This window comes from Pusillimonas sp. (assembly GCF_029263785.1).
Lineage (GTDB): Bacteria > Pseudomonadota > Gammaproteobacteria > Burkholderiales > Burkholderiaceae_B > Pusillimonas.
In genome coordinates, this window is record NZ_JAJUFE010000009.1 from 1 (window position 1) to 55,498 (window position 55,498).

Below are 55,498 nucleotides of genomic sequence, written 5' to 3' on the forward strand. Positions count from 1 at the left end.
GCCGTGTATGACATAACCAATGGCCGGCAATAGGGCCGATGCCAGCAAACACAACAGGGTTGCAAACGCCAAGGTGGGGATAAGCGCTGTGTTTTTCCCGTAGCGTCCATGAGCGAGCGCAGCTGCACTGGTCAGCACAAACGCCAGCGGCTCGAGCACAATCGTCAGCCAGAACGCGGCCAGTGCATTTCCAAAAATGATGAACCGGATGCAGAAGCCCACGAGCGCCAGTAACAGCCACACCACAACCTGGGCACGCCAAAATACACCAGATGTCTCGGACGAGTTATTTTCGAGAGTGATCGGACGTATGTTCATGTCAGTAGTAAAATCGGCCCGGAGACGCTCATCCGCCACAACCACAACACAAACGAAAACCATGCTGCGTGCGGTAATTGTTGACGACGAGGCCCCGGCACGGCGCTATTTGCGTCGATTGCTCGACGCCACTGCCAGTGTCCGGATCGAAGGTGAAGCGGCCACGCTCGAACAGGCTCGACGGTTGATCCGCGACCACCAGCCCGACGTCCTCTTCCTGGACGTAATGCTTGCGCACGAGACCGGGTTCGATCTTCTGCAACAAATTGATCACACTCCCAGCGTTGTGTTTGTCACCGCGCACAGCGACTATGCAACCCAGGCCTTTGATATCGAAGCCGTCGATTACCTTCTGAAGCCGGTCAATCCCGAACGGCTGGCACAAACCCTGGCCAGGCTCAAACCTCAGAACGGCGGCTATCTTTCGACACGCAGCAAATCGGGAACGCGGGTAATCAGGGTAAGCGATCTGACTGTTGCACTGGCCCAAGGAGACTACGTCCTGCTTTGTAGCGCAGAAAACCCGGGCGAGCTCATGCATACGACGCTCAAGAGGCTGGCCGAGCAACTTTCCTCGCCTCCATTTCATTCTGTTTCCCGGTCGATGATCATCAACTTGGAGCATATTTCGCATCTGGTTCACCGTCCTGGATCTCAGGTAGAGGTGTTTTTCACCAATGGAGTTCAGCCGATACTTCTGGGACGCACGGCGTCGATCCGATTGCGGCGCGCCTTAAGCTGAAACACCCGGTTGCACTCTTGCACCGCAGTGTGCCGAGAAGAGCAGTGCAGTCCAAGATGTTTTCGACGAAACGCGATTTCGGATCGACGAAATGGCTGGGGTGTAGCAAAAATATGCTATTGCGGAATCATTCTGGTAGCGCCGGTTTGTTCTACTTGCTCGCAGCGTCCAGACGCGCAAGCGCCTGCTCGGGCAGAGACAGTTGCGCTGATCCCATGATTTCATCCAGTTGCGCCACGCTGGTGGCACTTGCGATGGGCGCGGTCAGCCCCGGGCGCGACTGCAACCAGGCCAGGGCCACCTGAGAGGGCTTGGCTGCCAGTTCTTCAGAAACCTCCAGCAAGACCTGCAAAATTCCTTGCCCTCGATCATCAAAGTATTTGGTCAGCATGCCGGCCCTGGCCGTGCCTTCAAGGTCTTCCAGGCTCTTATACTTTCCGGTAAGAAAGCCGCTGGCCAGGGAGAAATAACCGACGGCTCCGAGTTGCTGTTGTATCGCCAGGTCTGCCAGCTCGTCTTCGAAAGCGGCCCGGTCGTACAAGCTGTACAAGGGCTGCATTACCTCGTAGCGTGGAAGGCCATTGTCTTTTGAGACGGCCAACGCTTCGCGAAGCCGAGCTGCCGAGTAGTTGGATGCGCCGATGGTGCGTACTTTGCCTGCCTGTATCAACTTCGAGAAAGCATCCAGGGTTTCAGCCAGAGGCACGTCTTCGTCGTCGATGTGGGCAAAGTAGACATCGAGGTAGTCGGTACGCAAGCGCTTCAGCGAATCTTCGACCGCTGTCTGTATGTTTTTGGCTGACAGACCCTTGCGGGCTTCCCACATCCCTACCTTGGTCATAAGAACGATATCGTCCCGGCGGCCACGACGGGCCAGCCAGTTGCCGATTACCGTTTCAGATTCACCACCACTTAGCCCCGGCCCCCACGCAGAATATATATCGGCGGTATCAATGGCGTTGAAACCCGCATCGACAAAGCGATCGAGCAGAGTGAAGGAGGTTTCTTCGTCGGCGGTCCAGCCGAATACGTTCCCGCCAAAAACGAGCGGTGCAATGGAAATGCCGGAACGGCCCAGTTCACGTTTTTGCATGGTAATTCCTATAGTCAACAGTCCCGCACAAGCCAGCTCATGGCCGCCGGATACATACAAACTACCATAGAAGCGTCCGACCGTTCCGACTGCTGCTTGAAGGCTAGAATGTGTACAAGTGGCTTACCGATACAGCCGTCGTGCAACTCATTACCCCTTACCCCATGAAGAAACTCGGATTCCTTTCCTTTGGCCATTGGACGCCTTCGCCACATTCTCAGGCACGCACAGCAGCCGATTCCCTCTTGCAATCGATTGACATCGCCGTTGCTGCAGAAGAGCTCGGGATGGACGGTGCGTATTTTCGGGTGCACCACTTCGCACGACAGCTTGCTTCTCCGTTCCCGCTGCTGGCCGCGATTGGGGCGCGCACAAAACGTATCGAGATCGGCACCGGTGTCATTGACATGCGTTACGAGAACCCTCTGTACATGGTCGAGAATGCCAGTGCAGCAGACTATATCGCAGGGCAGCGACTGCAGTTGGGTATCAGCCGGGGCTCTCCCGAACAGGTCATCGACGGATGGCGGTACTTTGGTTTCCAACCGGCGCAGGGCCAGACTGATGCCGATATGGGCCGGATGCACGCAGAGATATTCCTTGATTTGCTCAAGGGCGAAGGATTCGCCGAACCGAACCCCAATCCGATGTTTCCCAATCCTCCAGGCTTATTGCGGCTTGAGCCCCTATCGGAAGGTTTGCGCGACCGGATCTGGTGGGGCGCAGGCTCCAACGCGACCGCCGTCTGGGCGGCCAAGCTGGGCATGAACCTGCAAAGCTCAACCCTCAAGAACGATGAAACCGGGGAACCCTTCCACATTCAACAGGCCGCACAAATTCGCGCCTACAAACAGGCTTGGAAAGAAGCAGGCCACGCGCGCGAACCACGGGTGTCCGTCAGCCGCAGCATCTTCGCACTGGTTAACGAGCAAGACCGGGCTTACTTTGGACGCTCGGGCCAAAGCGAAGACCAGGTGGGCTATATCGATGCAAATACACGCGCGGTCTTTGGACGCAGTTATGCCGCTGAACCCGATGTACTGGTTGAACAGCTTAAACAGGATGAGGCTATTGCCGAAGCTGACACGCTGCTGCTTACCATACCCAGCCAGCTTGGCCCCGACTACAACGCTCACATTATGGAAGCCATTCTTACTCACGTCGCACCGGCACTTGGCTGGCGCTAAGAATGGCTACAATTCAAACTATGAATTCGACACCACCACACACCGAGAATCAGCCTGGCGCGCAGTCGCAAAGTGAGACCCCGCAAGCGCACCCTGAATTCGGTCATATCCGCAGCTTCGTCCACCGTCGCAGTCATATCACCGCACGTCAACAAGACGCGCTCGACCGGCTGCTGCCACAGTGGTCTGTCCCATTTCGCGCGTCGCCCATCGATTTCGAGCAAGTGTTCGGTCGCGATGCACCGACGGTGCTGGAAATTGGCTTCGGGATGGGCGAGACAACCGAGAAGATTGCCTTGGCGCGACCCGAGGATAACTTCCTGGGTGTCGAGGTTTTCAACGCGGGGGTGGGAGCGATGCTTCAGCGCATCGAAGACTCACAGCTGCAAAATCTGCGCATCATTCAGCATGACGCCGTCGAGGTCGTGCGTGACATGATCGCCCCCGACTCACTGGCCGGGGTGCACATTTACTTTCCCGACCCATGGCCCAAAAAGCGCCATCACAAAAGGCGGCTGATACAACCGCCCTTTGTGCAGTTGCTGGCCAGCCGTCTTAAACCTGGCGGCTACATCCACTGCGCCACAGACTGGGAACACTATGCCCACCAGATGCTCGAAGTGCTAAGCGCCGAGCCACTATTGGCCAACACCTGCGAGGGCTTCGCGCCACGGCCGGCTTTTCGCCCCCTTACCAAGTTCGAAAACCGCGGCTTGCGCCTGGGGCACGGCGTGTGGGACTTGATCTTTACGCGAAAGCCCTGATATGAATTCTGTTAAGCCGCAAGGCCGTTGATTTCCGGAGAGCTTCATGAACATAACTCTGAACGGCAAGCCACATGCGCTGGGCCACGACCGCAGTGTGGCCGACTTGATACGTAGTCTGGGTTTTGAAGGCAAACGCATTGCGGTAGAACGCAATGGCGATATCGTCCCAAAGAGCCAGCACGCTGACACGCTGCTGAACAGCAACGACGTGGTAGAGATCGTTGTCGCCGTGGGCGGCGGTTAAGCCCCGCCCCAGCTGGGGCGAGGCACCCGGTTTTACTTGCGAAAACCGCCAAAGCCGCCGAAGCCGCCGCCTCCGAGTCCTTTCAGGCCACCCATGGCGCGCATCATCTTGGCCATACCGCCCTTCTTCATTTGCTTCATCATCCCCTGCATTTGCTCGAACTGCGACAGCAGACGGTTCACTTCCTGAACCGGCACACCGGCGCCCGCCGCAATGCGGCGCTTGCGTGAAGCCTTGAGGATTTCCGGTTTGGCGCGTTCTGCAGGCGTCATTGAGTTAAGAATGCCCTCGGTGCGCCGCAACTGCTTTTCTGCCTGACCACCCTGAATCTGTGAAGCTGCCTGGGCGAACTGGGCCGGCAATTTTTCGAGCATGGAGCTCATGTCGCCCATTTTCTTGACTTGCTGCAGTTGATCACGGAAGTCGTTCAGATCGAAGCGGTTGCCGGATTTGATCTTGGTGGCCAGTTTCTGGGCTTCGGCAATATCGATATTCTTTTGAGCCTGCTCGACCAACGAAACAATGTCGCCCATGCCCAGCACGCGCTGGGCCATCCGCTCTGGGTGGAAGGGCTCGAGGCCGTCAAGCTTTTCGGACACACCCACGAACTTCAGGGGTTTGCCTGTGACATGCCGTACCGATAGCGCCGCCCCCCCACGTGCGTCGCCGTCAAGCTTGGTAAGCACAACGCCGGTAAGTGGTAGCGCTTCACCGAACGCCTTGGCTGTGTTGACGGCATCCTGACCCTGCATGGCGTCGACTACGAAAAGCGTTTCGATCGGACGCAGCAGATCGTGCAGCGCGCGAATCTCGCGCATCATTTCTTCGTCAACACCCAGGCGGCCGGCCGTATCCACGATCAGCACGTCGTAATGGTGACGCTTGGCATGATCCAGCGCATTGACAGCGATGGCTTCGGGCTTCTGCGAGGGGTCGGTGGGAAGAAAATCGACCTTAGCCTGCGCCGCTACGGTTTTCAATTGTTCGATAGCCGCCGGACGATATACGTCGGCACTGACCACCAGCACTTTCTTTTTGCCGGACTTGCGCCCATTTTGCACATGGCCACCCTCGGCGAGCCATTTGGCCAGCTTACCCGTCGTGGTGGTTTTACCCGCCCCCTGCAAGCCGGCCATCAGGATCACGGCAGGCGGCTGAACCGCCAGCGAGAGTTCACCGGCATCAGCGCCCAGATCGCCGCCCATAAGGGCGGTCAGTTCTTTGTGAACCACGCCCACCAGGGCCTGGCCGGGGTTTAGACTGCCGGCGACGTCTTGTCCAAGTGCCTTTTCCTTTACCCGTGCGATGAAATCGCGCACCACCGGAAGGGCCACGTCGGCTTCAAGCAGGGCCATCCGGACTTCGCGCAGCATTTCCTGCGTGTTGGCTTCGGTAAGGCGAGCTTCTCCGCGTATCGTTTTAACGACCCGGGACAAACGCTGTGTCAGGTTTTCTAGCATGGCACTCTATCGCTTAAACTAGCTGGTCGGATAGCTGAATACAAGACAGCTACCGCCAAACATTAAAATACAGGGGCTATCAGGCATTATGCCTCAACACCCTCGTGGGAACTGACCCGATCTATGTCTGCAGGCATTGTATTTCACTCACTCGCAGCGTTGGCCTATGGCCTTTTGGCGATTTCATTGTGGCAGCCTCTTAAAAGCGGAAACCCGCAAACGAGCGCGGGCGCGGTGCGTCGCGCCTGCCTGCTGGGAGCTATCGCACTACACGGCGTGGGGCTGTATATGGCCATTCTGCATAGCGCCAGCCATCTGTATTTGGGTTGGGCGCTGGCCCTGTCGGCCGCAATGTGGCTGGGCATGATCGTTTTCTGGCTCGAAAGTCTGGTAACCCGCATCGACGGCCTGCTGCTAATTTTACTCCCTGCTGCCGCAATTATCTCGGCCGGGGCCGCTGTATTCCATCAGGGGCATGTCGTCAGTAACGCTGCTAACGAATGGCTGCGTATCCACTTGCTGATCGCACTTACAGCATACGGACTGACCACCGTCGCAGCGTTGCAGGCGATGCTGATGGCTGCGCTTGACCGTTACCTGCACCGCCCCGTTGAACAAGCCGGTCAACGCAACCTGCTTGCCCGGGCGCTCGACGCCATGCCTCCTCTTCTTGTACAAGAGCACTTGCTGTTCCATCTGATCTGGATCAGCTTTTCTGTATTGACCCTTACTGTCATCACCGGCGCCATTGTCTCGCTACAACTGGCGGGCACCCTGTTTCCGCTTGATCACAAGACCATATTCACTTTACTTTCGTGGGCGACCTTTGCCGTATTGCTGACTGGCCGCCATTTGAGCGGCTGGCGTGGACGCAAGGCCTTGCGATGGACGCTGGTCGGCTTTGCTTTCATGCTGCTTTCATACAGCGGAAGCAGGTTCGTTATCGATGTCATTTTGAACCGAGGATAAAGTGGGAAAACTGCTTCTGTGGGCCATCGTCATCGTGGGTGCCTTGCTGGTGGCTCGTCTCCTGGCGCGAAGCGCTCGTGTCAACAATGAAACGCCCCGCGCCGGTTCCTTACCCCGTAAAGCACCACCGCCGCCGGTCGATGAACCCGAAGCAATGGTACGTTGTGCCCACTGCGGCATACACATGCCGCGCTCGGAAGCCTTGTTGATCAACGGCGAGACCTGGTGCAGCAGCGAGCACGCCAAATTGGGGCAGCGTCAGTGAATAGCCCGTTGGTCCTTGATCGACATGGCTGGCTCAAGATCAGGCCCGGTGTAAGGCTCGAGCCGTCGCCCCATTGCGATGAGCGCCCCACTGACACCCAACCCTATCTGCTGGTCATCCACAATATCAGCCTGCCGCCTGGAATCTTTGGCGGGCCGGAAATTATCGACCTGTTCCTGGACAGGCTGGATTACACCTCACACCCTTGGCTGGAACAGTTGCGTGGGCTGCACGTGTCGGCTCACTTTCTGATCCGCCGCGATGGCGGCCTCGTGCAGTTTGTATCCACTGACCACCGCGCCTGGCATGCTGGCGTATCGCAGTTTGAAGGTCGGCCGCGCTGCAACGATTTTTCCATTGGGATTGAGCTGGAAGGCACCGACACACAGCCGTATACCGACGAACAGTACGCCACGCTGAAAAGGCTGACCCTGGCACTGAAAAGTCAATACCCCTTGCGAGCGGTACGGGGCCACGAGCATATCGCTCCCGGGCGCAAGACTGACCCCGGACGGTCCTTCGACTGGAATCGCTACGGAAGGGAAAGCGGCTGGCTCAGGCGGCAGATGCCGCCTTCAGCCTGACACCATCAGCTTAGCAACAGCTTGTTCAGGCGTTTGACGAATCCGGCCGCGTCTTCCAGCTGGGCACCTTCAGCAAGCAGAGCCTGATCCAGCAGCAACTGCGCCCACTCGTCGAAGGCCTCATCCTTGGCTTCATTGATCCGGGCCACCAAGGCGTGCTCAGGGTTGATCTCGAGAATGGGCTTGCTCTCGGGGGTTTGTTGTCCGGCCGCCTTCAACATACGGCGCAAATAGGGGCTGAGCTCGTGGGCATCAACCACAACGCAGGCAGGTGAATCCACCAGGCGAGCCGTAACCCGCACTTCCTTCACTTTTTCACCAAGAGACTTCTGCAGGCGCTCGACCAAAGGCTTCATCGATTCGGCCAGTTCGGACTGCTGCTTTTTCTCTTCTTCGTCAGCCAGCTTATCAAGATCGAGGCCGCCCTTGGCAACAGAAACCAGCTTCTTGCCGTCGTACTCATCAAGGAAGGAAAGCATCCACTCGTCGACGCGATCGGACATCAACAATACTTCGAGTCCCTTCTTGCGGAAGATCTCCAGCTGAGGGCTGTTGGCTGCAGCAGCGTACGATTCGGCAGTGATGTAGTAGATGGCGTCCTGCCCTTCTTTCATCCGGCTGACATAATCAGACAGCGAGACTGACTGGACCGAGCTGTCGTTATGCGTCGAGGCAAAGCGCAGCAACTTGGCGATTCGTTCGCGGTTGGCAGGGTCTTCGCCGGTACCTTCTTTCAGCACCTGACCAAACTGTTCCCAGAACTGGGCGAACTCTTCGGGCTTATTTTCGGCCAGGTCTTCGATAAGCGAGAGAACCCGTTTTGCCGAACCTTCGCGAATAGCTTTTACATCGCGGCTTTCCTGAAGGATTTCGCGCGACACGTTAAGCGGCAAATCCGCAGAATCGATGACTCCCCGAACGAAGCGCAAATAGTTGGGCAACAGTTGCTCGGCGTCGTCCATGATGAAGACACGCTTGACGTACAGCTTGACGCCGCGGCGGCCTTCGCGGTCCCACAGGTCGAACGGGGCACGCTTGGGAAGATAAAGCAACTGCGTGTATTCGCTGCGCCCCTCGACCCGGTTATGCGTCCAGGCCAGAGGGTCGTCGAAATCGTGGGCAATATGCTTGTAGAACTCCTTGTACTGCTCATCCGTAATATCGGACTTAGAGCGCGTCCATAATGCGCTGGCCTGGTTGACCGTTTCCCACTCGTCCTTCTTGACTTGCTCGGATTTCTCGCTGTCCCATTCTTCCTTGCGCATCTGCACTGGCAGCGAGATGTGGTCGGAGTATCGGCGCAGCACTTCGCGAAGTTTCCAGCCGCTTAAGAAATCGTCTTCACCCTCGCGCAGATGCAGGGTAATGGAGGTTCCACGACCAGGCTTATTGATTTGCGCAACGGTGAATTCACCCTGACCGTCGGATTCCCACTGCACACCCTGATCAGCATCCAGGCCGGCACGACGGCTGCGTACCGTAACCTTGTCTGCCACAATAAACGAAGAATAAAAGCCGACGCCGAACTGGCCAATAAGGTGGGCATCCTTTTGCTTGTCGCCCGTCAGCTGTGAGAAAAACTCTTTGGTTCCAGACCGCGCGATAGTGCCCAGGTTGGCAACCGCCTCATCGCGTGACAAGCCGATTCCATTATCCGAAATCGTAATAGTGCGTGCGTCGGAGTCGTACTCCACCTGCACGCGCAAATCGGCATCACCCTGCAACAGTTCCGGCTTGTCAATGGCTTCGAAGCGCAGCTTGTCGCAAGCGTCGGACGCGTTGGACACCAGCTCTCGCAAGAATATCTCTTTGTTGCTGTACAGCGAGTGAATCATCAAGTGCAGAAGCTGCTTGACTTCGGCTTGGAAACCCAGGGTTTCGGAAGAGGTAGTGGAGGTTTCTGCTTGACTCATGGTTTACTCGACAAAAAAATTCAAGAATTCAGCCCGCCGGGCCGGTGCGATCGCTTCCTGGCAACCGCGCCGCAAAAAGCGGACGCGAAAAAATGGCTGGACAACAGATAGGGGCGGACAGGCGAATTTCAAGAGCTGTTCGACATGCGAACAACCCTGCTTCCGGCCGCTTTCACAGCGTAGGTGATATTCTTCAATTCGACTCCAGTTCTGCCTGCAGGCAACACCCCGTTCGTACCGTTACGACGGGCTTGCGAGCGCGAAGCGCCTAAGCATCGAGTCAAGAATTTGCTGTCGCCGTGTCATTTGCTTTCTCTTGCAGCATGTCGTCGTGCTCCGCCATCTTCCAGGGCAGCACACCTGGAGAGATCTGCAAGAAATTCAGATACCTTTCAAAATGGTCGAGAATGTCGGCGATCAGTTCTTGTTGTGTGTAGCCGTACACATCCTGGTCGACCCCACCACGTTGCAAGAATACTTCGGCTCGATAGTAGTGCGAAGCCGTTTCTTCGGAACTGGCGGCGGAACCGCTGGTTCGCTCAGCAGCCTCGGGCGCGTCCGAACTCGGGGATGCAAATACGGGCATTTCGTAGGCGCGCAGTCGCACCTCGTATAAGAAATCGAGTTGATCGGTCTTGTGTACTTCGACTTCCAGGTACGCGCGACACGGATCGCTCTCAACCGTAACTTTCGCCGGCCATCCCTGCTCGTCGAGGCCCTGGGCCAATCGCTTCATGGCTGACAATACGTCTTCAGTAATATACGACTGCACCTGGTTCTGATCCGGGTAATCCACAATGCCCGCCAGACGCTTCTTCCAGGCGGTGGACGAGCTGGCAGCGGGCCGTTGCTGTCTCTGCTGCTCAAGACTCTTATCGCGGTGAGTTTCGATAGCCAGGGCCCGCCACATCCCAACAGCCGCCACCAGCAAGATAACGGAGAATGGCAAGGCGCTGACTATTGTCATGCTCTGAAGCGCGTGAAGGCCTCCGGCAAGCAGCAGCACCGCCGCAACCACGCCTTCGGCGGTTGCCCAGAAGGCACGCTGAATGGCCGGTGTATTGGCAATGCCCCCCGCCGCCAGGGAGTCGATAACAAGCGACGCTGAGTCGGACGACGTCACAAAAAATGTGACGATCAAAATTACCGTGACAAACGAGACAATGGCCGTCAATGGCAGACGTTCGAGCAATTTGAACAGCGCTATTGCATTGTTATCCTGCACGTCAGCGATAAGTGAGACATAACCTTCGTTCATGATGGCAAACAGCGCCGTCTCACCGAATACGGAAAACCAAAAAAAGGTAAACGTAGTTGGCACCAGCATTACACCAAACACGAACTGCCGAATCGTGCGGCCACGGCTGATTTTCGCGATAAACAACCCGACAAAGGGGGACCAGGCAATCGTCCACCCAAAGATGAACAGGGTCCAGTTCCCTATCCAGTCGCTGCGCGAATACGCCTGCAGATTGAATGTACGTTCGATAATGTTGTTCAGATAAGCGCCCGTGTTCTCCAGGAAAGTTTCCAGGATGAAAAGCGTGGGGCCCAATACAAAAACAAACATCATCAGCGCTGTTGCCAGGACCATATTCAAAAGAGAAAGGTTCTTGACTCCTTTATCCAGCCCCGCCACTACCGAGAAAAGCGCGATTCCTGTGATGGCGGCGATCGCTATAACCTGAACGGTATTGTTAATGGGAATAGACGGCCAGAGGTAATTCAACCCCGTATTGATTTGCATGACCGACAGACCCAGCGACGTGGCGACACCGAACATGGTTCCCAGGATAGCCACCACGTCGACCGTATGCCCGACAGGTCCGTGGATGCGTTTTCCTATTAACGGAAAAAGTGCAGACCGCATTGACAGCGGTAAGCCATGGCGAAAGGCAAAATAGGCCAGCACCAGCCCCACCAGCCCGTATATCGCCCAAATGTGGAACCCCCAATGAAAGAAGGTTATCTGCATGGCCTGCTTCGCTGCGTCGATCGTTTCGGCCGCGCCTTGGGGTGGCATGGCGTAATGCAATACCGGCTCCGCCACACCGAAAAACAGCAGCGCAATCCCGTAGCCAGCAGAGAACAGCATGGCAAACCAGGACAGAAAGCTATATTGAGGCTCGGCGTGATCGGGCCCCAGCTTGATATTGCCCCACTTACTGGTCGCCACCAACACGATAAAGACCAGAAATATCGCAACGGACAGCATGTAGAACCATCCAAAATTGCGCGTGACATACGCGAGCGAACTTGAAAATATCTCTCCTGCCTGATCCGGGTTTGCGACTGTCAGGGCTACTAGTATTAATATGAGTGCGACAGCAGGCATAAATACGGGCATCAACAGCGTTGATTTCCAGTTCGCTTTCTTTTGTTCTGAAGCCATGTGTCTCCTCTCTGACTAAGATTGGTCAACGCAGTGTTTGAAAGTATAAGGGGTGGCGGCAATACTGCTGATTTTTTGCAATATCAATAATCCGAGGTGAGTCGTGAAAGTCCATGAAGCCATTGCCCGAGGTTTGTCCGATCTGGGCTGTACCGAGATGTTCGGAGTGCTGGGAGACGGATGTGTTTATGTCATTGACAGCTTCCGCCGTGACTGCAAAGGAAGATACATCGCGGCAGTTCATGAAAACAGCGCAGTCTTGATGGCTCAGGGTTGGGCACGCGTTACAGGCAAGATTGGTGTGGCTGCCGTCACCCATGGACCAGGGCTTGCGAACGTCGTCACCGCCCTCATAGAAGGCACCAAGGCCGGTACACCCATGGTACTGCTGGCTGGTGATACTCCTGTGGCCGATCGCGAACACGCCCAGAACATTAACCAGGCTCAGCTGGTTGCAGCGACCGGCGCGGGCTTCGAGCCGCTGCGCAGTCCAAACACCATAGCCGAAGACTTGTCCCGCGCGTTCTATCGCGCACATACAGAACGTCGCCCCATCGTATTCAACATGCCGGTTGAATTTCAGTGGCTCGAAGTCGAATACGAGAAGCCTTATTTGCGCCTGCCTGAAACCCGCAGCGCCATTCCAAGCAGTACCGACATGGACGACGCAATCGGTATCATCGCCTCGTCACGCCTGCCGGTCGTTCTTGCCGGCCGCGGAGTCTGTGATGCGGATGCCGAGGAAGCGGTCTTGCGCTTCGCCCGCCGAATCGAGGCACCAGTCGCCACCTCGGCGCGCGGCAAAGGCTTGTTCAACGAAGACCCCTTCCACCTGGGCATTTCGGGCACTATCGCCAACGAAGTGGCACTTGATGTCATTGGTCGCAGCGATTGCCTGATCGTATTTGGCGCCAGCCTCAACAAGTACACATCCGGTGAGCGTGGCCTGACTCGTGGCAAGCGCATCATTCAGATCAATCCGCTGCCCAGCGAACTCGGACGCTGCACACCCGTGACGGTAGGCATGGTGGGGGATCCCGGCCTGACGGCCGATGCCATGGTCAAGTGGCTTGACGAAGCCGAAATTCCTGGTTCGGGCGCGCGCAACGACGACCTGCAACAAGAACTGGAGAACTATCGCGAGAAAGCGAAACAGAAGCTCGTGCATTCGACTCCCCCTGGCACTGTCGACCTTTATGAGCTCGCCTTCGCGGTGGACGAGGCCCTGCCAAAGGACCGCGTCTATGTTTCCGATTCCGGTCGATTCATGTTCGCCTTCTGGGATGTACTTTCGGTGCCGAATCCTCGGTCATATGTAGATTGCAATGGCTTCTCGTCCATTGGGCTAGGTGCGGCAACAGCCATGGGCGCCGCGGTCGCTGCCGCCGGCCGTCCTACAGTGTTCGTTACCGGCGACGGCGGTTTCATGCTTGGCGGATTAAGCGAGCTGGCTACCGCCGTGGCCGAACAATTGGACCTGGTAATCGTAGTGGCGAATGACAGCAGCTACGGCGCCGAGCATATTGCCCTGACCATGCACAATATGGATCCGGACATCTCCTTGCTCCCTTCCAGAGACTTTGCGCGCATTGCCGAGGCATTTGGCTGCCAGGGCACGACGGTAACGAGCAAAGAGGAACTACAGAAAGCCATGGCTGCCGTGAACGACCGGGATCGCAAGCGACCCTTGGTGATAGACGTCAAGATTGACCCGGCGTCGGTCTACGGCGGTACAGCTGTTGCCCGGCCATAATTACCGCAGCTGGCCAACAACGTCTTAACTCACTTCTGCGGGTGCATCCACCGGATGCATTCTGCGGAAGCCCACGCACAGGCGATTCCACACATTGATTGCCCCGATCACCACGGTGATCTTGGTCATTTCGGCATCATCAAAAAATTCACGCAGCCGCTCGTAATCCGCATCGGGCGCTCGGGTCTGCGCGACGTTGGTCAGCGCTTCTGTCCATCCCAGTACCGCGCGCTCGCGGTCGTCGTAGATAGGCGATTCCTGCCAAACGCTCATCATGTTGATCCACTGCTCGCTAAGCCCGTCACGACGTGACTCTTTGACGTGCATGTCAACGCAGTACGCGCAGCCATTGATCTGCGACGCGCGTAGCCGGATCAAATGAAGAAGGCGGGGATCCAGGCCGGACTCTTCGCGTATATACCGCTCGAGTTCGTAGACCGCCTTGTAGGCATCCGGCGCTGCTTTCGCGAAATCCAGTCGTTCTTGCATGGTGTTGCTCCTTGCTTGGTAATGAAAACTGCAGGCTTCATCGGCCCGGTTTGCGTTCGTGAAGCTCGAGAAACGCACAACTTCTTCTTTCGATTGATCCGTCGTCCATGGCGCTGACGTCAGACAGAATGTCGGCAATGCTTACTCGCTTGAGCTCGTCGCGATACGCCTGTTCAGCGCGCAACATGGCAGCGTTGATGGAGCATGGTCTCGAAAACATCCGAGACGGCAAAGGGTCGGGACCACGACGGCGCAGTTCATTGCAGCGAAATGCCGGGGCTGGTCCTTCGACCGCAAGCACGATATCGAGCAAGGATATTTCTGACGGCGGACGCGCCAGGCGATAGCCACCCTTCGGGCCTGGAACGGTCGCGACAATCCCCGCGCCAGACAAGGCTTGCAGATGCTTGAGCAAATAACTGGGCGACACCCCGTGAAACTCTGCCAGCGCCGCGGCGGAGAGCACACCCCCATCGGACAGCCCCGCCATCATGGTGACGCTATGAATCGCCTGTTCTACTCCGTCACCAAGTTTCACCTTTTCTCCTATCGTGGATAAATTTTATCCGTGAATTTTAAGGATGCGTTGAGTGGCACGTCAAGAGTTTTTTAGTGCACGCCGGTACGACTTCCGCCAAGACACGTAACGGATCAGAGAGTCGGCATCCATGTGCAGCCGGCGCAGAAAAATATTGACAGCCCAAAAAACCCTCCATTAAGATGCATGTACATGCAAATAAATGGCGGGAAAGATTCCGTCGCAAGCGTGCCGTCATTCACAGCAAATCCGCTCCACCGGCCAGGGGTCGTTTTCAGACGACGCCAGACCTCCCGGGCACTTTTCAAAGGACTTCATCATGCATTGGCTTTATCTGGGTATGGCCGTGATCTTCGAAATTCTGGTGGCGATCTCTGCCGGCAAAGCGGCTGGATTCACCCGAATTGGCTGGACCACCAGCACCCTTATTGCCGGCGCCATCGCCACTTACTTTCTCAGTCTCGCGATGCTTACCTTCGATGTCGGCGTGGGGTACGCCATATGGACCTCTGTGGCAGGTGTAGGAATTGTCATTCTGGGCGCCCTGTTTTTTGGCCAGCGGCTGAACTGGGGAAAGTTCTTCGGGATCGCCCTGGTCATTGGCGGTGTCGTGGGCCTGCGGCTTAGCGGGGCCGCGTAAACCCCGCATAGCTTTCAAACACTCCCTCCCAATCAAGGAGCTACTTATGTCGGCAATTCATACAACCACCCTCTCGCGCCGTGGCCAAAACGGGCGAAGCTGGACCATGCTTCTTCTGGCCGGTGCCTTCGAAATCGGCTATGCCCTGAGCGTTGGCGGCAGTCAGGCCTTTACAGTGCCCGGTTGGTCTATATCGGCAGCCATCTTTTTCCTGCTTACCCTATTTGCCCTGAGCGTCGCCCTCAAAACCATCGATGTGGGCATCGGGTACGCCGTATGGGCGGGTATCGGCGCGGTTGGCGCGGCGACTCTGGGCAGCGTCCTTCTGAATCAGCCCCTCACCCTCGCCCAGGCATTCTGGCTGGCAGTGATAATTGTCGGAGTCGTATGGCTCAAGTTGGCCGACAGCGCCAAGCTACAGACTTGAATTCACTTGTATGGGCATACATATGCGAGAATCACTTCTTCAATGTCTGATAGAGGTGTTTGCGGGCTATGTCCAAAAGAAGCGACGCATGGCTGAAGTTGATCCAAACCGTATCCAACGTCGAAGCCGCCCTGGGCAAGGTGCTGCAAGCACATCAAGGGCTGGGACTATCAGAATACCGCGCCCTTGAGATTCTTTCGCGATCTCCCGATTCCGAACTGCGCATGCAAGACCTGGCAGCTCATCTGCGTCTGAATCAAAGCTCAGTGTCGCGCATGGTCGAACGCCTGGAACGCGGCGGCCTGACTGTGCGTGACGTCTGCCCGGACGACAAACGCGGTGTGTATACGGTGCTTACCGACGCGGGACGCGCTCGCTTGGAAAGCGCGAGGCCGAACTACGAGAAAGCCTTGGAAGCCGCATTGAAGGAGCATGGCGCAGAGAAATTCCTGACTGCGAAGTAAACCGCCCTAACTTCAACTTAACGGAACTTGCTCATGACCACCGACTGGAAATCTCTAAGCGTTGCCGAACTCGAACTCCGATACGACCAGGGCGTCTACGCGGCCAATGCCAAGGAGATTACTGCCTGGTATTCGGCACAAAGCCAATTGGTTGAGCCGCGCCTCGAAGGGCAGAAGTTTCAATATGGCTTGAACGATTCGGAACACGGTTACTGGTTCAGGCCCGGCACACCCGGAGCAGATATCGTCGTCTTCATCCACGGAGGCGCATGGCGCTTAGGCAGCGCACGCGATTACCTCTTTCCCGCTTCGTGGCTGGTTGAACACGGACTGAATTATGTTTGCCTGAACTTCGACAATGTGGGCGTTCATGGCGGACGACTGTTCCCAATGCTTAACCAGCTGGTTTCGGCAATTACATGGATCAGCCAAAACCACCATCAGTACGACGCCAACCCCCGCATTCATATTGCAAGCCACTCGTCTGGATCGCATCTGGCCGCCTGTCTGGCAGCGCTCGATTGGGACACCCTGTTGCCGGAAACGCCACGACTGATTCAAACTGTGCTGCTGTGCAGCGGCATTTACGATCTGGAACCCGTCGTGCATTCCAAGCGGCGCCACTATCTGGAACTTAGCCCACTTGAAATACATGCGCTAAGCCCAATTCGCCACAGCGTAAACCGCAGGCCAAGGTACCTGGTCGCGCGTGGAGAACTCGAATCGCCTGAATTCATTCGACAGCATGATCAGTATGTAGCAAAGCTGAGAAAAGGCGGCATGGAGCCAGCCGAACTGGTTGGCCCAGGGCTGAATCATTTCGAAATCCTGACCACGTTTGCCGACCGCGAAGGCCTGCTGGCGCAAGGTTTTCTACAGCTGATCGAGTAGTACGCCCCCTTATGAAGCGGCGGCCTATATATCGCTGTTGCCGTCCCAGCCGGATTTCGAAATATCAAACACCACACCCTGTGGATCTTTGTACTTGAGTTCGGCATTGCTGCGGCCGGGTTCACCAAGGCCAAACAGGAATTCTCCGCCCGCCTTCTTGATACGCTCGCCCATTGCTTCGGTGTCGTCCACAATAAAACCAAAGTGATGAGTACCGACAAAATCAGTACCCTTCAGTTTCAAGAGCGCCAGATTTACCACACCATCGGTCAGATACACTCCCGTGCCTGCATCCAACGTCTCTTCGCCCACTTTCTCGAGCCCGAAAACCTCTTGGTAGAACTTGGTAGCGGCTTCAAGGTCTGGGACGCTAAGCGCAATGTGACGGAGTTTTGCCATGATGAGGGCTCCTTGTTTGGTGTGTAGTTCGCAATTATTTCCGCTTGTACCCTGTTCTGTCGAGTAGCCGGTTTTACGTGGCCCTGTCCACACATCAAGACCCCGATGGCACGGGATGGCGGCCCAATAGCGCGGGCTTCAAAGGTTTGGGATTTGGGAATGGCTTTTGCTGTACAGAGCAACAGTGGGAAATTGTCTGTCTGCCACGCTTAAAGGAGAGCACCATGCCAAAACCTCAAGAGCCCCAGAATATGCTTGAGGACTATTCCGATGCACCTCAAGACACTGGCTACCAGTTCAGCGGTGGGGGGCCTGGTCAAAAATCGGTGCGCAGCCTGACGCGTGACACCGATGACGCCCTGGAGCGTATGAGCGGCCCATACACACGCGCAGGTCAACCCTCCACCCCGTCTCGAGAAGTCGAAGATTCCGCGCAACTCGCCGAAAACGAGGGTACCACGGCAGTATCAAAGGTCGCCGATGCCGCCAAGGAATTTGATGAAAAGCGCCCCAATTTTCCAGGCGAACACCTCATTGTGTTCGCAGCCGGAATATTGCTGCTATGGGGTGCGGGAAAGCGCCGTTCTGCGCTCACTCGAATGGTGATGACCGCCGCCGGAGGTGCACTGGTTGGTCGGGCGGCATCCGGCACCGGTGGTGTGGCGAAGGTAGCCGGCTTCCTGTCCAGAAAATAGCACTTAAGCATCGTCAACCGGGAGCCTCTCGCGATTCAGAGACGCTCCCGGTAACAGGGTGGCCGTCTTGCTTTACTTGCACAGTGACGCACACGACCGTTCCATCCGGCCCGGACTCGACATCCAGACTACCGCCCAAGCGTTCGGCGCGTGCCGCCATACTACGCATGCCCACACCCTGTCCGGCGTCGCGCACAGCCTGAACATCGAATCCCACCCCATCGTCCTCGACAACAATACGCAGGATGTCGGCCTTTGGCTGCGCGCAGACCACGCGAACATGGCGAGCCCGACCATGTTTGATGACATTGGATAATGCTTCTTCGACCAGCCGTGCCAATCCCAGGCAATGCAATGCGCTGGGCCTGGTGCGCCACTTTTCTGCCACGTCCCAAGTGATCGCGACTTCGAGCTCATCAAACAAGCGCGTGAACCGGTGGCGCAATGGTGCCAGCCACTGAACGGGCGTTTCGGGCACCACTGTCGTTGCGCTGGAGTCGTAATCGATCACCTGACGCAGATCGTCGCGGAGCACTTTCAGCAAGGAAAGCATGCGTTCATTGGACAGGGGCTGCTTGGCCTGCTCTACCCAGGCCATGCTGCGCACCAGGCTTCCGCCCAAGCCATCATGCAGATCGTGGACGATGGCCATCCGCTCTCGTAGCCGCGCATGGGAAAGCTCCTGGTCATGCTCTCGCGCCAGAACCTCGGCCAGTTCCGCACGCACCTGCGCAGCGTGTACCTGCAATTCCTGGTTGAAGTGCTCGATGCGATGCATGCTCGCAGCCAGTCTCCCGCCCAGCAGCAAGGCCATGAACAACACGGTAATGGGGCCTGTGACTGCCCCCCACATTTCGTGCGACCCCCAACCATTGAGCAACACGACAATATCGTGGACCCCCACCACCAGAAAAACCAACCAGCAAAGAGCCAAAAGCAAGTGCTGAGGCTCGCGCGTACGCCACGCGTGCCACTGAAACTGAAGACAGTTGGACAGGAAAATGAGCACGAAGCCAGCCCAGACCAACTCCATGGCCGGGCGCGATGCCACTACAGACACCAATACTCCAGCCGCGGTCACCAACCAAAGCGCTTTCTGTACCCGCGGCAGGTGCTGCTCACCAAAACGCCAGGTAAACAGGCAAAAGGCCGCCACGTACAGGATGAATGCAATGTTGTTGAGTCGCGAATGTGTTTCGATGCTGCTGAATGGCCAGGCATCCGTCGCAAGAATTGTGGCCATGTACAGCACCCAGCACAGCGACATCAGGGCATACCAGCCAAACGCGAGCTCGGAACGCCGCAAACACCAGACCACAAGGTAGATACAACCCATGGCACCCGACAGACCTAAAGCGATGAGATGAACATTTCGCTGGCGCCACAGGTTCTTGGCGTGCACGGCCTCAGCCTGCTCCGCAGGGCCCAAAAAATAGCTTCCCAGGCCGGGGGTGTACGCAGCCATCCCCACCACGCGTATCCATATCGTATTGACCCCATCCCGCAATGCCGATTCGGGCAGTAGCCAGCGCCGCGGCATATTCCACGACTGAGACAAGGGTTCGCCCAGAGAAACATCCCGCCACAGCAGGTCGTCGTTAAGATACACCTCGCCAGCCATGCTGATGCCCGCCAAGCTGAGTGCCAGAGGCCGGCTGGATGCCGGAACAGCATCGGGCGTGCAAGCCCTCTCCCAGTCGATGCGATACCAAGCCGTCCCCTCGTAACCCGGCCACCGCTTCACCCAAATGTCGGGCAACTGCACCGGTTCCCAACCTCCGACCGGCCGCGACGTCTCGGGCGTACCGGCACGCGCCGCCGAAATGGACAACACTTGTGGGGAACAATCCTGCGGCACCGCTGCCCAGGCAGGCACAGTCGCCAGACCCAGACCCAAGTACAGCGCACAGAAAGCCAGCCACCCGGCCAGCACACGCGTCACTCGACCACTCCACGTGCGCGGCCCGCGCGCACAGCCATCGTACGAGAGGACACGGCCAACTTGCGATAGATGCGTTTGATGTGGCTTTCAACCGTATAACGCGACAGGAACAAACGCTCGGCAATCTCGCGATTTGTCAGCCCATCGGCTACAAGACGCAGAATCTGCCCTTCGCGATCGCTAAGAGTTTCTCCCTGGGCTGTGGTGAGCGTCATGGCTGGAGTCGCCGGTGCCACCTCTGCAGCAGTGACCGGAGCACGTGCGGCAGTCACGTCGCCCAAGGGTAGAAGCTGCAGGATGCGACGCGCAATGAAGGGGTCGATTGGCGCGCCGCCGCGCAGCACGCTACGAATACTCATGGAGACTTCGATATCGTCCCGCTCTTTCAGCACATATCCCGTCGCTCCCGCACGTAAGGCGCTAAGAATTGCCTCTTCAGAGCTCCACGCGGACACCACCAGAATACCCATGTCGGGTGACTCGGCCCGCATCTGTGCAATAAGGTCCAAGCCGCTGCCATCGGGCAGCATCAGGTCTACCAGCGCCAGGGACACGGGCTGGCTGGCCAGGCACGCACGTGCGTCGCCCAGGCTGGCGGCGTGAAGCAAGGCATCAGACGCATAACCAAGCTGCCGCAATATGCCGTGCAGACGCTGTTGCAAAAGAGGCTCGTCTTCTACTACCAGCACAGGGGAAGGCAGGATAGCCTGAAATTCGGGAAGGGAATTACGCATACGACATTCGGTCTGGTTCCGCCACACGCCAAAGTTTCGACATCGTATGCGGCTCCCCTGTGCCTGTCATCCCCAAAAACAGGGATTTTGGCGGCGAAATCGAAAATTACCCAATTTCAGGGATGTTGCAAAGCATTTCTGAATCGTACAGTACGTCGCGGCACCAATACCAATTTCCCACCCTTTTATAAGGTAAATCATGTTCAAGCGTTTTTTCCTGCTGTCTGCTATTACCCTCACCGCCCTGGCCGGCGCCAATACCGCCGCGGCGGCCGATCGCCATGTCAAGGTCATCAACAAAACCAAGACCGCCATTCTCAGCTTTTACGCATCGCGCACCTCTTCCAACGATTGGGAAGAAGACATTCTGGGCGAGGACGTGATCATGCCGGGCAAGTCGATGGTGATCAACATCGACGACGGCAGCGGCGCCTGCAAATACGACTTTAAGGGCGAGTTCGAGGACGGCGAAGAAGTTGTCAAGGCGAACGTCGACGTCTGCAAGATCGGCGAGTTCGCGTTCACCGAATAAGAAAAGCGCATTCATGCCCGTTAAGGCAACTGTGCCGGGGCCTTGGCACCCGGCATACTCCAGAGGCACTGATGGCCCCTGTCCAGATAAAAGGCCAAATGATGCCTGACTCGAAGCTGCGATGGATCGTGTTTCCGGGAGTGTTCGCGGGCTTGGCGCTTCATGCCTACATCTGCTTTATCGTTGCAGACAGTGCGCCGAATTCATTCACGGTCGGTCTGTTTGCGCTGTCGATTCTTCCTTACTTGGCCTGCCTTGCTGCCGGCATGAATGGTTCTTGCGGGCAACTGATGGCGGTTTGCGCGATATTGCCGCTGCTGTGGGTAGACCTAGAAGCCTTGCACGAGGCGACCATCGCTCCCACAACCTCGACGTCACCCCTGGTGCTCATAATCGTTCCGGTCATCAATTTCGTTGTTTTGGCATTGGGGTTTCTCTTGGGCTGGATCGTGTTTGTTTTGGCCCGTCGGTTCGCTGCAGAAAAGACCCTGTGACCCGGTGCAAACTGTACATTTCCGCACAAATAAACAAGCCCGCCTCATGGAAATTCTATTACCAGCTGTCGCCGTTATTATTCTGACTCTTCTTTACCTTATCCATCTGTACAACGGCTTGGTGCGTTCCAGGCAGTTGGCTGAAGAAGGATGGTCCGGAATAGACATACAGCTCAAGCGACGCGCCGATCTGATTCCCAACCTTGTTCACACGTTACGCAGTTATGCTACCCATGAAAGGCAAACCCTCGACGCCGTTATTGCTGCCCGAAACCAGGCGCTTGGCGTATCTGCCGGCGATGTTTCCGGGCGTGCCGCAGCCGAAGATGCGCTAGGCCAAGCACTGGCCAGACTGTTTGCCCTTGCCGAGGCATACCCTGATCTGAAGGCAAGCGAAAATTTTCTTGGACTGCAAACATCGCTGGAAACTCTGGAGCGTGAAATCCAGATGGCGCGCCGCTACTACAACGGCGCCGCGCGCGACCTGAATGTGCGTATAGAAAGCGTTCCCTCCAACCTGGTGGCCGGCCATTTTGGTTTCACCAAGAAAGCCTACTTCGAGATCACCGAAGCCATTGATCGCGCGCTTCCTCAAGTTTCGATCTGACTATGGCAACGATTGGAAGGATGTTGGCCGGCCTGGCTTGTGCCGGCGTTCTGCTCACATCACCGCTTTCGCTGCGGGCAGAGGAAAGAATCCACGTCTATGAAGTCGACATTGCAGTTGCCGAAGACGGCAATCTGGAAATTGCCGAGCACATTCATATAACCGCAGAAGGCGAACAGATCGTACATGGGATCGACCGGGAGATCCCCTTGGCATTTATCACCGCCGACGGCCATCGCGCCCGGTCGCACTTGACGGTACTGGATATCCAGCGAGACGGCGAACCAGAACATTACGAAGTCTTCGAGAACAATCGTGGTGCGGTGATACGCATCGGTACGAGCGGTGTCAAACTGACTCCGGACGATTACCTGTACAGCATCCAGTATCAAGTCAACCGTATCATTAACCATTCAGCAGAGCACGACAGGCTCATCTGGAACGTCAACGGCAACGAAGGGCGTTTTCCGATCGACTCACTTTCGGCGCGAGTCACGTTGCCAGAGGGGGCAGCACCCCTTGGTGTATACGTACACACAGGCGCGTTAACAGAGCATGGCAAGGACGCCGTCATTAGTACATTCGGCAATGTGATCACCTTTGAGACTACCCGAACCTTCTTGCCTGGCCAAAACATGACCTTCGAGATACTGCTTCCCAAGGGGGTAATCCAGCCCCCGGATGAGGCAACCCTGGCCGATTGGAAGGCCGGCGACTATGCATCGACCAGCTCCGCTGCGATGACCGCCGGCTGGAGCGCATTGCTGGCGCTCTTTCTGTGGTTCGTGCTTGGGCGTGACCCCCGTCCGGGCGTGATTGTGCCGCGATGGGATCCGCCGAATGGAATGTCGCCGGGCCGCGTCCACTACAGCATTTCCCGAAACTTTGCGACGGGCTTCTGGACGGCCTTTTCTGCCTCAATTATTGACCTGGCCATAAAGGGAAAGGTCGTGCTGGAGGACCTTGCGGATGGCATTTCTGTAAGGAGGATATTCGACGCGGACGATTCAGCTTTGCCCAACGAACAGGCCGCCATCTTGCGGATGCTTCCGCCAAGCGGTGACAGCTTCCGCTTCAATGGTGACCATGCCGCGCGCACACTAAGATTGGCAGACGAATTCTGCGACGCAGTAGCAACCGACATTGGCCACACCTTCTATAAACCAAAACGATGGGTCTGGATAAGCTTCGGCCTGCTCATGTTTTTCGCACTGCTTGGGCACGAGATGAGCTTTTCCATCGGCGTTGAATATCTGGACGGCTGGCTGCCGGATCATTGCCTCGCAGCACTGGTTGCATGGGTCTTCGCCGCGTACGCCGTGGGCAAGTGGAGGAAGCTGCTGTTTTCGTCGCAGCGTGCCAGTACAAAGGATCTGATTGTCGTTCTGCTGAGCCTTTTTGTTGCGGCGGCCATATTGCTGTTGTTCACCCTGCTTGTCTACGCCGACGCACCTGTGTCACGCGATGGCTTATGGCTGACCTTTTCATTGGCAATGCTCACGACCCTGCTCTGGGCCTTCATCGGACGCCTTAGCCGCAAGGGGCGTGAAGTAATGGATGGAATTGATGGTCTACGGCTGTATCTTGAGCTGGCCGAAAAGGACAGGATGGCACTGGCCGGCGCGCCGGCCATCTCGCCCGCGCACTACGAGACCTTGTTGCCTTATGCCATTGCGCTGGGCGTGGAGAAGGCCTGGAGCAACCATTTTGAGGCTGTACTGGCCGAAGCCCGGTCGACCGACGCTTCGGGCACCTACCATCCCCTATGGTATTCAGAGCCTGGCACTGGGGCACTTGCCCGGGCTGCCGAACTTGGCGAGTTCTCTTCTCGCATGGCTGCAAGCATCGAGAGAAGTCTTCCGAGAGAGAGCGAATCAGATGGAACCGACTCGGTGGGTAGCAGTGGCAGTGGTCGGGGTGGAGGTGGGATTGGGGGGTGGTAGACGGCTCCGGCCACGTGCCTGACATGCGTCTGCCACGATTCTGTCAATCCGCAACAGACGCAAGGTTCTGCACCGTTCAAGCCACTATGGTCTCGTTCAAAAACGGATAGTCAATATACCCTTCCGGGCCCGCCGTATAAAAGGTGTTTTTGTCGGGCGTGTTTAGCGCAGCGCCCAATCGAAGGCGTTCCGGCAGATCGGGGTTCGCCAGAAAAGCCCCGCCAAATACCGCTGCATCGGCACGCCCTTCAGCCAGAAGGGATTCAGCACGAAGCTTGTCTAAACCGCCCCCGGCCAAGTATGGACCCTTAAAGCGTTTACGCAGAAGGCCATGATAGTCAACACCAGGCTTGAACAGCGCAACATGCAGATAGGCCAGGTCCAGATCACGCAATTGCTCAACCAGCGACGAGTAGGTTTGCACCGGAGTGTCGTCGCTGATGTCATTGAAGTTCATCTCGGGCGCAATCTTGATTCCAACGCGTCCCGCACCCACTTCGTCCACCATCGCATCCAGCACTTCCAGGATGAACCGCGAGCGGTTCTGCACCGATCCACCGTACAGATCCTGGCGCTGGTTGCTATTGGACGACAGAAACTGCTCCGGCAGGTAACCCGAGGCCGCATGAAGTTCGACACCATCAAACCCGGCGTCGATGGCACGACGAGCGGCCAGCGCATAGCTGCGTATGACTTCAGCGATCTCTACTAGACTCAGCGCGCGGGGCGTCTCATAATCGACTTGACCAATCGGGGTCCAGGCTTGCCCGGCGGGTTTGATCGCAGAGGGAGCCACTGGGGTCGCCCCGTTGAGTAGAGAAGGATGCGAGATTCGCCCGCAATGCATCAGTTGCATAAAAATACGGCCGCCCTTCGCGTGTACCGCCTCGGCTACTTTTTGCCATGCCGCAATTTGTGCGGTGGTTTCAATACCCGGCGTACGCACATACCCCTTCCCCAATGCTGTCGGAAAGACCCCTTCCGTAATAGTCAGCCCGGCGCTGGCGCGTTGGGCATAGTAAAGCGCAACCAGATCGCTTGGCACACCTTCATCGTCTGAACGCGAGCGCGTCATGGGTGCCATAACGACACGATTTCGGACGGTAGTACGACCGATCTGAAGCGAAGTAAATAGCTGACTCATGGTGATGTCCTGAAAAATAACTCGACACACCAATCATCCGCCTGCACTGGCGAGCAATAAAGTAGCGAAATCCGAAATGACTGATCCATTTTACGGAGCAATAAATGGAATTGCTGAACGACATGGCCCTGTTTGTCGAGGTCGTCCAAGCCGGCGGGTTCCGGCGCGCATCCGAAACAGTTGGGCTGACAATTTCCACCGTTTCGCGTCGAATCACCCGCTTGGAAAAAACCATAGGTTTGCGGCTGCTGCACCGAACCACCCGCAAGATCGAGCTTACCGAAGCAGGCCGCATCTATTTCGAGCGGTGCAAGCATCTTGTTGATGAGGCCAGGCTTGCTCATGAACAACTTGGCCAGCTACAGGTTCAGCCCACTGGCACATTGAAGGCCTCGCTGCCGGTAGAGTTTGCGACCATCTACCTCGCACCACTCATCGTTGAATTCTCCAGGCTGTACCCCGACATCGATTTCGTTTTCGACATGACTCCCCGCCTTGTCGACCTGGTTGCGGAACCCATCGATGTCGCGATTCGAATGGGCGAACAGCCGAGCTCGCAGCTGATTGCGCGCCACTTGGTGGATCTACCGCGACATCTGTACGCTTCCCCCAACTACATCGCCGAATTCGGACTGCCCCGCGAACCCAAGGAGTTGACGCATCATCAATGCCTAGTCTTCCAGGGAGCCAAAACCTGGACGCTACACCGGGCCGAAGAAGAGATAGAGGTTGAGGTAACCGGACGATTTCAACTGAATAGTGCCGGACTGATTCACCGGCTATGCAAAGCAGACCAGGGAATTGGCGTGCTGCCTCCCGAGGTGGTGGAAGAAGACATCGCGCAAGGGCGGCTATGCCGGGTTGTGCCAGGGTGGTCAGCAACGCCGGTGCCCATCTACGCGGTGACCGAGACCCGGCTAGTGCCCGCGAAGACGCGTAGGTTTGTTGAGTTTTTGCGGGAGGGGTTGCAGAGGTATGGGGGTGGGGATTGAAACCGCCCTTTTTTATTGTATTTATTGGATTTTCTAGACTGGTGCCCGGGGCCGGAATCGAACCGGCACGCCTTGCGGCGGGGGATTTTGAGTCCCCTGCGTCTACCAATTTCACCACCCGGGCATCGAATAGTCGCCCGGCAGAGCACCGGGCGTGGCAGGAAGAGCGTAATTATACACGCTTTAATTTCATACCCTGGGCCCGTTACTTGCTACCCAGAAACCAGGCGGTTCCGGGCGGGCCTCATTCGAGTCTTCGCCGGAGTACGCCTCGAAAATTTGAGTCATTCCAGGAGAATCACATGAAAACACGAATCTGGTTGCCTATTCTTTTAGCTGTTGCGGCGTTAGCGGGTGGATGCAAGAACACGCTACATGGCGCCGGCGAAGACATTGAAAGGGGTGGGGAAAAAATACAGGAAAGCACTCGATAAGTATTTCAACCCAGTAGCAAGTCGCTTCATTTGAGTTTAAGCCGTCGGGTAGGGCATCCGGCGGCTTCTTTTTGCCCAGCTTGACACACTTCTCTTTCCCATTGCATCCAATGGGCAAATGGTGGCGACACCCGCCGCCTGTTCTGGAGCAATGAGATGACTCGTACCCTTCTTGCCGCCGCAGCGGCTGTTGCTGTCTGCTTTGCCGTTCCTGTCGCTATGGCCGGCGAACCTGCCGTGCTCAAGGCACCTCCGGGGAACTCTTACAAGGCCGTGAGCTCATTGGTAAAGCTGCCGGATTTCATTCCGGGCATGGGTCAACTTTTTGTGGATCCCAATACCCTGCCGGCAGGCCCCTTCCTGGGCTACGACCGGGAGGGCAAACTGGTCAACACCACCTACATGATCCCCGTTTCGCTGATGAAGGCGGATATGAATCTGAAGGATCTCAAAGCGCCTGCCGGCACTGTCGACCACGTAGATATTGTCTACAACGCGGGGCACCCAGGGGTTGAAGAACCTCATATTCACATCGTGCTCTGGAATGTGCCTGCCGACCAGGAAGCGCGGGTCGCAAAATGACATCGCTTGTTGAGCAGCCCCTGCGTCGCCAGTTGGTGATGGCAGGCGCCGGACTGGTATTGACCTCGATCGCCGTCAGGCGAGTGCTTGCAGCGAACGAAATGCAAATCAGTATGGCGGGCACCGCAAGCGGATCCCACGTATGGTTTCGCCCGCGCGGGCTTTGGGTAAGCGTGGGGCAAGCGATTCGGTGGGTGAATGACGATGCAGGAAACGTACATACGGTCACCGCCTACCATCCCGCAAACAGAAAGCCGCTACGAATTCCTGAATCTGCCAAGGGGTGGGATTCGGGCTACTTGATGCCGGGTGAATCATTTGTCTGGGTGTTTGCCACGCCGGGCGTGTACGACTACTTTTGCCTTCCTCACGAACACGCGGGCATGGTCGGGCGCATTGTGGTGGGTGACAAGCCTGCAGCCGACCCGCCCTACCGGGCAACGGATAGCAAGCTGCCCGAGGTGGCTCTATCCAGCTTTCCCACCGTGGAAGACATCTTGAAAAACATCATCGTGGAGTAGGCATGCCTTTCTCGCGTCAGATGCTCAAGGCGCTGGTGATCGACATTGAAAAAGATCACAATACCCGTACGACGGAGCGGCATAGAGCTCACTCCTGCATGAGCTGACGTGGCACGCAGAGCGATGAAGCCCTGATGACGAAAGCGGTAACGCGGGGCACACTGTTGCACGATGCGAACCTGCGCCGTGAATTCCGGACTTGTCTGCAATACAGGCAACGAGAATAGCCATGAAAAATGCACATCGCGAAATCAATGCTGTCTTGACCGCCCGCACACACGAAAGCGAACTGATCGAGCACGCGGCACACGGTAACGCTGACGCGTTCGCGCTCATCATGCGGCAGCACAACCAGCGCCTGTTTCGAACGGCGCGCAGCATTTTGCGAAACGATGCCGATGCTGAGGATGCACTCCAAGAGGCCTATTTACGTGCCTGGCAGGCACTGAGCACGTTTCGTGCCGATGCCAGGCTATCCACCTGGCTGGTGCGCATCGTGGTTAACGAGTCTCTGGGGCGCTTGCGGCGCCGTGGCGCCCAACTGATCCCACTGGACACGATCATGACCCTGCCCGACCCGAAAGCCCAGGGCGCTCTGACGGCCAGGTTCGAACAGCAACCCGAGCCCATGGCAATGCGATCCGAACTGCGCCACGTATTGGAGGTTCATATCGATCAGTTGCCCGACCTCTATCGAACTGTATTTGTGATGTGTGCGGTCGAAGAAATGACAACGCACGAAGTGGCTTTGGCAATGGAAATACCCGAAGCGACAGTGCGTACCCGCCTGTCACGGGCACGGAAATTACTTCGTGCCGGCCTGGTCAGCGATATGGACGTCACACTGGAAGATGCATTTTCGTTTGACGGCGAACGCTGCGACCGCATCGTGCGCGCCGTACTTGAAAAAGGCAAGGGCTTGCGGTTTCCTTGAACCCCAAGCCCTGCCCTACCCTGCGCTACGCAGCCACAGCGCCTTCCAGGGATTTAAGCGGCACCGCCGCGTCAACGGCCTGCACCCGATCTACCGGTTTACCCGCCGTAATCAGCTTTCGGGCTGCCATGTGATCGGCCGGCATGTTGATCGATTCCACCACCTTGATTACATCGCCTTCAAAACCTATTACCGAAAACTTTCCAGTAGTCGGCTCCCCCCGTACTTCATAGTTGTACGTGGGTTGGCCAAGCCCGGCAATCTGAAGGCGGACTTCGCCCTGGTCGGACCAGAACCATGGCAAGGCGGCATATTGCTGCTCCTGCCCCAGAAGGTTGGCGGCCACGCAACGCGCCTGATCATTGGCATTTTGCACTGATTCCAGACGAATCGGGCAACCCAGGCTATGCGACGGAAAGCGCACGCAATCGCCTATCGCCCAAATGGCAGGGTCGGACGTTCGCAGTTGTGCGTCAACAATCACACCATCGTCGCACGGCAAGCCGGCCTGTTGAGCCAGGTCGTCGTTTGGAACCGCTCCAATGCCCACCAAAACCAGGTCGACCGCTAGCGTCTGGTCGCCGATCTGCACCGAGACGACGCGATCATCTTCGTATTCAACCTGGCTGATGCGGCTGTTGAGCTGGATCTGGACGCCGCGAAGACTGTGGTGGGCGTACAGGAACTGCGCAATGGGTTCCGATACCGACCGGCCCAGCAGTCGGCCGCCCGCTTCGAGAACCGTCACGCTCTTGCCAGACTGCGCGGCGGTGGCGGCAATCTCAAGGCCAATGAAACCACCGCCCACCACCAATACTCGTTGGGCCGGCTCAAACTGAGCCCGCAGGCGGTCCGCGTCGGTAAGGGTACGCAAGGTGTGCACGTTGGAGAATTTTGCGGCGTCCAGCTCGGGCAGCTGGCGGGCGCGTGTACCGGTTGCCAGCACCAGCTGATCGTACGGCAGGCGTGAACCATCGCTTAAAGCCAGTTCCCTGGCCCGCCGGTCGATGGCGGTTACCGTGGTGCTGAGCTTTACCGTGACGCCATGGGTGTCGTAATAGCTTTGGGCACGCAGCCAGGCAGGCGCCGATTCTGCGTCTTTAAGATAGCTCTTGGACAAGGGGGGGCGTTGGTACGGCACATGCGGCTCGGCAGTGACCATCACCACGCGGTTGCCGGCTCCTGCCTCGGCCAGGCTGGCACATAACTGGGCGGCGGCGTGGCCACCACCAACAACTACGATTCGACTCACGAATTCTCCTTCTTTCTCTTGCGGGCCGGTTTTGATGCAGGCGCGCACTGCGACTTGAGAAACGCCTGCGTCGCTTTCTCGACCTCGGGCAAATTAGCGTGCAGGCGCCACAACATTTCCAATAAAACCGGCACTTCTTCAGGCTCGAGACAGGACAGGAACGCGCGTTCGCGTGTCATGGCTACCGCCTTGATTTCGTCATGCTTGCGCCGACCGGCCTCGGTCAGGGTGGCATATCGCACGCGGCCGTCCTTGGGATCATGCGAGAACTTGATCAGCCCCATCTCGTACATGCTTTTGAAGGCACGACTGACAGATCCCTTGTCCATGCCGATCAGGCGACAGACCATGTTGACCGAGACTTTTTCGTCCAGCGCCAGCATGACCAGTACGCGCCAGACTTCTATTCCGACGCCAAAATGTTTGCGATAGACCGATGCCGCGCCCCCCGCCAGCTTCGTGGTAATGAAAGTGAAGTAAGCGGGTGCGTAATGCTCCAGGTCAATCGCGCTGGATAGCCAAGGCTTGGCATCGGGCTGTTCGATTTCGGGCTTTTTGGTGGTTGCTGCGATGCGCTTGCGTGAGGCCGGCCGCGTTAAAGAGGGTTTTCTCATCGTATCTAACGCGACGCTGTGGCCGCGCTACTGCTGTGTTTCAGGAAGATAAACCGTCAACTCCATCCCCTCTGCCACGACCAACTGGCACCCCAGACGGCTGGTTGGTTTAAGTGGACTTGTCGTGCACTCGAGCATTTCCTGCTCGGGAGCCGAAATGGGCGGGAACTTGTCCATGTCTTCTTCGTTGAGATACACGTGGCAAGTCGCACACATGGCAGAGCCACCACATTCTCCCACAATTCCGGCAAGCCCATTGTTGACCGCCGCCTGCATTACGGAGGTTCCAGGCTTTACCTCAAGCTCGGTTTCCTGACCCAGATGATCAACATATCGAATTTTTGCCACAACTACCTTCCTACAGTGTTCTATGTGTATTTCATCGGCCGGCTCACACGAGCCGGCCGGCCTTTTACAGTTAGTGCGGAATCAGGCGCACAGGAAGCGAACCCAGGGATCGCAAGGTGTTGTTCAGACGCCGTTGCGGTTCGCCGGTGATTTCAATGCGCTTGACGCGCTTGGCCAGGGCCGACAGAACGAGCTCGCCTTCCATCCGTGCAATGGCCTGGCCAACACAACCGTGGATTCCGGTACCGAACGCCATATGGCCGGTCGCCTTGCGATCGATGTCGAAGACCTCCGGGTTTTCCCAGTGTCGGGGATCGCGGTTTGCCGAGGCAAGAAAGGTCAGGACCTTCTGGTTCTCGCGCATCTGCACGCCGGCGAACTCCAGATCGGTGTTGACGGTACGGAAGAAGGTCTGCACCGCGCCGTCGTAACGCAGGCTCTCTTCAAACGCCGCACGTGCCCTGGAAGGATCCGCTGCCAGCTTGTCATATTCGCCCGGGTACTCGGCCAGCGCATGGATGGCGTTACCGATACCGTTGACCGTGGTGTCGACCCCTGCCGACAGGAAGGAACGCACCAGCATGGGCGCCTCTTCCATAGTGATCTCTCCGCCCTCGGCTGCCTGATAAATCTGGTCGCCAAACCCATTGGGACGGAGATTCTCACGCTGGCACTGCGTCATGATCCAATCGCGGACGGGCTCATAGCGCTCAACTGCGTCCTGGAAGATCTTGTTGCGCGGTCCGAAGGCGTTGAACACCATATTGCCGTACAGCAGCAGGTTCTCGCGCCCTTCTTCGGTCAGGCCCAGCGCATCCGGGAACACCTTGAGGGGGTAGACCTCGGCCAGATCCTTGATGATGTCAACTTCGCCCTGCTCGACCAGCTTGTCCATCAGGGTTTCAGCTTCTTTCTGGAAATCGGCCTTGATCTGCATGACCACCTTGGGTGACAGGATGCGCGACAAGATGGCTCGCGACCGCGTGTGCTGCGGCGGATCGGCCTCAAGAATCAGGCTGGGCGGACGAAACGGCTTTTCGGTGCGGAAGTTGGCCAGCCCCACACCCGCCGACGAAATAAAATTTTGCCAATCGGTCATGACGGCATGCACCTGCTCGTGGCGTGCAACGGCCCAAATACCATATTTTTCGAGCCATACAACCGGTCCGGCGTCCCGAAGCTCTACGTGATAAGGATAAGGATCCGTCAGGAACTCTTCGCTGAACGGATCGATGTCCAGGCGCGGAATTGCGTTTTCCTGAGTATTGTCTTGAGCGAACTGCATAGTGTTCTCCTGTCTCAGCCGGCTTGCGCTACCGGCACTTCGGCGACCGAAACGTAGCGGTCGAGCAGTTGTGAATCTTCCAGCAAAGCTTGCGCTTGGCCGACATGTACGATCGTGCCGTGATCCATGATCAGCGCACGATTCGAGAATGCGAGCGCCTCTTGCACCTTCTGCTCGACGAGCAGAATGGCAACGCCTTCCTCGCGACTGAGCGTTTCAAACGCTTCCATAAGTTCTTGACAGATGATGGGTGCCAGGCCTTCAAGGGGCTCGTCCAGGAGCAAAAGCTTGGGGTCGCCCAGCAAGGTCCTGGCTACGGAAACCATCTGTTGCTCCCCTCCGGACAGCTCGGCACCGCCATGATGGCGTCGCTCGTGCAGGCGTGGGAAGAGCTTGTACGCGCGCTCGATGCCCAACTTCGGTTTGCGTTGCAGGCCGGCAATCAGGTTCTCTTCAACCGTCAGCGAGGGGAACACGTCTCGTGTCTGAGGTACGTAACCGATTCCCATACGGGCGCGCGCCACGGTGTTGAGGCGGGTAACGTCAGAGCCATTCCAAATGACCTTGCCGCTACGCCAGACTGTCAAACCCATAATGGTTTTGAGGGTTGTCGATTTGCCGACGCCATTGCGACCCAGCAGGCACACCCTTTCGCCGGGTGCAATATGGAACGACACGCCGTTAAGCACGGTAAGCGGGCCGTAGCCGGCCACTGCGGATTCAAATTCAAATAAATGCGTCATGCCAGCTCTGCCTTGCCAAGGTATACCGCACGAACGACCTCATTCTTGCGGATTTCGTCTGGAGTGCCTTCTGCCAGGACTGCCCCGTTGGCCAGGACCACAATGCGGTCGGCAAACCGGAACACCAGATCCATATCGTGTTCAATAATGATCACGGCCAGGTCCTTTGGCAGCAAGGTCAATGCGTTCAGGATCAGTTGCGCCTCACCTTGTGGCACCCCTGCCATGGGCTCGTCCAGCAACAGCACTTTCGGACGCAGCGCCAGGGCCAGCGCAATCTCCAGTTGCCGCTGGTCGCCATACGCCATTGACTCGGGCGTAGCCATAGCCAGATGAGTGAGGCGCAGCTCTTCCAGCAGGCTCATGGCTTCGTCCACCACGGGTTTGTAGTTCCAGCGGTTGCGCCACATGTTCTTCAAGCTGCCTTCACGCTGGTGAATGGCCATGGCCACCTGTTCAACCGCCGGCAGCCCAGGAGCAAGCTTGGAAATCTGAAACGTGCGAACCAATCCGTTCTGCACGCGCCGATGCGCCGGCCAACGGGTGATGTCCTGTCCATTCAGGGAAATGGTGCCTTGATCTGAGTGCAGGAATCCGGCCACCTGATTAACCAGGGTTGTCTTGCCGGCGCCGTTGGGGCCAATCAGGGCCAGGCGTTCGCCAACGGACAGACTGAGGCTGACGTCGTTGGTGACTTTGAGCCCACCAAAAGCCTTATTGAGGTTTTCGACTTGCAAGATACTCATGCGCGCCTCCTGAACATCGTCACGAATGGCGCGAACGCTCGCTGCAAGACCCGTACGACAAAGCCCCTGGGCAGAAACACAACCACCATGAGCAAAACGCCAATCACAAACAACCAGTGGAAGGGATTGGCCGACGAGGCAAAGTGGTGAATGCCCATGAACAAGGCCGTACCGATGATTGCACCCCACAGGTTGCCCAGACCGCCCAGCACAAGCATGACCAGGGCTTCTGCAGAAAGGTTGAATCCGAGACTGTCCAGACCAACCACCTGAGTGATCTGCGCCGACAATCCGCCTGCCAACCCTGCAATCAGACCCGACAAGACATAAAGCTTGAGCAGATAGGGATAGATCTGCGTACCGTTGGCCTGCATGCGATCACGATTCTCGCGAATGCCCTGGCAGGCCAGACCGAATGGAGATCGCATGACGCGACGCAGGAACACATAGCACAGCAGCAAGACGATGGCGCTATACCAATAGCCGGTCACGCCGAACATGTCGAATTCGAAATAACCAAATATGGGGCCGACCATGAAGCCTGACAGCCCGTCGTCACCCCCGGTGACCGACTGCATCTTGCTGGCAAGATTCTGCAGGATCTGGGCGACGGCAATCGTTAGCATCAGGAATGTCAGGCCTTGATAGCGAACCAGAAAAGCCCCTGACACCAGCGCCACCAGCCCTCCCACCAGGGCCGCCAACAGCAGGCCGACCAGAGGATCAGCGGTAAAGTGCATCGCGCAAAGGCCGGCAGCATAGGCGCCCACACCATATAGGGCGGCGTGGCCCAAGGTGGGCAGGCCCGCGTAGCCGGTGACCAGGTCGAGCGACATCACGAAAATGGCCAGGATCGCAACGCGAGTCAGAATCAAGGTTTGACCCGGCATGGCCCAATACAGCACGGCCATCAGGATCAGGCCGGCGAGTATCGGCATCCAGTTCAATGAACGGGATTGCACTGCCGGCAGACGTATGGATGCGGTATGCATGCTTATCTCCTAAGTATGCCGTGCGGACGTACGGCCAGCAGCAAGATCATGGCAACGTAGAAAAAGAAGTTGCCATAACCGGAAGCCAGGTAACGGGCGGCGGTGTCGACGATGCCCAGCAGCAGGGCTGCGCATAGCGTGCCCGAAATACTGCCCAGCCCACCGACGGACACCACCACCAGCATCAACACGAGATACTTCAACGGGTAGTAAGGCTCCAGAGGCATCAGTTCGGCACCCATCACTCCGCCCAAGGCAGCCAGGCCGGCGCCCACGGCAAAGGTCATGCACTGCACCAGGCGGATATTGATGCCAAGTGAAGCCGACATGCCCGAGTTGTCGACTGATGCCCGCAGCCAGATACCGAAGCGGGTACGCGTTACCAACCACCAGAGCAAAGCCACCACAACCAGACCGGAGATAACCACAACCACACGCTGCTTGGGCAAGGTCCGATCACCAAGGCGCATGCCGCCCTGCATCCAGTCCGGCAGTGGCAGTTGCTGTATGTACGCCCCCGCCAGAAAGTTGACCAAGGCAATACACGCAAAGGTGAAGCCAATGGTGAAAAGCACTTGCTCGAGCTCGGTTCGTCGGTATAAACGCCTGAATACGGTGGCCTCGACCGCAGCGGCCAACACCATGGTGAATACGATGCCCGCCAGAACGCTGGCCATGAAAGGCCAGCCCTGCTCGCGCACCAGTATGGCGGCAACATAGCCACCCACCATGGCGAAGGCGCCGTGCGAGAGGTTGATGAACCGCATCAACCCCATGGTCACGGACAACCCGACGGAGATGATGAAAAGCACCATCCCGTACACGATGCCATCGATCAAAATATTGCTCAGATGAGGCACGGAAAGCTCCCGGTTGTTGAATAGCGCTTACTGCGCCAGCCCGTGATCAGGCTGCATGCCGAAGTTCTCGATCTCGGTGTTCTGCAACAGGCCGTCACTGCCACGCTCGACCTTGCGCAGATACACGTTCTGCGTAATGTGGCGGCTTTCGGGATCGATCCGGGCCGGTCCGCGCGGGCTTTCCCACTCGTAACCCTTGATCGCAGCAATAGCCTTGTCGCCATCCTTTTTGCCATCAGTGGCTTCGACCATCTTGTGGATGAGGTGCATGCCGTCGTAGGCACCGACCGAAGCGTAGTTCAGCAGGGCATCAGGAGCTTGCGCCTTCATGGCTTCAGCAAACTTGCGGTTGGCATCAGAATCATGCGCCGCCGAGTAGTGGAAGGAAGTCAGCAGGCCCAATGCGGCATCACCGAACTTCTGCAGGTCGAACTCATCCATTTCGGCCGTGCCCAGGAAAGCAATGCCGGCTTCACGCAAACCGTTCTGGTTGTATGCGTTCACAAAGCCCAGATTTGGTGGGCCACCGGGCAGGAACACGTAAGCCGCTTGTGCGCCGGATGCCTTGATGCGCTGCGCGAACGGGCTGAAGTCATTGGTGCTCATGGGCATGCGAATGCGCTCTACAACCTCGCCGCCCAGCTTGGTGAACTCGGAGTCGAACGCCTTTTCGGCGTCTACGCCCGGTGCGTAATCCATGACGGCAGTCACGACCTTCTTGTACCCCTGGTCGTAGGCCCACTTGGCCACAGGCTGGGTAACCTGCCACAACGTGTACGAGCTGCGGACAAAATAATCCGAGCGAGGCGTGATCGAAGACGTCGCGGCGTTGAAAATTACCGTGGGAGTCTTGGACTGTTGAATCAATGGCGCAACGGCCATGGCATTAGGGGTAAAGACGATGCCGCCAAGATAGTCGACTTTGTCGTTGACAATGAGTTCCTGTGCAGCGGTGCGGACACCGGCGGGGTTCGGGCCGCCACTGTCGCGATAGATGATCTCGACGGTTTTGCCGGCGAACTTGCCATCTTGCAGTTTGGTGTATGCTTCGGCACCGTCCTTGAAGAGCTTGCCATAGTGGGCAAATGGGCCCGAGAATGGCGCGATGATTCCTACCTTGACGGTATCTGCGGCCGCCGGCCCAGCTACGGCCCAGGCCATGCAGGCTGCCAAGCCCAAACGCAGCAATTTCATGTTCTGTCTCCTTGTGAGGGCGGCTATACCACACGCCCCTTCGCGAAAAAAACCATTGGCAATCGCAAGGCCTCAAGGCCAATGAGATATGCCGCCACTTGTCGATGCAGCTCCTGCATTGACCCGCGAATGGTAGGACCGAACTAATTGGCAAGTCAACTTGTTGACATACCAACCACATTAAATTAGGGGTAAACCCTAAACAGCTAGCGTATTTCCTGGGCTTCCAAAAGCAATCGATTCAGTTCCGGAGAATCGTGACAAATGCTGCTGTAAACAGCTCGTGCACGCGATGAAAGCCTTTCATAGCCCCAGCGGGCCCTGCGCAGTGTTTCTTCGTGGCCTTCTCGCGCGTAATAAAGGGGAAGGTTATGATCAAAGTACGACAGGCTGTCGGCGTCTTTAAGCAAGTCACTTTGGGCATCGCCACCCGTTTCATGACGCCGTATCAATAATGAAACATCTTGCCGGATTTCGCCCGACACGCCGGCGTCTGAAAGTATTTGATCGGTGATCTGTGCGCCCAGATCAGCGTGCGCCTGCTTGAATGAGTCGTAATCGGCGAACTGATGCCGTTGAAACCTGTCCTGCCTCGCTCGCTCGATATCGTGGGCCAGTGCCGCAAGCTGCAATGCAACGCCAGCTTGCGGATCCAGCCGCCTCAGCCAGTACAAAGTGTTTTCAGCATGGCCGGCATCCTCCGGTACGGGTGAGCCGGCCAGCACGGCGCGAATCTTTGCCGTGGCAAGGCGCAAATGGGGGTCACTAGCCAGGTCAAGCATCGGCCATGACGTGCTCACGTTCTCGCAATCTGAACATGCGATGAATGACAGTGATGTTCATGATTACGGCGATCAATGCCAATGTCAGCGCCGGCAAATTCAGCAACGTTCCCGACATGACAAGCAGCGACCGTGTGTCACGCCCCATGCGCCATCTCGAAGCCGGCAAGGCACGATCTGCCTTATGTGCGCTGTAGCTCGCGACGAAACTGCCGGCAATCGCCGCCATGCCCAGCCACATCCAGGCGGGTTGATCCCAGCGCTGCATCAGATGCCAGGTCAGGGCAGCCAGAACAAAACCATCGGCATAGCGGTCGAGCAAGGCATCGAACCAGCCGCCGTATTCAGACGGCGCCAGGCGCAACCGCGCCAGTTCTCCGTCGCAGCCGTCTACCACTGACGCCAGTTGAACCAGCAACCCGCCAATCGCCAGCAGCCAGTACGACCCTGCAGCCATGCAAAGCGCAGCGAGGCAGGCAATGCCGAATGCCAGCATCGACACTTGATTGGGTGTCAGGTCATACGCAAGAAAATACCGGGTAAACCAACGGGACACTGGACGATTCAACCGCTTGGCGACCAGACCGTCAGATGATTTGCCCGCAGCCCATGCAAGCAATGCGGTTTCGGCTTGCGCGTGCATTTCCGGCGTGTCGACATCCTGCCAATAATGGCCATCTATGCGGTGGGCCTGAAGTCGGCCTTCATCTGCCAGCCCCTGCATAAGGTCGGTGATTCGTGTCTTGCCGCGCGCAACGCACTCTTCCATACGCGAAAACACTTCGGGCTGGCACAGAAAGGCGCCGGTATCGAACCCGTCGTACTCTGGCAAACCTTTGCCGATCCGGGTGACACGATCACCCGTCAGCATGACCCGCGTGACATCGTGCAGGTCAATGTCCTTGCGCGAGCGTTGGCCGTCTACAGCCAGCATTGCGGGCGCCCAGCTACTTGAACTGCACAATGAAGCGATCAGCTCGGGAACATACACATGGTCAGCCATCAAGAGCAGGAACGGCCCCTTGACATAGGGCGCAGCCGCCAGAAGGGACGTACCATTCTCGGCGCTGCTCCAGTCTTGGTTATAGACGAGACGAGCCTGATAAGAGCTGTCGTGCAGCCAGCTTTCTATGGCTGCATGGGCATGACCAGTCACGATAATGATGTCGTCGACGCCGCATTGCTGGAGCGTGCGAATGCTACGCTCCAGCAAGGGCAAGCCCGCTACGGGATGCAGGGGCTTGACCGGAGCCAGGGCGCGCAAGCGCGAGCCCCGGCCGGCGGCGAGCACCACGGCTTGCCTGGGTTTGCTCATTCTCAGGCAGCCTTGATTTGCTCGACGCACTGAGAAATGAACTGCTCGACTTCGGCGTGGGCCTGATCGTCAGTCATCTGGCGTCGCGGGTGCTTGCAGAAGTACGCAGAGGCCGAATCAATAACGCCACCCTGGCCGTTGAGCAACGCAAGCTTGGCACAACGAATCATGTCAATCGCCACTCCGGCAGAGTTCGGCGAATCCTCAACCGACAGACGAAGCTCCAGATTCATCGGAACGTCGCCGAAAAGCTTGCCCTCCATGCGAAGGAAGCAAACCTTGTTGTCATTCTGCCAAGGTACATAGTCCGAAGGTCCGACATGAATGTTCTGGTCATCCAGACGGCTGGCTGCCACGGCCTGAACCGCTTCGGTCTTGGACTCGCGCTTGGACGCCAGACGACTCTGGTTCAGCATATTGAGGAAGTCGGTATTACCCCCGGTATTGAGCTGGTAGGTTCGCTCAAGCTTCACGCCCCGGCGTGCGAACAGGTCTGTCAGTACGCGGTGCGTGATGGTGGCGCCCAACTGTGCCTTAATGTCGTCGCCAATCAACGGAATGCCCTTGCGAGCAAAGCGCTCTGCCCATTCCGGGTCACTTGCAATGAACACGGGAATGCAGTTCACAAAAGCCACGCCCGCGCGCAAGGCACACTCGGCATAGAAGCGTGTGGCCTCTTCCGATCCCACCGGCAGATAGTTGAGCATGACTTCGGCGCCACTGTCCTTCAGGATTTTCACCACGGCGTCCATGTCCGCTTCGCGCTGTGAGGACTTGACGAAGCTGCGCGAAGCGGGGTGTTCGGCCATGTGCTCGGAGTAGCCATCCAGCACGGCACCCATACTGACCTTGACGCCCGAGGGCGGCAGATCTGCCTGGAACACGGTTGTACAGTTGGGTTCAGCGAAGATCGCTTCGTGGACATCGCGACCGACCTTGCGCTCGTCGATGTCAAATGCCGCCACTACGCGGATGTCGCTGGGGCCGTAGCCGCCGACCTTCCAGTGCATCAGACCGATTGCGTCCTCTGGTGACTTGTCGCGATAGTAGTGGATCCCCTGAATCAGGGAACTGGCGCAGTTGCCCACGCCAACAATGGCGATTTGAATTGCATTCATATAAGAATCTCCAATAAAAGCTCGCCGTCCGCGCTGACGCACGCAACCAACAGCTGGGTTTCACAGCGTGGCAACGCGATCGGGATGAGAGCAGATATCGTCCGGCACATAGAGGTGCCGGCATCAGCGGCGTCGAGGGATCGACATGCTGATGAGCGGCCGTAGCCAAGGCTGAAAAGCTGAGCTACGGAAGGAAGATGCCCGTCTTCTTTTTCGTAAGGGCTTATTTAATCTAGGAAAGCTTTGGCGGATTGTCAAGTTGGCGCCGATTATCCCGGAGCAGAACTCGGGTTGAACACTCTTTTTATCGTCAGCATCTTCCGGACAGCCCAGAGTGAAACGCAGAGGTTTCCCGGGCCGCTTCCGGCCAGGAGTGGCGACGCCGTTATCGGCCAAAAGTTTCTAACACTCCGGGGTGTTGTTGCGGTGTAATGGCAAGTAGTGTCCTGAGTCACCACAAAAATACGCAGTGAACAGACAAACGCCTTGTTCAGGACACCTGCCGACAGATACCTCAACCTGCTTAGCGGCGTAAGCGGTGCCCACCAGGAGACAATATGATCGAAATGCTTATCGAACAGCGTCGCCGCGATATCGGCGGCGGCTTTGAGGTTGGAAGAGTCCTGCCCTTTGCCAAGCGACGCATGGTCGGCCCGTTTATCTTCTTCGACCACATGGGGCCGCTGCAGATCGCAGCGAACAGCGAGAACAATTACGATATCCGCCCGCATCCCCACATCGGCCTGTCCACGGTCACCTATCTGTTCTCGGGCGAAATCATGCATCGCGACAGCCTCGGGTATGAGCAGCCGATACGGCCAAAGGAAGTGAACTGGATGACGGCCGGTAGCGGAATCTCGCACAGTGAACGGTTTGAGCGTGCGCGCTTGCACGGAGATCAGCTGCACGGCATTCAGGCCTGGGTCGCCTTGCCCACCGACCTTGAGGAAACGTCACCTTCGTTCTCGCACCACGCCGGCAGCGAGTTGCCACATTGGGAGGATGGCGGCGTGACGGGGCGGCTTATTGCAGGTAACGCCTACGGCCTTGAAGCCAGCGTCGAAACCCACTCACCCATGTTCTACGCACACCTGGACCTGAGCAGTGGAGCCGCCGCTGAAATGCCGGCTGGGCATGCCGAGCGCGCCATCTATATTGTGACCGGATCGATAGAGCTGGGCGGCACATGCTATTACGCAGGTCAGATGCTCGTGCTTACTGCTGAAGCCATGCATTTTCGCGCCGTGGAACCCAGCACTGTCATGGTGCTGGGCGGCGAGCCGCTCGGAGAGCGATTCTTGTACTGGAACTTTGTCTCTTCATCGAAAGACCGCCTTGCCCAGGCGGCGGCGGACTGGAAAGCAGGAAGAATGAAGCTGCCGGATGCGGATAACCAGGAATTCATTCCTTTGCCGGATCAGCCACCGCCACCCGGTGTCTCGACCGGCAGATTTCCAACTGGTAACACCTAGCAGACACCGAATCCGATACGATGACAAAACGCCCTGTGTGGGGCGCTCACTCTGTGTGCCCGACCTCCGGGACGCAGCACCTCCGGATGCCGGCCGGGCACCTCTCGGCAAGGAGCATCCATGATTAAACGCAACACAATCTTCGTGCTGCTGTTTGGCAGCATGCTGGCTTTCACGGCATGGGCCGATCCCCCCAAGGTCCAGAACGGACATTTCGTCGATTCAACCGGTGCCACGCTATACACGTTCGACAAGGACACTGAAGGCAAGAGCAATTGTGCCGACCAGTGTGCCAAAAACTGGCCACCGGCCCTGGCCGGACGTGACGATACCGCCAGCGGCGACTGGACGTTGGTAGAAAGCCACGACGGAAAACCACAATGGGCCTATAAAGGCAAGCCTTTATACCTGTTTGCCAAGGACACCAAGCCAGGCGACACAACCGGCGACGGCGTGGGAGGCGTCTGGCATCTGGCCAAGCCATAAAGGGCCTGTACCCCATCAAACCTGGAACAAGGCGAGGGCAGGGCTGAGGATATACTCGCGGACATGGATACACGTCCTCCTCTTCAGAACCTGCCCGGCACCGGCGTACGCGTAGCCGCCACGCTGTATGCTGTTCTATGGGTGTGGCTGGGCATAGCGCCTTCCGATCGCTCCGCGTGGGTCCTGGAAAACGCCCTGGTCGCGGGCTTGGTGTTGCTTCTTTGGCTGGTACGCAACAGCTTCCGGTTTTCGGATGTTTCGCTGTACTTGATTCTGGCGTTTTTGGCGCTGCACGCCGTTGGCTCCCATTACACCTACTCAGAAGTCCCCTACGACGCATGGTTCCAGTCGCTGACAGGCCACAGCCTTAACGAGATGTTGGGCTGGCAGCGCAATCATTTCGACCGTCTGGTGCACTTCTGCTATGGGTTGTTGCTGGTGTATCCGATCCGGGAGTTTTTCCTGCGTGTGGTCGAAGTTCGCGGATTCTGGGGTTATTTTTTGCCGCTGGACGTCACGCTAAGCACCTCCGCCTTGTACGAACTGATTGAATGGGGTGCTGCCGAACTGTTCGGCGGCGACCTGGGCATGCACTACCTGGGAACCCAAGGTGATGTGTGGGACGCCCACAAGGATATGGCCCTTGCAGCGCTCGGCGCCCTGATTGCCGTCCTGATCATTGCTCTGATCAATAAAAAGCTGCAACACGACCCCGCCTGGGAGTGGTCGCATAAAATGAAATCTCAGGCGTACCACTGATCACTCTGGTAGGCTACCACCCTCGCTGCTTTCGCTTTGTTTCCTCCGCCACCATCAACCATGCACACCAAGCCCCAGTTGGATACCGTCCTGTCTTCCTCGTTCGTTCAGGAAAGCGACGGAGTGCGTACCCTGCATCTGGGATCGCCGGTAATTCAGGGTGCCATGCGCATCGACAGGCCCTTCGATATCGAACTGGAGTACGTGCAGCAGATGATGATGTGGCTGCTGTTTCGCGACGATGTCAGGCATGTGGTTCAACTCGGCCTGGGTGCCGCAGCACTCAGCAAGTTCTGCTTCTTTCACCTGCCCGACGCGCGAGTGACGGCGGTGGAAATTGACGCGGGCGTCATCGAACTATGCCGGCGACACTTTGGTCTGCCCGATAACGATGCCCGCCTCAATGTCCTTCACATGAACGCGCTTGACTACGTTGCCGATTTCTCGCGTCGGCGCAGCGTGGACATCTTGCAGGTCGACCTGTACGACACGCAAGCCAAAAGCCCGCTGCTGAGCACCGAAGCGTTCTACGCCATGTGTGCCAATTGCCTGACCGCTGACGGCATCATGACCATCAATCTGTATTGCGACTGGCCGGAGCATTTGCAGCATATCCAGATGATCGAAAAGTCGTTCGAAGCGGTGGCCTGGCTGCCCGAAGTGCATGACGGAAACATAGTGGCCATTGCGTTCAAACGGGCTCCAAATGTGGATTTCGCCGACTTGTATGTCAAGGCAGACCAGATACACCGTACCTTTCGCCTGCCCGCCAGAGCCTGGGTCGACGGCTTGTATCACTGGATGAGCGATGGCAGCGAGGAACCTGGCCCAAGTTAGAGTGATGAGCGCCACGGTCCTGGCCAGGGCTGCGACTGAATGATTAAGGTCAGATGGGCACCGCCCGTCACACTTTAGGGATGATCTCTTCGCCCAGCTCTTGAACAACCTCGGCAAGCGGACGATTGCCAGGAGGAAGATGGAGCATCACGTGCCCCACCCCCAGTTCCTTCAGACGAAGCAGGTAGTCCAGGAAGGCGTGTCGTCCGGTGCGAATGCCCAAATCCAGCGCAGCCGGCGGTGCGGACGCCTCTTCAAGCAGGTCGAGCTGCATGGATTGAACAAATGGCTTGTCGGCGCCCCCGGCGCTTTGATCCAGCGCGCCACGCCAAAGACCAATGCGGCTTTGCTGACGCGTTTCGGGACGATGATACGTGACCCAGGCTTCGCTATGCGCCGCTATCCACTGCACGGATTGGCGCGACGATCCAACGACAATCATGGGAATCTGCTCGCTGGGCGCTTCCATGAGGTCGTACCCGCCCGTGTGCTCGAGCAGACGCGTTCGATCGCCGGGATCGGGAGAAAGAGCCGCGCGCAATAATTCCCAACGCTCGCGGTAAGTTTCGCGCCGCAACTCGAGATCTTCGCCGAACGAAGCGAACTCTTCGGGCCGATCGCCAGACCCCAGGCCCAGAATCACACGTCCTCGGCTGATCCTGTTCAAGCTCAATGCTGTTTTGGCCACATGCAGTGGGTGGCGCAATGGCAGCACGATAGCCGCAGTGCCAAGTGCAATAGTCGAAGTCACGCTTGCCAGGCCCGCCAGCCATAGAAAGGGATCGTCCAGCGCAGCCACGGAATTATCCGTACCCTGTGGAATCATCAATGGGACATCACGTGTCCACAAGGCGGCAAAGCCAAGCTGATCGGCCTCTCGCGCCTGCGTGAACGCATCATCCATATTGGCCACTTTCCCTTGATGGGCCAGCGGCGTCATCAGGCCAAGCGTCAGCCGGCCAGGCTGAAAAAGCGTGTGATAGGCGGCATTAAACGTAGGCATTGTTCAATGCGGCAGGGGTTTTTTGCGGAGGGCATTCAGCGCCATAACCGCCACAGCGAGGATCAGCGGAACAAACGAGACCCACAAAACGGTGTCCCAGTCATACATGGCCAGTATCCCACCCGATGCAAAAGACCCGACCGCCATGGTTCCAAAAACGATGAAGTCGTTCAATGATTGAACCCGGGCCTTTTCTTCGGGGCGATGGCATTCGAGCACCAGGGCCGATGCACCGATAAATCCGAAATTCCAGCCCACGCCCAGCAAAACCAGTGTGCCCCAAAAATGAGCGACATCGATGCCCAGCAAGCCGACGGCGGCCGAGAGGCCGATCAGGGCCAGGCCCACGGCTACTATGCGTCCGGCTCCGAATCGGGAAATAAGGCGGCCGGTAAAAAAGCTGGGCGCATACATGGCGATGACGTGCCACTGCAGGCCCAGATTGGAACTCTCCTGTGAATGGCCGCATAACCTCATGGCCAAAGGAGCCACGGTCATGAGGAAGTTCATCAGCATGTACGATACGGCCCCGCAAATGACGGCCGTAATGAACAGGGGCTGACGTGCGATGAGGCTTAACGGACGCCCGCCGGCAATTTCGGCCGCTGTCGGTTTGGGCAACCTGACACCCAGCAGAACCAGCGCCGAAATAGCGGCAGCCGCTGCCTGAGCCAGAAAGGTGGCGGCAAACATATAGGCCGGCCAGACATACATCGTGTACGTAACCAGCTGCGGACCGACAATGCCGGCTGCCACCCCGCCGCCCATCACGAATGACAAGGCACGGGGCCGCATCGCCGGACTGACACCGTCGGCGGCTGCAAAGCGAAATGAAAGGACGACAGCGGCGTATGCACCACCACAGAATGTTGCCAGGCAAAACACCCAGAACGAGGCAAGCCACACAGCCAGGGCCCCGAACAGTCCGGCCAATACGCCTGCTACCGTCCCCGCCATAAAGGCTGCGCGCCGTCCATGACGCTGAGCCACAACGCCGGCAGGAAGGATACATGCCGCCATTCCCACGACGAATATCGATATCGGCAACGTGGCCAGGGCAGGACTCGGCGCCAATGTATGCCCCACAATTGACCCTGTCGCATACACCACCACCGCGTTCGCCCCGGCCAGCGCCTGTGCCGCTGTCAGGCGGGCGATGTTCCCCTTTTGCTCGCTGACGGAAAGGGTTGGACCAGTAGTTTGTGGCACAGCTTGTTCTGCGTTGGACACTGTCTTCCTCGATTAGGCATTCCGGCGTCTTGGCCGGCTCTGGGCGCTTCAGGTTCCTGAAGGAATATCCGGGTACTGTAATCCATTCGGGTGTGCCGTGAGCCATTTCTGTACGCCTTCGCCCGCCCATCGCCCCTGCGCCAGGCAGGCTGTCAGAAGATAACCACCGGTGGGCGCTTCCCAATCAAGCATTTCACCGGCCACGAATACGCCCGGCAATTCTTTAAGCATCAGGTCCGGATTTACCGCCTCAAAGGCAATACCGCCGGCTGTACTGATTGCTTCTGCCAAAGGACGGGCCGACATGACAGTAATGGGCAACGCCTTTATGGTTCGGGCCAAACGCAGCGAATCGGCCCCTGCGTCACGGCCGAGGGTTTCCCGGATCAAGGCCATTCTCACCCCCGAAATACCCAGACGGCTCTTGAGATGACTGGATAGCGACCGGGAGCCGCGTGAATGTCGAATCTCGGCGCATACCTGATCGAAACTACGTTCGGGAACCAGGTCGATGGTGAAGGTAGCGCTGCCATGGCTGAACACGCGCTCTCGCAAGTGCCGCGAAAACTGGTAGATCAGGCTGCCCTCTACCCCGTATTCGCTGATGATGAGTTCACCACGGCGCTCAAGACGCTTGCCGGATCCATCGGTAAAGCCAAGTGTCACCGATTTCAGTTGCGTACCGGCGAATCTTTGACGCAGATGATCGCTCCAGGCTACGTCGAATCCGCAATTCGCGCTTTGCAGTGGCGTAACCGGAATGCCCTTGTCTTGCAGCCGGCTTACCCACGCTCCGTCAGATCCCAATTCAGGCCAGCTGGCACCGCCCACCGCCAGCACAGTTGCGCCGGGCCAGGCCTTGAACCGGCCGGTTTCAGCCTCAAAAAGCAAACTGTTATCGGTGTCCCAGCCCATCCAGCGATGACGCAGTCGAAACTCCACGCCCTGCCCACGCAGCCTCTGCACCCACGCGCGAAGCAAGGGGGCAGCCTTCATCCCTTGCGGAAAAACCTTGCCTGACGACCCTTCGAAGGTTGGTATGCCAAGCGATTCGACCCAGCTTCGGATCGCAGCGGGCGGAAACCTGTTGACCATGGGCTCGACCTGCGTTTGCCGACATCCGTATCGCTCAAGAAACTGCGAATAATTCTCGGCGTGCGTGATGTTGAGGCCGCCAATGCCGGCCCGCAGAAATTTGCGTCCGACCGACGGCTTGGCCTCATAAACAACTACACGCCGCCCGTGCCGCGATAGCACTTCCGCCGCCATGAGCCCGGCAGGACCCGCTCCGATAACGGCAATATGGGTATGAACAGCATCGGACATGGGGCGGCTTTCCGTGAAAATCGGGGTATAAATTGTAAGGCCTGGTGCCAGATTCACCATGACAAAGGGCACCGCATTCACCGGCCCGGGCAAGACGCGCAGTCACTTGCAATTCCCAATTTCGCCCCAACCTCTGACTATTGGTCGCAAGCGAACTCCGGATTCATGCATGAAAAAAAATGACACCGCCACGATGCCATGTCCTTGTGGCGCTTGGAAGAACTACGAAGCATGTTGTGGCCGCTGGCATCAAGGCCCGCAATACCTGATGGCACCTGATGCCGAGACGTTGATGCGCTCTCGCTACTGCGCCTACGTATTGAATGAAACCGAATATCTGCTTGAAACCTGGCACGCGTCTACACGACCGGCGCGTATCGAGCCCAACGCAACCGGTCTGAAATGGCTCGGCCTTCAGGTTCGTCGTCATGAACAGACTGATCCCAACCACGCCACCGTAGAATTCGTCGCCCGCTCACGCTATCAGGGCAAGGCTGACCGGATGCACGAAATAAGCCGTTTCGTGCGCGAGAACGAACGCTGGTTTTACGTGGACGGCGACTTCGTTCAGAAATAGTGTATCTAGCTATTTTCCTGCGTAATTTCGTCTGAAAACCTCAGGACCCATGGCCTTTATCTGCTGCTGGACAAGCGCCTGAAACGGCGCCAACAAGGCCCGGAAATCTTGACCGGGTTCCAGGAGCTCCAGCGCACATACTATCGCCTCAACAGTCGACAGCGCATGAGGCTTTGACGCCTTGCGTACGATGTAGCCCGAAGGCTGCTTCGCTTGCAAAGACAGTCTGGGCAAGCACTGCAATGCGGGATTCGCATTGACAATACGTCCTGCCTTGCGCCAGGTACCATCTGGAACAATCAACAAAATGTCTTGCAGTTCGGCGTCCGGCTGCTGGTCTGACGACGGTGCCTCTTGCATCCCCAGTAACGGCGCCTCTTGCAGGTCCGGCGAAGGCGGCCTATGCAGGTCAGGTGATTGAGCCCCCGGCGAGGGCGCTTCCTTCGCATCGGGAAACAGCAGCAGAGACCGATTCGCTTCACCAAGCCGGGCACCCAGTTGGGGAAACGATTCCCCCACCCACAGCTCGGCATGTTGCAGGCCGAGCAGCGCCAGTCTGGCGGTGTTCAACGGATGCCTGGCTTCGTCCGGGTGCTGCAGTATCAAGACATGGGTGCGATTCGAAACGCCGCGCACATGCTCGCAAAGGCAATGCGATAAGGGTCTTGCACAGCGTTGGCAGCGCTGTCGGGGTAGCTTGAGGCTGGGGGGCATGGCCCCATTTTACGAGACCCCGGTCTTACACAGATGCGACTGGCGGCGGCAGGTCCGACGCATCACTGTCCTCTTCTACCGGTGCAGCCAGCCATTGCAGGAGTTCGCTCGGAGGATTCAGCTTGTGCAGATATGGCAAATACCGCTTGCGCAGACGCATCTGCCAAAGACCAAAGCTGATACGGTAGTTTTCGATGTCTTCCTTTTGGCTCAGGCTCTCGAATGCCAATTCACGAATTGCCAAGTCGGCGTACATCCGTCGCTCCAGCCCCTGCGCCTCGGTCTCCCCGGGCTTGCCCGGTGTCGCGCGGCGTGGACCCGTATGCTGGCAGTAATACACCTTGGCCTTGGGCGCCGGGTGCATGGGCACTCGGGCCATGGCGGCCCGCAGCAAGAACTCGTCATCCTCCTGTGAAGTCAGGACGGGGTTCCAGGGCCCAATCTGCTCCAGCGCAGATCGTGTAAACAGGTAGCCGTGGATAGGCACAAACCAGGTTCCCTGAATCATGGCCCTGAGCCTGCCGTCTGCATCCAAATTTTTCGGAGCGACGCAAGTACCGGTGGGATTGCCATTTTGCCAATACTGATACGAAGCCATGGCAATCCCGGTCTGCCCGACTTCAAGCACTGCCGCCAGCTGCTCCAAGGCGTCCGGTGCCATCAAATCGTCATCGTCCAGAAATTGAACCCAGTCGCCCCGGCTCGCTTCCAGACCTCTGTTTCTGGCGGTCGCGGGCCCTTGGTTCTGTTGCCACTGATAGTGGACGTGAAAGCGCGGCCGGGTACTCTCCTTCCAATGAAACACGGCATCACGCGTGGCCGGACCGGAACCATCGTCAACGATCACCACCTCCAAAGGTTGTAGCGTCTGTCTGGTCACATTCGTCAAGGTGCGCCGCAATAGTTCGGGCCGTTCATGCGTGGCGACAACAATGCTGATGCGTCTGTTACTGCTTTTCACTGCTCCCTCCCAGAGAACGTGCGCAAACAACCCGCGTGCAGAAGCTCGCGAGCAGACGTGGATATGGGTTGAACTTATTCAGCGATGCTCAGGTTGAGCGGGTCATGTGAAGACCGTGCGCGGGTCGTGCTGAACGGAAGAAGGTTCGCTTGGGAGGCTGCAGGGCTTGGAAAGTCGAACACTCATCGTATGCTCCTGTAATAACAAGTGAAACGAATCTCGGCCGAGCCGGGTTGCGAAGCCTCGTTCGCATCACGAATCGAGGCACCATTTATATATATGGATTTAGCCGCGCGATTTTCAAGTCGCTCCGACACGGTCGTTCATCCAAACAAAGCCGTTACATCGTGTTTGCAGGGAAAATCGGCTTTCTGTAAAGTGTGGACTCGCTATCGACGCCCTACGGACTCGCGCATCATGACACAACCCCAGTGGATGATTCTGGCCATACTCGTTGCAACATTGGGCCTGTTTCTATGGGGACGGTGGCGTCATGACATCGTATCGGCCGCCGCTCTTCTGGCGACGGTCCTCTTGGGGCTGGTGCCCGCTGAAGACGCCTTCCTCGGCTTCGCCCACCCTGCTGTCATCACCGTTGCGTGCGTGCTCATTCTGAGTGCAGCGCTGCTTCACACCGGCGTCGTCGACCAGTTGGCGCAAAGTCTGCTACCGGCGAATTCAGGGCCATCCATCACCATCATCGCTTTTTGCACACTCGCAGCGGTGATGTCGAGCTTTATGAATAATGTTGGCGCACTTGCGCTACTAATGCCTCTAGCGATACAGATGGCGCAACGCCTTGACATCGCGCCGGGCAAGGTCCTGATGCCACTATCGTTCTCCACCATGATGGGGGGAATGATGACCCTTATCGGCACCCCCTCAAACTTGATTGTCTCCGGATTTCGCACCTATGACGGTCTGAGCGGATTTCGAATGTTCGATTTCACGCCAGTGGGCATCATTGTCGCCGCCAGTGGCCTCGTATTCGTCGGGCTGATCGGCTGGCGTCTTGTTCCGGCCCGGGAACGTGCCGGCGCCGACTCTTTTGACACGGGTGCCTACCTGACTGAGGCACGAGTCGCTCCTCACTCCAAAGCAATCGGCATGGTCTTGCACGAAGCCGAAACTGCCTTGGCCGAGGCGGACGCACAAATCATCAGCCTGGTTCGCAACGAAGTACGCGTACCGCCGTATTCTGCCGGCTCTCTGCGTGAAGGCGACGTCGTCCTGATTGAGGCCGATCCCGCATCCATGGCCCAGGCGCTGGATAGTCTGGGACTTGAATTTGGTGAAAGCAAAGACCACGCCCAGAAAGATGAGGAGTACGACGATGAATCCGATACGAACTCGAATCCGCAAGAAGGGCTGAACGCGGCCTCACTTGGAGATCGCCGTGAAGAGCACCATGACGGCGGTGTCAATGTCGGCGTCGCCTACGACGACACAGACGAACCAGAGCAAGAAGATCCGGAAAAGGAGCAAGAAAAGAAAATCGAGGAAACCACCAAGGCCTCTGATGTCGAGCTGATGGAACTTGTGATCTTGCCTGGCTCGCCACTACTCGGGCGTAGTGCCAGAGATCTGGATCTGCGCAAGCGCTACGGTATTACCGTGCTCGCCATCTCACGCCAAGGCGCCCGCATCCATAGTCGCGTGCGCCATACCTCGCTACGCGATGGCGACGTGCTTTTGATGCAAGGGCCCAGCGACCTGATTACCGATTTCGCATCCGACACAGGTTGTGCGCCACTGGCTCCACGCCCCCTGCGCAGTCCCAATCGACGCAACATGCTGACAGCCGCAGGCATTATGGTCTTTTCCATCGCCCTGACCGCAACCGGAATTCTGCCCGCCGCAATCAGCTTCCTGTTGGGCGTCGTGCTTTTGATGGTGCTTCGGGTGCTGCCCTTGCGCAAGATGTACGACTCTGTCGATTGGTCGGTCATTGTTCTGTTGGGGGCCCTGTTGCCGGTAGCTCAGGCAATGGAAGAAACTGGCACCGCTCAACTGATCGCCGTATTCCTGCTCGAGAACGTCGCACAAGGCAATGCCATTTGGGCGCTTGTTGTGGTGCTCGCCGTTACGCTGACGATGTCGGACGTCATCAACAACGCCGCCACCGCCGCGATCATGTGCCCGATCGCCATAGGTACCGCACAGCAGCTTGGCGTGAATCCGGATCCCTACCTGATGGCAGTCGCTATCGGTGCGTCGGCGGCCTTTCTGACACCCATTGGCCATCAGAACAACACCCTGATCCTTGGACCAGGAGGTTTTCGATTCGGCGACTACTGGCGCCTGGGCCTGCCACTGGAGATTGCATTGAGTATTGTCGCGATTCCCATGTTGTTGTGGGTTTGGCCACTATAGGGCGCGCAATAGAGGCTTAGTCCGTCAGAGGGACGGCATTGTCCGGCCACTGTTCGACCCGGGTGAACCGCGCGATAGCCACGTCAACATCAATCCCGAAGGGTTTCAATCGCTCGGCCAGCGCTTCCCCATTTTGCTTCAAGACCTCTGGCGACGGCAGGCTTCCAGCCGAGGCGATGATGACGCGATTGCCGTCCAGCCGCGCACGCAGGTTGAAAAAGGGCCCGAATACCTCGCCGTAAGTGGCCGACTCCCTGTCGTATAAATCGCTGCCCACAAATGAGTTGCCTACCACCAGGCCGTTCTTTGTCAGGATGGATTTGATCTCGCGGAAAAACTCAATCGTCAGCAAATGAGGAGGAATGTAGTCCGCATCGAAGGCATCCAGCATGATCATGTCGTATCGACGGCCCTCCGCCGCAGCACGCTGCACGTACTGACGGCCATCTTCCACAAAAACTCGCTGCCTGGGCCCCGGCTCAAAGCCAAAGTACGCTTTCGCAACCCTGACGACGGCGGGGTCGATTTCTATGCTGTCGATCACAGCGTCAGGAACAATACTGGCCAGGGCACTTGGCAACGTACCGCCGCCCAGCCCGATGACCAGCACATTGCGCGGACTTGGCTGCACCAATAATGCGCTGGTCATCATGCGTGTGTATTCGAACACCATCTTGTCGGGATCAGACAGATCAAAGCATGTCTGACGGCCGTCCGCGTGCATGCTTTCAAAGTTCATGCAGCGCTCACCAAGGTAATCAAATACCACGACGGTAGAAAACTCGGAGGGTTCTTCATGTACCAGTCGCGCGTCATGCGTCTGCCCTGCCGGCGCAAAAATCGCAAACGCTACGGCAAGGCAAGCTGCTACGACCAGCACACAGGCGAGGTATCGCGATCGGGACGATTTTCCGGCACTCAGGCGCTCATGCTTCATACTTGAATTCTAAACGCGGTTCGCCTGTTCAGACCTATACTGCCGCTTTCTGCTTTTCAACTTGCACATGCTTGACGTCATTTTTCCTTTTGCCGGGGGCCTGGGACTTTTTCTGGTCGGAATGATGCTGCTCTCGGAAGGTCTGGTAGCGTTTGCCGGGGGCTCGCTCCAACGCATCCTGCTGACATTGACAGGACGCCCCGCAAAGGCGTTTATATCGGGCGCCCTGATCACTGCCCTTGCGCAGTCGTCCACAGCCACTACAGTCACGCTTATCGGCTTTGTCAGTGCGGGTTTGATTACATTTTCGCAAGCGATCGGCGTTGTGATCGGGGCAAGTTTCGGAAACACCGCCACGGGCTGGATTGTCTCGGGTCTTGGGCTAAAGATAAACCTGGGCTTTTACACGCTTCCCCTTATTGGCGTCGGCGCGCTGATGAAGCTGCTGACCACAGGAAAAGGCAGCAGTCTGGGGCAGGCTTTGGCCGGCTTCGGAATGCTCTTCCTGGGCTTGAACACCTTGCAGGACGGCATGCAGGGCTTGGCAGCCATGTTCAGTCTGGCCCATCTTCCCACCGGAGGTTACGGCGCTTATCTTTTGGTCGTGCTGGTCGGCCTGGCACTTACTGCCGTGCTGCAATCATCAACAGCTGCCATCGCCATGACGCTCACGGCCCTCGACGCGGGCGCGGTCAACTTTGATCAGGCGGCAGCCGTGGTTATCGGTGCCGCCATTGGAACCACACTCACTGGCGTTCTGGTTTCAATTGGAGGCACCCTCTACGCGAAGCGAACAGCTGTTGCCTACATACTTTTCAATGTCGCGGCGGGCCTGATCGCAATGCTGCTGTTGCCGGGTTTCTTACGAGCCATATATGCCGTTGGTCAGTACATCGACCTTGCCCCTGGCGCCATCGCTCTGGCCGCGTTCCACAGCACATTCATTGCATTTGGTGCCTTGGTCGTGCTGCCATTTACCGACAGATTCGCATCGCTCGTAGAAAAAATGGTTCCTGGCCGTACAGCGCAGCCAGAACATCACCTCGATGTCAGCCAGTTGGGCGTCCCCGAAGTGGCGCTGGACACAGTGCAGCGGACCCTTGTCGAGACATCCTGCCGCCTCCTTGCCCTGTACAAGGATCTGCTGAAGGGCATAATGTCGGACAGCGCGGCCCAAGATCTGGGACGCATCGAGAAGACGCTGGACGAAACGTATGAGTTTGCAGCAAGGATTCACTTGCCACTGGATGATGAGCGCATGCTGGAACGACGCAGTGCGCAACTGCATGCGGTGGACCATCTGCTCCGGCTTCTCGGGCGTGTTCGAAGCATGTGCGGGCAAGCTGCGCAACTCCGGGAATCTGACTACCGCCAGGCTCTGAAAATGGCCACGCATCTGGCCGACACCGCAAGCGCTGGACTGAGCGGGAACGCATCTGAGACCTGGTTGCAGGAGCTCCAGAACGACGCCGCGGTGCAAGCTGATCTGATGAACGAGGCGCGCCAAAGGGTGCTTGCCGGCACAGCATTGGGCGACAAGGCGTCCGATGCCCTGCGTACCACGGATGTTTACAGGTGGTTCGAACGCACCAGCCGGCATATCTGGCGCATTTGCCTTTACCTGGATCAAAGTGCACAGAGCACTACAGCCAAAACCTGAACGCTCAGCCGCTTACCGTGAGGGTTTTTTTTCCTTCGATCACGGCTCCCGCATCGTCCATCCAGCGCATGTTCAGCTCGCCCGATTGGCGTGCGACAAACGTGAATTCAAGATACGGGTTCTGCGAGATAGCGGTTTCCGGCTGCCAGACAAACAGCAGGTCGTCGTCGAACTTGCACTCGAACCGGGAAATAATATTGCGCGCGATTGTTGCACCATCAGGGCCGACACGCATTCCACTTTCCATGCGGTGCTCGACAAGGACGCGAACGCGAACAGTGTCGCCGGCCTGAGGCGTATCGCTACTTATCCAGATACGGGGTGTGCTCATAAAGATTCCTACATGCCGCAGCCACCCGCCGTCACGGTGATGTGACGACGAGCAGCGAGGACACGGCCGTCGCTCATGCGGGCCAGGGCCTGGACAGACTGAGTTTCGATCAGGCGCATGCGTACCGCGACCTCTGTCGTGCCGGCAAGCGAAGTGAACTCAAAGCGACAGGCCAAAGGCCGCGGGTTCCCCTCGGCAATAAGTATCAATTCCTTGCAGTAAACGTCGCGGCTGATGGGCACTTCGAGTACGGCCTTGACAGGCACGGATGCCGGATTGTCGCCCAACACCGGCATATCCAGCTTAAGGCCTTCTGTAACCGGTTGGGTGCCCCCGAGAAACGCATCAACAATTGCCTGGATTTCGGCCGGGTCTGCGCGTCTTAAATGCGCCGGGGTTTGCTGCGCACGCAGTGCCGGCGTGGCCAAAGCTATGCCTACGCCAAGGGCAGTAGCCTCCAGCAGGCGGCGACGGGTCTTGAAGCGCTTGGCGGG

The 55,498-nt window shown here is 57.5% G+C and carries 59 protein-coding genes, 1 tRNA gene and 1 pseudogene (1 of these 61 cut by a window edge); 29 read left to right on the forward strand and 32 right to left on the reverse strand.

Annotated features, from left to right (window positions below; genetic code table 11):
- Window positions 1-318, reverse strand: a pseudogene (locus Q1J88_RS04245) (sensor histidine kinase); the annotation flags it as partial.
- A gap of 61 nt (window positions 319-379) precedes the next feature.
- Between Q1J88_RS04245 and Q1J88_RS04250 the strand changes: the two are divergent.
- Window positions 380-1,060, forward strand: a complete 681-nt coding sequence (locus Q1J88_RS04250) for a DNA-binding response regulator (RefSeq protein ID WP_301116307.1) — start codon at window positions 380-382, stop codon at window positions 1,058-1,060.
- A 151-nt stretch (window positions 1,061-1,211) separates the two neighbouring features.
- On the opposite strand, the gene Q1J88_RS04255 is transcribed toward Q1J88_RS04250, so the two are convergent.
- On the reverse strand, window positions 1,212-2,153 hold the full coding sequence (locus Q1J88_RS04255) for an aldo/keto reductase (protein ID WP_301116308.1): 942 nt from the start codon (window positions 2,151-2,153) through the stop codon (window positions 1,212-1,214).
- A 164-nt stretch (window positions 2,154-2,317) separates the two neighbouring features.
- Here Q1J88_RS04255 and Q1J88_RS04260 point away from each other — a divergent pair, with 164 nt between their 5' ends.
- The 3 genes from Q1J88_RS04260 to thiS are packed head-to-tail and all read left to right on the forward strand — an operon-like array spanning window position 2,318 to window position 4,351.
- Entirely contained in the window at window positions 2,318-3,340 is a 1,023-nt protein-coding gene (locus tag Q1J88_RS04260) for an LLM class flavin-dependent oxidoreductase (RefSeq protein WP_366902367.1), read from the forward strand.
- A 20-nt stretch (window positions 3,341-3,360) separates the two neighbouring features.
- Entirely contained in the window at window positions 3,361-4,104 is a 744-nt protein-coding gene (gene trmB, locus Q1J88_RS04265) for a tRNA (guanosine(46)-N7)-methyltransferase TrmB (RefSeq protein ID WP_301116380.1), read from the forward strand.
- A 46-nt stretch (window positions 4,105-4,150) separates the two neighbouring features.
- A complete protein-coding gene (gene thiS, locus Q1J88_RS04270; protein WP_301116310.1) occupies window positions 4,151-4,351 on the forward strand; it encodes a sulfur carrier protein ThiS in 201 nt (66 codons plus the stop codon).
- Between the two features lie 32 nt (window positions 4,352-4,383).
- Here thiS and ffh read toward each other — a convergent pair whose 3' ends face one another.
- Window positions 4,384-5,811: a signal recognition particle protein gene (ffh, locus tag Q1J88_RS04275; RefSeq protein ID WP_301116312.1), complete on the reverse strand. Its 1,428-nt coding sequence runs from the start codon at window positions 5,809-5,811 to the stop codon at window positions 4,384-4,386.
- A gap of 123 nt (window positions 5,812-5,934) precedes the next feature.
- On the opposite strand from ffh, the gene ccsA reads away from it, so the two are divergent.
- Genes ccsA through ampD form a run of 3 tightly spaced genes read left to right on the forward strand, consistent with a single transcriptional unit; the run spans window position 5,935 to window position 7,629 of the window.
- Window positions 5,935-6,780, forward strand: a complete 846-nt coding sequence (ccsA, locus tag Q1J88_RS04280) for a cytochrome c biogenesis protein CcsA (RefSeq protein WP_301116313.1) — start codon at window positions 5,935-5,937, stop codon at window positions 6,778-6,780.
- 1 nt (window position 6,781) lies between these two features.
- The gene (locus tag Q1J88_RS04285) at window positions 6,782-7,045 is read left to right on the forward strand and encodes a PP0621 family protein (protein WP_301116314.1); all 264 of its coding nucleotides are present in this window, start codon (window positions 6,782-6,784) and stop codon (window positions 7,043-7,045) included.
- Window positions 7,042-7,629 carry a 1,6-anhydro-N-acetylmuramyl-L-alanine amidase AmpD gene (gene ampD, locus Q1J88_RS04290; RefSeq protein WP_301116315.1) on the forward strand — a complete coding sequence of 196 codons (588 nt, stop codon included), beginning with the start codon at window positions 7,042-7,044 and terminating at the stop codon, window positions 7,627-7,629. The genes Q1J88_RS04285 and ampD overlap by 4 nt, the downstream gene beginning before the upstream one ends.
- A gap of 5 nt (window positions 7,630-7,634) precedes the next feature.
- Here the strand turns inward: ampD and htpG are convergent, their stop codons facing one another.
- Both htpG and Q1J88_RS04300 read right to left on the reverse strand, forming a co-directional pair.
- Window positions 7,635-9,542: a molecular chaperone HtpG gene (htpG, locus tag Q1J88_RS04295; protein WP_301116316.1), complete on the reverse strand. Its 1,908-nt coding sequence runs from the start codon at window positions 9,540-9,542 to the stop codon at window positions 7,635-7,637.
- Between the two features lie 280 nt (window positions 9,543-9,822).
- A complete protein-coding gene (locus Q1J88_RS04300) occupies window positions 9,823-11,934 on the reverse strand; it encodes a BCCT family transporter (protein WP_301116317.1) in 2,112 nt (703 codons plus the stop codon).
- A gap of 103 nt (window positions 11,935-12,037) precedes the next feature.
- Here Q1J88_RS04300 and Q1J88_RS04305 point away from each other — a divergent pair, with 103 nt between their 5' ends.
- Complete coding sequence (locus Q1J88_RS04305; protein WP_301116318.1) at window positions 12,038-13,687, forward strand: thiamine pyrophosphate-binding protein; 1,650 nt, start codon at window positions 12,038-12,040, stop codon at window positions 13,685-13,687.
- 24 nt (window positions 13,688-13,711) lie between these two features.
- Here the strand turns inward: Q1J88_RS04305 and Q1J88_RS04310 are convergent, their stop codons facing one another.
- Window positions 13,712-14,176: a carboxymuconolactone decarboxylase family protein gene (locus Q1J88_RS04310; RefSeq protein WP_301116319.1), complete on the reverse strand. Its 465-nt coding sequence runs from the start codon at window positions 14,174-14,176 to the stop codon at window positions 13,712-13,714.
- 37 nt (window positions 14,177-14,213) lie between these two features.
- Entirely contained in the window at window positions 14,214-14,714 is a 501-nt protein-coding gene (locus Q1J88_RS04315; protein ID WP_301116320.1) for an Rrf2 family transcriptional regulator, read from the reverse strand.
- 319 nt (window positions 14,715-15,033) lie between these two features.
- Here Q1J88_RS04315 and Q1J88_RS04320 point away from each other — a divergent pair, with 319 nt between their 5' ends.
- The 4 genes from Q1J88_RS04320 (at window position 15,034) to Q1J88_RS04335 (ending at window position 17,136) form a co-directional block, all read left to right on the forward strand.
- Window positions 15,034-15,354, forward strand: coding sequence for a multidrug efflux SMR transporter (locus Q1J88_RS04320; RefSeq protein WP_301116321.1), 321 nt, complete (start codon window positions 15,034-15,036; stop codon window positions 15,352-15,354).
- 46 nt (window positions 15,355-15,400) lie between these two features.
- The gene (locus Q1J88_RS04325) at window positions 15,401-15,781 is read left to right on the forward strand and encodes a multidrug efflux SMR transporter (protein ID WP_301116322.1); all 381 of its coding nucleotides are present in this window, start codon (window positions 15,401-15,403) and stop codon (window positions 15,779-15,781) included.
- 68 nt (window positions 15,782-15,849) lie between these two features.
- Window positions 15,850-16,245 carry a MarR family transcriptional regulator gene (locus tag Q1J88_RS04330; protein WP_301116323.1) on the forward strand — a complete coding sequence of 132 codons (396 nt, stop codon included), beginning with the start codon at window positions 15,850-15,852 and terminating at the stop codon, window positions 16,243-16,245.
- A 33-nt stretch (window positions 16,246-16,278) separates the two neighbouring features.
- Window positions 16,279-17,136, forward strand: a complete 858-nt coding sequence (locus tag Q1J88_RS04335) for an alpha/beta hydrolase (RefSeq protein ID WP_301116324.1) — start codon at window positions 16,279-16,281, stop codon at window positions 17,134-17,136.
- 24 nt (window positions 17,137-17,160) lie between these two features.
- On the opposite strand, the gene Q1J88_RS04340 is transcribed toward Q1J88_RS04335, so the two are convergent.
- The gene (locus Q1J88_RS04340) at window positions 17,161-17,535 is read right to left on the reverse strand and encodes a VOC family protein (protein ID WP_301116325.1); all 375 of its coding nucleotides are present in this window, start codon (window positions 17,533-17,535) and stop codon (window positions 17,161-17,163) included.
- Window positions 17,536-17,759: 224 nt separating this feature from the next.
- Between Q1J88_RS04340 and Q1J88_RS04345 the strand changes: the two genes are divergently transcribed.
- Window positions 17,760-18,230, forward strand: a complete 471-nt coding sequence (locus Q1J88_RS04345; protein ID WP_301116326.1) for a hypothetical protein — start codon at window positions 17,760-17,762, stop codon at window positions 18,228-18,230.
- 13 nt (window positions 18,231-18,243) lie between these two features.
- Here the strand turns inward: Q1J88_RS04345 and Q1J88_RS04350 are convergent, their stop codons facing one another.
- Both Q1J88_RS04350 and Q1J88_RS04355 read right to left on the reverse strand, forming a co-directional pair.
- On the reverse strand, window positions 18,244-20,172 hold the full coding sequence (locus Q1J88_RS04350; RefSeq protein ID WP_301116327.1) for a 7TM diverse intracellular signaling domain-containing protein: 1,929 nt from the start codon (window positions 20,170-20,172) through the stop codon (window positions 18,244-18,246).
- A complete protein-coding gene (locus Q1J88_RS04355) occupies window positions 20,169-20,906 on the reverse strand; it encodes a response regulator transcription factor (protein WP_301116328.1) in 738 nt (245 codons plus the stop codon). Before Q1J88_RS04355 ends, Q1J88_RS04350 begins: the two co-directional genes overlap by 4 nt.
- Before the next feature lie 199 nt (window positions 20,907-21,105).
- Here Q1J88_RS04355 and Q1J88_RS04360 point away from each other — a divergent pair, with 199 nt between their 5' ends.
- From Q1J88_RS04360 to Q1J88_RS04375, 4 genes are all read left to right on the forward strand, one after another.
- Window positions 21,106-21,438 carry a hypothetical protein gene (locus tag Q1J88_RS04360; protein WP_301116329.1) on the forward strand — a complete coding sequence of 111 codons (333 nt, stop codon included), beginning with the start codon at window positions 21,106-21,108 and terminating at the stop codon, window positions 21,436-21,438.
- Between the two features lie 71 nt (window positions 21,439-21,509).
- Complete coding sequence (locus Q1J88_RS04365) at window positions 21,510-21,932, forward strand: hypothetical protein (protein ID WP_301116330.1); 423 nt, start codon at window positions 21,510-21,512, stop codon at window positions 21,930-21,932.
- 46 nt (window positions 21,933-21,978) lie between these two features.
- The gene (locus Q1J88_RS04370) at window positions 21,979-22,539 is read left to right on the forward strand and encodes a LemA family protein (protein WP_301116331.1); all 561 of its coding nucleotides are present in this window, start codon (window positions 21,979-21,981) and stop codon (window positions 22,537-22,539) included.
- Window positions 22,540-22,541: 2 nt separating this feature from the next.
- Window positions 22,542-24,482, forward strand: a complete 1,941-nt coding sequence (locus tag Q1J88_RS04375) for a DUF2207 domain-containing protein (protein ID WP_301116332.1) — start codon at window positions 22,542-22,544, stop codon at window positions 24,480-24,482.
- Between the two features lie 76 nt (window positions 24,483-24,558).
- Here Q1J88_RS04375 and Q1J88_RS04380 read toward each other — a convergent pair whose 3' ends face one another.
- The gene (locus Q1J88_RS04380) at window positions 24,559-25,626 is read right to left on the reverse strand and encodes an alkene reductase (RefSeq protein WP_301116333.1); all 1,068 of its coding nucleotides are present in this window, start codon (window positions 25,624-25,626) and stop codon (window positions 24,559-24,561) included.
- A 104-nt stretch (window positions 25,627-25,730) separates the two neighbouring features.
- On the opposite strand from Q1J88_RS04380, the gene Q1J88_RS04385 reads away from it, so the two are divergent.
- Window positions 25,731-26,618 carry a LysR family transcriptional regulator gene (locus Q1J88_RS04385; protein ID WP_301116334.1) on the forward strand — a complete coding sequence of 296 codons (888 nt, stop codon included), beginning with the start codon at window positions 25,731-25,733 and terminating at the stop codon, window positions 26,616-26,618.
- 39 nt (window positions 26,619-26,657) lie between these two features.
- Here Q1J88_RS04385 and Q1J88_RS04390 read toward each other — a convergent pair.
- Window positions 26,658-26,742, reverse strand: a tRNA-Leu gene (locus tag Q1J88_RS04390).
- Between the two features lie 178 nt (window positions 26,743-26,920).
- Here Q1J88_RS04390 and Q1J88_RS04395 point away from each other — a divergent pair.
- From Q1J88_RS04395 to Q1J88_RS04410, 4 genes are all read left to right on the forward strand, one after another.
- Window positions 26,921-27,052, forward strand: a complete 132-nt coding sequence (locus Q1J88_RS04395) for an entericidin A/B family lipoprotein (RefSeq protein WP_301116335.1) — start codon at window positions 26,921-26,923, stop codon at window positions 27,050-27,052.
- 156 nt (window positions 27,053-27,208) lie between these two features.
- Window positions 27,209-27,634: a hypothetical protein gene (locus Q1J88_RS04400; protein ID WP_301116336.1), complete on the forward strand. Its 426-nt coding sequence runs from the start codon at window positions 27,209-27,211 to the stop codon at window positions 27,632-27,634.
- Window positions 27,631-28,155, forward strand: a complete 525-nt coding sequence (locus Q1J88_RS04405; RefSeq protein WP_301116337.1) for a plastocyanin/azurin family copper-binding protein — start codon at window positions 27,631-27,633, stop codon at window positions 28,153-28,155. Before Q1J88_RS04400 ends, Q1J88_RS04405 begins: the two co-directional genes overlap by 4 nt.
- Before the next feature lie 229 nt (window positions 28,156-28,384).
- Window positions 28,385-29,089, forward strand: coding sequence for an RNA polymerase sigma factor (locus Q1J88_RS04410; protein WP_301116338.1), 705 nt, complete (start codon window positions 28,385-28,387; stop codon window positions 29,087-29,089).
- Between the two features lie 25 nt (window positions 29,090-29,114).
- Here Q1J88_RS04410 and Q1J88_RS04415 read toward each other — a convergent pair whose 3' ends face one another.
- The 12 genes from Q1J88_RS04415 to Q1J88_RS04470 all read right to left on the reverse strand — a co-directional run bounded on the left by Q1J88_RS04415 (window position 29,115) and on the right by Q1J88_RS04470 (window position 40,338).
- On the reverse strand, window positions 29,115-30,341 hold the full coding sequence (locus Q1J88_RS04415) for an FAD-dependent oxidoreductase (RefSeq protein WP_301116339.1): 1,227 nt from the start codon (window positions 30,339-30,341) through the stop codon (window positions 29,115-29,117).
- On the reverse strand, window positions 30,338-30,955 hold the full coding sequence (locus Q1J88_RS04420; RefSeq protein ID WP_301116340.1) for a MarR family winged helix-turn-helix transcriptional regulator: 618 nt from the start codon (window positions 30,953-30,955) through the stop codon (window positions 30,338-30,340). Before Q1J88_RS04420 ends, Q1J88_RS04415 begins: the two co-directional genes overlap by 4 nt.
- 27 nt (window positions 30,956-30,982) lie before the next feature.
- A complete protein-coding gene (locus Q1J88_RS04425) occupies window positions 30,983-31,303 on the reverse strand; it encodes a 2Fe-2S iron-sulfur cluster-binding protein (RefSeq protein ID WP_301116341.1) in 321 nt (106 codons plus the stop codon).
- A 70-nt stretch (window positions 31,304-31,373) separates the two neighbouring features.
- Window positions 31,374-32,588 (reverse strand): cytochrome P450, encoded by a 1,215-nt coding sequence (locus Q1J88_RS04430; protein ID WP_301116342.1) that lies wholly within the window; start codon window positions 32,586-32,588, stop codon window positions 31,374-31,376.
- 14 nt (window positions 32,589-32,602) lie between these two features.
- Window positions 32,603-33,331 carry an ABC transporter ATP-binding protein gene (locus Q1J88_RS04435; protein WP_301116343.1) on the reverse strand — a complete coding sequence of 243 codons (729 nt, stop codon included), beginning with the start codon at window positions 33,329-33,331 and terminating at the stop codon, window positions 32,603-32,605.
- Window positions 33,328-34,077: an ABC transporter ATP-binding protein gene (locus tag Q1J88_RS04440; protein WP_301116344.1), complete on the reverse strand. Its 750-nt coding sequence runs from the start codon at window positions 34,075-34,077 to the stop codon at window positions 33,328-33,330. The genes Q1J88_RS04435 and Q1J88_RS04440 overlap by 4 nt, the downstream gene beginning before the upstream one ends.
- The gene (locus Q1J88_RS04445; RefSeq protein ID WP_301116345.1) at window positions 34,074-35,069 is read right to left on the reverse strand and encodes a branched-chain amino acid ABC transporter permease; all 996 of its coding nucleotides are present in this window, start codon (window positions 35,067-35,069) and stop codon (window positions 34,074-34,076) included. Before Q1J88_RS04445 ends, Q1J88_RS04440 begins: the two co-directional genes overlap by 4 nt.
- Window positions 35,070-35,071: 2 nt before the next feature.
- Complete coding sequence (locus Q1J88_RS04450) at window positions 35,072-35,929, reverse strand: branched-chain amino acid ABC transporter permease (RefSeq protein ID WP_301116346.1); 858 nt, start codon at window positions 35,927-35,929, stop codon at window positions 35,072-35,074.
- A 27-nt stretch (window positions 35,930-35,956) separates the two neighbouring features.
- Window positions 35,957-37,123, reverse strand: coding sequence for an ABC transporter substrate-binding protein (locus Q1J88_RS04455; RefSeq protein WP_301116347.1), 1,167 nt, complete (start codon window positions 37,121-37,123; stop codon window positions 35,957-35,959).
- 206 nt (window positions 37,124-37,329) lie between these two features.
- Window positions 37,330-37,923: a DUF4202 family protein gene (locus tag Q1J88_RS04460; RefSeq protein WP_301116348.1), complete on the reverse strand. Its 594-nt coding sequence runs from the start codon at window positions 37,921-37,923 to the stop codon at window positions 37,330-37,332.
- Complete coding sequence (locus Q1J88_RS04465; RefSeq protein ID WP_301116349.1) at window positions 37,898-39,220, reverse strand: NTP transferase domain-containing protein; 1,323 nt, start codon at window positions 39,218-39,220, stop codon at window positions 37,898-37,900. Before Q1J88_RS04465 ends, Q1J88_RS04460 begins: the two co-directional genes overlap by 26 nt.
- 2 nt (window positions 39,221-39,222) lie before the next feature.
- Window positions 39,223-40,338 (reverse strand): inositol-3-phosphate synthase, encoded by a 1,116-nt coding sequence (locus Q1J88_RS04470; RefSeq protein ID WP_301116350.1) that lies wholly within the window; start codon window positions 40,336-40,338, stop codon window positions 39,223-39,225.
- 557 nt (window positions 40,339-40,895) lie between these two features.
- Here Q1J88_RS04470 and Q1J88_RS04475 point away from each other — a divergent pair.
- From Q1J88_RS04475 to Q1J88_RS04490, 4 genes are all read left to right on the forward strand, one after another.
- Window positions 40,896-41,810 (forward strand): pirin family protein, encoded by a 915-nt coding sequence (locus Q1J88_RS04475; protein WP_301116351.1) that lies wholly within the window; start codon window positions 40,896-40,898, stop codon window positions 41,808-41,810.
- Between the two features lie 120 nt (window positions 41,811-41,930).
- Entirely contained in the window at window positions 41,931-42,296 is a 366-nt protein-coding gene (locus Q1J88_RS04480) for a hypothetical protein (RefSeq protein WP_301116352.1), read from the forward strand.
- Between the two features lie 63 nt (window positions 42,297-42,359).
- Window positions 42,360-43,055 carry a DUF2238 domain-containing protein gene (locus tag Q1J88_RS04485; protein WP_301116353.1) on the forward strand — a complete coding sequence of 232 codons (696 nt, stop codon included), beginning with the start codon at window positions 42,360-42,362 and terminating at the stop codon, window positions 43,053-43,055.
- 60 nt (window positions 43,056-43,115) lie between these two features.
- On the forward strand, window positions 43,116-43,892 hold the full coding sequence (locus tag Q1J88_RS04490) for a spermidine synthase (protein ID WP_301116354.1): 777 nt from the start codon (window positions 43,116-43,118) through the stop codon (window positions 43,890-43,892).
- 67 nt (window positions 43,893-43,959) lie between these two features.
- On the opposite strand, the gene Q1J88_RS04495 is transcribed toward Q1J88_RS04490, so the two are convergent.
- The 3 genes from Q1J88_RS04495 to Q1J88_RS04505 are packed head-to-tail and all read right to left on the reverse strand — an operon-like array spanning window position 43,960 to window position 47,451.
- Entirely contained in the window at window positions 43,960-44,895 is a 936-nt protein-coding gene (locus Q1J88_RS04495) for a TIGR03571 family LLM class oxidoreductase (RefSeq protein ID WP_301116355.1), read from the reverse strand.
- 3 nt (window positions 44,896-44,898) lie between these two features.
- Window positions 44,899-46,125 (reverse strand): MFS transporter, encoded by a 1,227-nt coding sequence (locus Q1J88_RS04500; protein WP_301116356.1) that lies wholly within the window; start codon window positions 46,123-46,125, stop codon window positions 44,899-44,901.
- Window positions 46,126-46,173: 48 nt separating this feature from the next.
- Window positions 46,174-47,451, reverse strand: a complete 1,278-nt coding sequence (locus tag Q1J88_RS04505) for a TIGR03862 family flavoprotein (protein ID WP_301116357.1) — start codon at window positions 47,449-47,451, stop codon at window positions 46,174-46,176.
- Between the two features lie 169 nt (window positions 47,452-47,620).
- Between Q1J88_RS04505 and Q1J88_RS04510 the strand changes: the two genes are divergently transcribed.
- Complete coding sequence (locus tag Q1J88_RS04510) at window positions 47,621-48,028, forward strand: YchJ family metal-binding protein (RefSeq protein ID WP_301116358.1); 408 nt, start codon at window positions 47,621-47,623, stop codon at window positions 48,026-48,028.
- Window positions 48,029-48,037: 9 nt separating this feature from the next.
- Here the strand turns inward: Q1J88_RS04510 and Q1J88_RS04515 are convergent, their stop codons facing one another.
- On the reverse strand, window positions 48,038-48,742 hold the full coding sequence (locus tag Q1J88_RS04515; protein WP_301116359.1) for a tRNA-uridine aminocarboxypropyltransferase: 705 nt from the start codon (window positions 48,740-48,742) through the stop codon (window positions 48,038-48,040).
- 25 nt (window positions 48,743-48,767) lie between these two features.
- Window positions 48,768-49,703 (reverse strand): glycosyltransferase family A protein, encoded by a 936-nt coding sequence (locus tag Q1J88_RS04520; protein ID WP_301116360.1) that lies wholly within the window; start codon window positions 49,701-49,703, stop codon window positions 48,768-48,770.
- A 417-nt stretch (window positions 49,704-50,120) separates the two neighbouring features.
- Here Q1J88_RS04520 and Q1J88_RS04525 point away from each other — a divergent pair, with 417 nt between their 5' ends.
- The gene (locus tag Q1J88_RS04525) at window positions 50,121-52,076 is read left to right on the forward strand and encodes an SLC13 family permease (RefSeq protein ID WP_301116361.1); all 1,956 of its coding nucleotides are present in this window, start codon (window positions 50,121-50,123) and stop codon (window positions 52,074-52,076) included.
- 16 nt (window positions 52,077-52,092) lie between these two features.
- Here the strand turns inward: Q1J88_RS04525 and Q1J88_RS04530 are convergent, their stop codons facing one another.
- Window positions 52,093-53,013 carry a spermidine synthase gene (locus Q1J88_RS04530; RefSeq protein WP_301116362.1) on the reverse strand — a complete coding sequence of 307 codons (921 nt, stop codon included), beginning with the start codon at window positions 53,011-53,013 and terminating at the stop codon, window positions 52,093-52,095.
- A gap of 67 nt (window positions 53,014-53,080) precedes the next feature.
- On the opposite strand from Q1J88_RS04530, the gene Q1J88_RS04535 reads away from it, so the two are divergent.
- Complete coding sequence (locus Q1J88_RS04535) at window positions 53,081-54,673, forward strand: Na/Pi symporter (protein ID WP_301116363.1); 1,593 nt, start codon at window positions 53,081-53,083, stop codon at window positions 54,671-54,673.
- Window positions 54,674-54,677: 4 nt separating this feature from the next.
- On the opposite strand, the gene soxZ is transcribed toward Q1J88_RS04535, so the two are convergent.
- On the reverse strand, window positions 54,678-55,004 hold the full coding sequence (gene soxZ, locus Q1J88_RS04540) for a thiosulfate oxidation carrier complex protein SoxZ (RefSeq protein ID WP_301116364.1): 327 nt from the start codon (window positions 55,002-55,004) through the stop codon (window positions 54,678-54,680).
- Window positions 55,005-55,012: 8 nt separating this feature from the next.
- Window positions 55,013-55,498, reverse strand: partial view of a thiosulfate oxidation carrier protein SoxY gene (locus tag Q1J88_RS04545; RefSeq protein ID WP_301116365.1) — the 3' portion only. The gene runs 18 nt beyond the window's last position; only the last 486 of its 504 coding nucleotides appear in the window; the start codon falls outside the window, past its right edge; the stop codon is at window positions 55,013-55,015.

Excerpts from the sequence above, each read along its gene's own strand:
- Q1J88_RS04375 (WP_301116332.1), top strand. The coding sequence starts at position 22,542 with ATGGCAACGATTGGAAGGATGTTGGCCGGCCTGGCTTGTGCCGGCGTT.
- Q1J88_RS04430 (WP_301116342.1), bottom strand. The coding sequence starts at position 32,588 with ATGCAGTTCGCTCAAGACAATACTCAGGAAAACGCAATTCCGCGCCTG.
- Q1J88_RS04515 (WP_301116359.1), bottom strand. The coding sequence starts at position 48,742 with ATGCCCCCCAGCCTCAAGCTACCCCGACAGCGCTGCCAACGCTGTGCA.
- trmB (WP_301116380.1), top strand. The coding sequence starts at position 3,361 with ATGAATTCGACACCACCACACACCGAGAATCAGCCTGGCGCGCAGTCG.
- Q1J88_RS04435 (WP_301116343.1), bottom strand. The coding sequence starts at position 33,331 with ATGACGCATTTATTTGAATTTGAATCCGCAGTGGCCGGCTACGGCCCG.
- Q1J88_RS04340 (WP_301116325.1), bottom strand. The coding sequence starts at position 17,535 with ATGGCAAAACTCCGTCACATTGCGCTTAGCGTCCCAGACCTTGAAGCC.
- ffh (WP_301116312.1), bottom strand. The coding sequence starts at position 5,811 with ATGCTAGAAAACCTGACACAGCGTTTGTCCCGGGTCGTTAAAACGATA.
- Q1J88_RS04485 (WP_301116353.1), top strand. The coding sequence starts at position 42,360 with ATGGATACACGTCCTCCTCTTCAGAACCTGCCCGGCACCGGCGTACGC.
- Q1J88_RS04330 (WP_301116323.1), top strand. The coding sequence starts at position 15,850 with ATGTCCAAAAGAAGCGACGCATGGCTGAAGTTGATCCAAACCGTATCC.
- Q1J88_RS04530 (WP_301116362.1), bottom strand. The coding sequence starts at position 53,013 with ATGAAGCATGAGCGCCTGAGTGCCGGAAAATCGTCCCGATCGCGATAC.
- thiS (WP_301116310.1), top strand. The coding sequence starts at position 4,151 with ATGAACATAACTCTGAACGGCAAGCCACATGCGCTGGGCCACGACCGC.
- htpG (WP_301116316.1), bottom strand. The coding sequence starts at position 9,542 with ATGAGTCAAGCAGAAACCTCCACTACCTCTTCCGAAACCCTGGGTTTC.
- Q1J88_RS04455 (WP_301116347.1), bottom strand. The coding sequence starts at position 37,123 with ATGAAATTGCTGCGTTTGGGCTTGGCAGCCTGCATGGCCTGGGCCGTA.
- Q1J88_RS04505 (WP_301116357.1), bottom strand. The coding sequence starts at position 47,451 with ATGTCCGATGCTGTTCATACCCATATTGCCGTTATCGGAGCGGGTCCT.
- Q1J88_RS04490 (WP_301116354.1), top strand. The coding sequence starts at position 43,116 with ATGCACACCAAGCCCCAGTTGGATACCGTCCTGTCTTCCTCGTTCGTT.
- soxZ (WP_301116364.1), bottom strand. The coding sequence starts at position 55,004 with ATGAGCACACCCCGTATCTGGATAAGTAGCGATACGCCTCAGGCCGGC.
- Q1J88_RS04260 (WP_366902367.1), top strand. The coding sequence starts at position 2,318 with ATGAAGAAACTCGGATTCCTTTCCTTTGGCCATTGGACGCCTTCGCCA.
- Q1J88_RS04440 (WP_301116344.1), bottom strand. The coding sequence starts at position 34,077 with ATGAGTATCTTGCAAGTCGAAAACCTCAATAAGGCTTTTGGTGGGCTC.
- Q1J88_RS04395 (WP_301116335.1), top strand. The coding sequence starts at position 26,921 with ATGAAAACACGAATCTGGTTGCCTATTCTTTTAGCTGTTGCGGCGTTA.
- Q1J88_RS04535 (WP_301116363.1), top strand. The coding sequence starts at position 53,081 with ATGCTTGACGTCATTTTTCCTTTTGCCGGGGGCCTGGGACTTTTTCTG.
- Q1J88_RS04355 (WP_301116328.1), bottom strand. The coding sequence starts at position 20,906 with ATGCGTAATTCCCTTCCCGAATTTCAGGCTATCCTGCCTTCCCCTGTG.
- Q1J88_RS04445 (WP_301116345.1), bottom strand. The coding sequence starts at position 35,069 with ATGCATACCGCATCCATACGTCTGCCGGCAGTGCAATCCCGTTCATTG.
- Q1J88_RS04525 (WP_301116361.1), top strand. The coding sequence starts at position 50,121 with ATGACACAACCCCAGTGGATGATTCTGGCCATACTCGTTGCAACATTG.
- Q1J88_RS04480 (WP_301116352.1), top strand. The coding sequence starts at position 41,931 with ATGATTAAACGCAACACAATCTTCGTGCTGCTGTTTGGCAGCATGCTG.
- Q1J88_RS04385 (WP_301116334.1), top strand. The coding sequence starts at position 25,731 with ATGGAATTGCTGAACGACATGGCCCTGTTTGTCGAGGTCGTCCAAGCC.
- Q1J88_RS04405 (WP_301116337.1), top strand. The coding sequence starts at position 27,631 with ATGACATCGCTTGTTGAGCAGCCCCTGCGTCGCCAGTTGGTGATGGCA.
- Q1J88_RS04475 (WP_301116351.1), top strand. The coding sequence starts at position 40,896 with ATGATCGAAATGCTTATCGAACAGCGTCGCCGCGATATCGGCGGCGGC.
- Q1J88_RS04250 (WP_301116307.1), top strand. The coding sequence starts at position 380 with ATGCTGCGTGCGGTAATTGTTGACGACGAGGCCCCGGCACGGCGCTAT.
- Q1J88_RS04470 (WP_301116350.1), bottom strand. The coding sequence starts at position 40,338 with ATGAATGCAATTCAAATCGCCATTGTTGGCGTGGGCAACTGCGCCAGT.
- Q1J88_RS04380 (WP_301116333.1), bottom strand. The coding sequence starts at position 25,626 with ATGAGTCAGCTATTTACTTCGCTTCAGATCGGTCGTACTACCGTCCGA.
- Q1J88_RS04495 (WP_301116355.1), bottom strand. The coding sequence starts at position 44,895 with ATGCCTACGTTTAATGCCGCCTATCACACGCTTTTTCAGCCTGGCCGG.
- Q1J88_RS04345 (WP_301116326.1), top strand. The coding sequence starts at position 17,760 with ATGCCAAAACCTCAAGAGCCCCAGAATATGCTTGAGGACTATTCCGAT.
- Q1J88_RS04320 (WP_301116321.1), top strand. The coding sequence starts at position 15,034 with ATGCATTGGCTTTATCTGGGTATGGCCGTGATCTTCGAAATTCTGGTG.
- Q1J88_RS04420 (WP_301116340.1), bottom strand. The coding sequence starts at position 30,955 with ATGAGAAAACCCTCTTTAACGCGGCCGGCCTCACGCAAGCGCATCGCA.
- Q1J88_RS04360 (WP_301116329.1), top strand. The coding sequence starts at position 21,106 with ATGTTCAAGCGTTTTTTCCTGCTGTCTGCTATTACCCTCACCGCCCTG.
- Q1J88_RS04465 (WP_301116349.1), bottom strand. The coding sequence starts at position 39,220 with ATGAGCAAACCCAGGCAAGCCGTGGTGCTCGCCGCCGGCCGGGGCTCG.
- ccsA (WP_301116313.1), top strand. The coding sequence starts at position 5,935 with ATGTCTGCAGGCATTGTATTTCACTCACTCGCAGCGTTGGCCTATGGC.
- Q1J88_RS04255 (WP_301116308.1), bottom strand. The coding sequence starts at position 2,153 with ATGCAAAAACGTGAACTGGGCCGTTCCGGCATTTCCATTGCACCGCTC.
- Q1J88_RS04310 (WP_301116319.1), bottom strand. The coding sequence starts at position 14,176 with ATGCAAGAACGACTGGATTTCGCGAAAGCAGCGCCGGATGCCTACAAG.
- Q1J88_RS04300 (WP_301116317.1), bottom strand. The coding sequence starts at position 11,934 with ATGGCTTCAGAACAAAAGAAAGCGAACTGGAAATCAACGCTGTTGATG.
- Q1J88_RS04335 (WP_301116324.1), top strand. The coding sequence starts at position 16,279 with ATGACCACCGACTGGAAATCTCTAAGCGTTGCCGAACTCGAACTCCGA.
- Q1J88_RS04370 (WP_301116331.1), top strand. The coding sequence starts at position 21,979 with ATGGAAATTCTATTACCAGCTGTCGCCGTTATTATTCTGACTCTTCTT.
- Q1J88_RS04365 (WP_301116330.1), top strand. The coding sequence starts at position 21,510 with ATGGCCCCTGTCCAGATAAAAGGCCAAATGATGCCTGACTCGAAGCTG.
- Q1J88_RS04325 (WP_301116322.1), top strand. The coding sequence starts at position 15,401 with ATGTCGGCAATTCATACAACCACCCTCTCGCGCCGTGGCCAAAACGGG.
- Q1J88_RS04510 (WP_301116358.1), top strand. The coding sequence starts at position 47,621 with ATGAAAAAAAATGACACCGCCACGATGCCATGTCCTTGTGGCGCTTGG.
- Q1J88_RS04410 (WP_301116338.1), top strand. The coding sequence starts at position 28,385 with ATGAAAAATGCACATCGCGAAATCAATGCTGTCTTGACCGCCCGCACA.
- Q1J88_RS04400 (WP_301116336.1), top strand. The coding sequence starts at position 27,209 with ATGACTCGTACCCTTCTTGCCGCCGCAGCGGCTGTTGCTGTCTGCTTT.